The 57671-nt window shown below is 43.2% G+C and carries 40 protein-coding genes and 1 pseudogene (1 of these 41 running past the window's edge); 34 read left to right on the top strand and 7 right to left on the bottom strand.

Features of this window, described 5'->3' with window-relative positions:
- On the bottom strand, window positions 1–381 hold the 5' end (the start) of the coding sequence (locus tag R8O10_RS18275) for an arylsulfatase (RefSeq protein WP_318191617.1). It extends 1185 nt beyond the left edge of the window; only the first 381 of its 1566 coding nucleotides appear in the window; it begins with the start codon at window positions 379–381; its stop codon lies beyond the left edge, outside the window.
- A gap of 388 nt (window positions 382–769) precedes the next feature.
- On the opposite strand from R8O10_RS18275, the gene R8O10_RS18270 reads away from it, so the two are divergent.
- Window positions 770–3100: a tetratricopeptide repeat protein gene (locus R8O10_RS18270; protein WP_318191616.1), complete on the top strand. Its 2331-nt coding sequence runs from the start codon at window positions 770–772 to the stop codon at window positions 3098–3100.
- A 45-nt stretch (window positions 3101–3145) separates the two neighbouring features.
- Here R8O10_RS18270 and R8O10_RS18265 read toward each other — a convergent pair whose 3' ends face one another.
- Window positions 3146–3874, bottom strand: a complete 729-nt coding sequence (locus tag R8O10_RS18265; protein WP_372034459.1) for a formylglycine-generating enzyme family protein — start codon at window positions 3872–3874, stop codon at window positions 3146–3148.
- A 238-nt stretch (window positions 3875–4112) separates the two neighbouring features.
- On the opposite strand from R8O10_RS18265, the gene R8O10_RS18260 reads away from it, so the two are divergent.
- The 3 genes from R8O10_RS18260 (at window position 4113) to R8O10_RS18250 (ending at window position 7750) form a co-directional block, all read left to right on the top strand.
- A complete protein-coding gene (locus R8O10_RS18260) occupies window positions 4113–5438 on the top strand; it encodes an anaerobic sulfatase maturase (RefSeq protein ID WP_318191615.1) in 1326 nt (441 codons plus the stop codon).
- Between the two features lie 53 nt (window positions 5439–5491).
- Entirely contained in the window at window positions 5492–6589 is a 1098-nt protein-coding gene (locus tag R8O10_RS18255) for a hypothetical protein (protein ID WP_017634003.1), read from the top strand.
- 162 nt (window positions 6590–6751) lie between these two features.
- A complete protein-coding gene (locus tag R8O10_RS18250; RefSeq protein WP_033905219.1) occupies window positions 6752–7750 on the top strand; it encodes an HAD family hydrolase in 999 nt (332 codons plus the stop codon).
- A 107-nt stretch (window positions 7751–7857) separates the two neighbouring features.
- Here the strand turns inward: R8O10_RS18250 and R8O10_RS18245 are convergent, their stop codons facing one another.
- Entirely contained in the window at window positions 7858–9375 is a 1518-nt protein-coding gene (locus R8O10_RS18245) for an arylsulfatase (RefSeq protein ID WP_005377761.1), read from the bottom strand.
- Between the two features lie 247 nt (window positions 9376–9622).
- On the opposite strand from R8O10_RS18245, the gene R8O10_RS18240 reads away from it, so the two are divergent.
- The 11 genes from R8O10_RS18240 to R8O10_RS18190 all read left to right on the top strand — a co-directional run bounded on the left by R8O10_RS18240 (window position 9623) and on the right by R8O10_RS18190 (window position 30999).
- Window positions 9623–11059 (top strand): arylsulfatase, encoded by a 1437-nt coding sequence (locus tag R8O10_RS18240; RefSeq protein ID WP_318191614.1) that lies wholly within the window; start codon window positions 9623–9625, stop codon window positions 11057–11059.
- 152 nt (window positions 11060–11211) lie between these two features.
- Complete coding sequence (locus tag R8O10_RS18235; protein WP_318191613.1) at window positions 11212–20514, top strand: Ig-like domain-containing protein; 9303 nt, start codon at window positions 11212–11214, stop codon at window positions 20512–20514.
- Complete coding sequence (locus R8O10_RS18230; protein ID WP_318191612.1) at window positions 20511–22682, top strand: type I secretion system permease/ATPase; 2172 nt, start codon at window positions 20511–20513, stop codon at window positions 22680–22682. The genes R8O10_RS18235 and R8O10_RS18230 overlap by 4 nt, the downstream gene beginning before the upstream one ends.
- A complete protein-coding gene (locus R8O10_RS18225; RefSeq protein WP_021033865.1) occupies window positions 22679–23992 on the top strand; it encodes an HlyD family type I secretion periplasmic adaptor subunit in 1314 nt (437 codons plus the stop codon). Before R8O10_RS18230 ends, R8O10_RS18225 begins: the two co-directional genes overlap by 4 nt.
- 15 nt (window positions 23993–24007) lie before the next feature.
- The gene (locus R8O10_RS18220) at window positions 24008–25321 is read left to right on the top strand and encodes a TolC family outer membrane protein (RefSeq protein ID WP_005377756.1); all 1314 of its coding nucleotides are present in this window, start codon (window positions 24008–24010) and stop codon (window positions 25319–25321) included.
- Window positions 25314–25934, top strand: a complete 621-nt coding sequence (locus R8O10_RS18215; protein WP_054574113.1) for an OmpA family protein — start codon at window positions 25314–25316, stop codon at window positions 25932–25934. Before R8O10_RS18220 ends, R8O10_RS18215 begins: the two co-directional genes overlap by 8 nt.
- Window positions 25924–26766 (top strand): phosphate ABC transporter substrate-binding protein, encoded by an 843-nt coding sequence (locus R8O10_RS18210; protein ID WP_318191611.1) that lies wholly within the window; start codon window positions 25924–25926, stop codon window positions 26764–26766. The genes R8O10_RS18215 and R8O10_RS18210 overlap by 11 nt, the downstream gene beginning before the upstream one ends.
- 178 nt (window positions 26767–26944) lie before the next feature.
- Entirely contained in the window at window positions 26945–27718 is a 774-nt protein-coding gene (locus R8O10_RS18205; RefSeq protein WP_318191610.1) for a DeoR/GlpR family DNA-binding transcription regulator, read from the top strand.
- Window positions 27719–27729: 11 nt separating this feature from the next.
- The gene (locus R8O10_RS18200) at window positions 27730–28770 is read left to right on the top strand and encodes an oxidoreductase (protein WP_042522861.1); all 1041 of its coding nucleotides are present in this window, start codon (window positions 27730–27732) and stop codon (window positions 28768–28770) included.
- The gene (locus R8O10_RS18195; protein ID WP_053350586.1) at window positions 28767–29237 is read left to right on the top strand and encodes a heme-degrading domain-containing protein; all 471 of its coding nucleotides are present in this window, start codon (window positions 28767–28769) and stop codon (window positions 29235–29237) included. The genes R8O10_RS18200 and R8O10_RS18195 overlap by 4 nt, the downstream gene beginning before the upstream one ends.
- 184 nt (window positions 29238–29421) lie before the next feature.
- Window positions 29422–30999 carry a sensor domain-containing diguanylate cyclase gene (locus R8O10_RS18190; protein ID WP_005389121.1) on the top strand — a complete coding sequence of 526 codons (1578 nt, stop codon included), beginning with the start codon at window positions 29422–29424 and terminating at the stop codon, window positions 30997–30999.
- Between the two features lie 51 nt (window positions 31000–31050).
- Here the strand turns inward: R8O10_RS18190 and R8O10_RS18185 are convergent, their stop codons facing one another.
- Window positions 31051–31608 (bottom strand): DUF3750 domain-containing protein, encoded by a 558-nt coding sequence (locus R8O10_RS18185; RefSeq protein WP_054579458.1) that lies wholly within the window; start codon window positions 31606–31608, stop codon window positions 31051–31053.
- 479 nt (window positions 31609–32087) lie between these two features.
- Between R8O10_RS18185 and R8O10_RS18180 the strand changes: the two genes are divergently transcribed.
- The 5 genes from R8O10_RS18180 (at window position 32088) to R8O10_RS18160 (ending at window position 36419) form a co-directional block, all read left to right on the top strand.
- Complete coding sequence (locus R8O10_RS18180; protein WP_005377748.1) at window positions 32088–32450, top strand: hypothetical protein; 363 nt, start codon at window positions 32088–32090, stop codon at window positions 32448–32450.
- A gap of 35 nt (window positions 32451–32485) precedes the next feature.
- Window positions 32486–32950, top strand: coding sequence for a GNAT family N-acetyltransferase (locus tag R8O10_RS18175; protein ID WP_017820619.1), 465 nt, complete (start codon window positions 32486–32488; stop codon window positions 32948–32950).
- A gap of 249 nt (window positions 32951–33199) precedes the next feature.
- Window positions 33200–34618, top strand: coding sequence for an SLC13 family permease (locus R8O10_RS18170; RefSeq protein ID WP_318191609.1), 1419 nt, complete (start codon window positions 33200–33202; stop codon window positions 34616–34618).
- Window positions 34619–34621: 3 nt separating this feature from the next.
- Window positions 34622–35959 carry a sensor histidine kinase gene (locus R8O10_RS18165; protein ID WP_258497828.1) on the top strand — a complete coding sequence of 446 codons (1338 nt, stop codon included), beginning with the start codon at window positions 34622–34624 and terminating at the stop codon, window positions 35957–35959.
- Window positions 35946–36419: a response regulator gene (locus R8O10_RS18160; RefSeq protein ID WP_318191608.1), complete on the top strand. Its 474-nt coding sequence runs from the start codon at window positions 35946–35948 to the stop codon at window positions 36417–36419. The genes R8O10_RS18165 and R8O10_RS18160 overlap by 14 nt, the downstream gene beginning before the upstream one ends.
- A 107-nt stretch (window positions 36420–36526) precedes the next feature.
- On the opposite strand, the gene R8O10_RS18155 is transcribed toward R8O10_RS18160, so the two are convergent.
- Complete coding sequence (locus tag R8O10_RS18155) at window positions 36527–38230, bottom strand: putative bifunctional diguanylate cyclase/phosphodiesterase (RefSeq protein ID WP_005377743.1); 1704 nt, start codon at window positions 38228–38230, stop codon at window positions 36527–36529.
- Window positions 38231–38717: 487 nt separating this feature from the next.
- On the opposite strand from R8O10_RS18155, the gene R8O10_RS18150 reads away from it, so the two are divergent.
- The 4 genes from R8O10_RS18150 to R8O10_RS18135 all read left to right on the top strand — a co-directional run bounded on the left by R8O10_RS18150 (window position 38718) and on the right by R8O10_RS18135 (window position 43420).
- Entirely contained in the window at window positions 38718–39935 is a 1218-nt protein-coding gene (locus tag R8O10_RS18150; protein ID WP_025766705.1) for an HD-GYP domain-containing protein, read from the top strand.
- A 200-nt stretch (window positions 39936–40135) separates the two neighbouring features.
- Window positions 40136–40759 carry a LysE family translocator gene (locus R8O10_RS18145; RefSeq protein ID WP_025766704.1) on the top strand — a complete coding sequence of 208 codons (624 nt, stop codon included), beginning with the start codon at window positions 40136–40138 and terminating at the stop codon, window positions 40757–40759.
- Window positions 40760–40971: 212 nt separating this feature from the next.
- The gene (locus tag R8O10_RS18140; RefSeq protein WP_053307064.1) at window positions 40972–42516 is read left to right on the top strand and encodes a YjjI family glycine radical enzyme; all 1545 of its coding nucleotides are present in this window, start codon (window positions 40972–40974) and stop codon (window positions 42514–42516) included.
- 22 nt (window positions 42517–42538) lie between these two features.
- On the top strand, window positions 42539–43420 hold the full coding sequence (locus R8O10_RS18135; protein ID WP_318191607.1) for a YjjW family glycine radical enzyme activase: 882 nt from the start codon (window positions 42539–42541) through the stop codon (window positions 43418–43420).
- Window positions 43421–43439: 19 nt separating this feature from the next.
- On the opposite strand, the gene R8O10_RS18130 is transcribed toward R8O10_RS18135, so the two are convergent.
- Window positions 43440–44378 (bottom strand): LysR family transcriptional regulator, encoded by a 939-nt coding sequence (locus R8O10_RS18130; protein WP_005377737.1) that lies wholly within the window; start codon window positions 44376–44378, stop codon window positions 43440–43442.
- A gap of 411 nt (window positions 44379–44789) precedes the next feature.
- On the opposite strand from R8O10_RS18130, the gene R8O10_RS18125 reads away from it, so the two are divergent.
- Entirely contained in the window at window positions 44790–45560 is a 771-nt protein-coding gene (locus R8O10_RS18125) for a TerC family protein (RefSeq protein WP_085569856.1), read from the top strand.
- Window positions 45561–45720: 160 nt separating this feature from the next.
- Window positions 45721–46323 carry a 2OG-Fe(II) oxygenase gene (locus tag R8O10_RS18120; protein ID WP_054574119.1) on the top strand — a complete coding sequence of 201 codons (603 nt, stop codon included), beginning with the start codon at window positions 45721–45723 and terminating at the stop codon, window positions 46321–46323.
- Window positions 46324–46377: 54 nt separating this feature from the next.
- Here R8O10_RS18120 and R8O10_RS18115 read toward each other — a convergent pair whose 3' ends face one another.
- Window positions 46378–47643: an HD domain-containing phosphohydrolase gene (locus R8O10_RS18115; RefSeq protein WP_318191606.1), complete on the bottom strand. Its 1266-nt coding sequence runs from the start codon at window positions 47641–47643 to the stop codon at window positions 46378–46380.
- Window positions 47644–48272: 629 nt separating this feature from the next.
- On the opposite strand from R8O10_RS18115, the gene R8O10_RS18110 reads away from it, so the two are divergent.
- The 8 genes and pseudogenes from R8O10_RS18110 to R8O10_RS18075 all read left to right on the top strand — a co-directional run.
- Entirely contained in the window at window positions 48273–49466 is a 1194-nt protein-coding gene (locus tag R8O10_RS18110; RefSeq protein ID WP_062730625.1) for an iron-containing alcohol dehydrogenase, read from the top strand.
- Between the two features lie 161 nt (window positions 49467–49627).
- Window positions 49628–50833, top strand: coding sequence for an aromatic amino acid transport family protein (locus tag R8O10_RS18105; protein WP_318191605.1), 1206 nt, complete (start codon window positions 49628–49630; stop codon window positions 50831–50833).
- Window positions 50834–51107: 274 nt separating this feature from the next.
- Entirely contained in the window at window positions 51108–52232 is a 1125-nt protein-coding gene (locus R8O10_RS18100; RefSeq protein ID WP_318191604.1) for an HD-GYP domain-containing protein, read from the top strand.
- Window positions 52233–52319: 87 nt separating this feature from the next.
- Window positions 52320–52538, top strand: coding sequence for a hypothetical protein (locus R8O10_RS18095; protein ID WP_005377723.1), 219 nt, complete (start codon window positions 52320–52322; stop codon window positions 52536–52538).
- 324 nt (window positions 52539–52862) lie between these two features.
- A complete protein-coding gene (locus R8O10_RS18090) occupies window positions 52863–53627 on the top strand; it encodes an ABC transporter ATP-binding protein (protein ID WP_318191603.1) in 765 nt (254 codons plus the stop codon).
- A gap of 11 nt (window positions 53628–53638) precedes the next feature.
- Entirely contained in the window at window positions 53639–54523 is an 885-nt protein-coding gene (locus R8O10_RS18085) for an ABC transporter substrate-binding protein (RefSeq protein WP_318191602.1), read from the top strand.
- Window positions 54520–56496, top strand: coding sequence for a Fe(3+)-hydroxamate ABC transporter permease FhuB (gene fhuB, locus R8O10_RS18080; protein ID WP_054576913.1), 1977 nt, complete (start codon window positions 54520–54522; stop codon window positions 56494–56496). The genes R8O10_RS18085 and fhuB overlap by 4 nt, the downstream gene beginning before the upstream one ends.
- A gap of 200 nt (window positions 56497–56696) precedes the next feature.
- Window positions 56697–57596 (top strand): annotated as a pseudogene (locus tag R8O10_RS18075) (TonB-dependent siderophore receptor); the annotation flags it as partial.
- Window positions 57597–57671 lie beyond the last annotated feature (75 nt).

The following is a 57671-nucleotide window of genomic DNA, read 5'->3' as shown; positions in this document are numbered from 1 at the left end:
AAATTGACCCGTCATGTAACCTTGTTCTTTTAACAGATCTGCAATGGTTGGCGCCCAATCAGGTATGCCGTGGTCAGAGCCTGGCATACCAATTGTTAACAAACCCGTACGAAATGGCTCTTCACCCGTAATAAAGGCCGCGCGACCAGCAGTACAAGACTGTTGTCCGTAGTGATCTGTGAACAACGCACCTTCATTCGCGATACGGTCGATGTTTGGCGTTTTGTAACTCATCATACCTTGGTTGTATGCGCTGATATTCCAGTAGCCGATATCGTCACCAAAAATTGCCAGAATATTCGGTTTGTCGGCTGCCATAGCAGCACTGGACGCCGCTAACAGTCCTGCGCCCACAGCGATTTTGCTCAATTGATTTGCCATAAAAACTCCAGATTGTTGAGAGTAAAGATAAGCACAAGTGAGCCTTATGCTTAGTTGCTGCATAAGTTAATGATGTATATAGAAAAATCCTCTTATACTCGATATAACCATAAGTTATTGCTAGGTTGTAACCATTTGTTAATTAAGAAGAAATAGGATTGTTCTATTAGTTTGTAGAGATTCGTAAAGTAGATTTAGATCACTTAAGAGCCTTATTTTTATTGCGTAGTAGAAGAGGGGATGGAAATGAAAAACAATAGGATGCTCGCTTGTTTTACGGTCCTAAAGCAATACTAAAGTCGTTATGTATTGCTTGTAATTATTTGTATAACCAGTGATTTAGTGTCTATATTGATTTAGGTTGTACATTATAAATATAAGGATATCTATGAGTCAGTGGGCAGGCCGGTTTCGCATTTTATTGCTGGTCAACGTTGTTGTCAGTTTTATGGCTTTTTCTCAAGAGTTATTAACAGAGAAACCAAATATTCCTTCAGGCTTAAATCCAGAATATGCTGGCACACAAGCTTGTATAGATTGCCACCAAAACGAAGTGGAGGCCTGGAAAGGGTCACATCACGATATGGCCATGAAGCATGCAAGTACAACCTCTGTACGTGGTGATTTTGATAACCATGTTGTAACGCACAAAGGAATGCCTAATCGTTTTTTTAAAAAAGGCGACGAATTTTGGGTCAATATTCAAGGTGCTGACGGGCAATGGCATGACTATAAGATCAGCTATACATTTGGCTGGGAGCCATTACAGCAGTACATGGTCGAGTTTGAAGATGGCCGCGTGCAGCTTATTCCTTTTGCTTGGGACACAAGAGCTAAAGTTGAAGGGGGACAGCGTTGGTTTCATCTTTATCCAGAAACGACAACAACGGATGAATTCTATTGGACCAATACCGGGCAAAATTGGAACTTTATGTGTGCTGATTGCCATTCAACGAACCTAAAGAAGAATTACGACGCTGACAAAAACACTTACAACAGCTCATGGTCAGAGATTAATGTGGGATGCGAAGCATGCCATGGTCCCGCTAGTCAGCACATAGAACTGGCCAAGAAATACAAAAATGCTGGCACTTCTTTTGAGCATGACAGCCATTATGGCTTTGATCGAAATTTGTCTAAAGCAGTGTCGGATTGGGTGTTTGAGGAAGGCCATAGTACGTTACAGCCGAAATCAATTGAAGCAACCAATCAAGTGCAAACATGCGCTCAATGCCATAGTCGCCGAACCCAGTTAAATGAAACAGGTGATCATGTTAAAGGTTCCTTTTTTGATAAATATCGCTTAAGTCTTATAACACCTGAACTCTACTATCATGATGGACAGATTTACGACGAAGATTATGTTTATGGTTCGTTTCTTCAATCTGAAATGGCGGAGAAGGGGGTCACGTGCACTAATTGTCATGATCCACACACGGCAGAGTTAACGATCCCAGAAGAGGCAGTATGTTCGCAATGCCATATTGCATCGGAATATACACCTGAAAAGCATACCTTTCATAAGGCTGGATCTGAAGCATCGCAATGTACGACTTGTCACATGGTAGAAACGACTTACATGCAAGTCGATCCTCGTAGAGACCACAGTTGGCATATTCCACGACCGGATTTGAGCAAACATATTGGAACGCCCAATGTTTGCATGTCATGCCATGAAGATAAAAGCAATCAATGGGCCGATGAACAGATAGCAGAATGGTACCCGAATTCGAAGTATCGTAATCAGCAACATTTTGCTGTCGCATTTTATGCGGATTCAATTGGTCATCAAGGAGCAGCAAATGCGTTGGCATACTCTGCTCAGGATTCGTCGTTAAAAGACATTATTCGTGCTTCAGCCCTGGAGAGAATGGGGGGCAATACTGACCAAAATACAACAGTATCTTTGGCTAGGGCCGTTAAGAATGAGAATGAAATGGTTCGATTAGGGGCAATTTCAGGCTCGTCTGGTTATGAATTTCATGATCGGTGGCGGATTCTAGAGCCATTGCTTGGTGACCCGGTGCTTTCAGTGAGAGCGGAAGCTGCCTCGGTGCTGGTAACGAACTACGCACAAATGACCCCTTTACAAAAAGATGTCATTAAATCGCCCTTAGAAGAGTATATGGAAATTCAAGAGTTTAATGCCGATCGTGGTTTCGGAAGAACCAATTTGGCGAATGTGTACCGCAGCTTAGGTGAAATCGACAAAGCGGCCGAGCTGTATAAACAAGCGATCAGCATCGAACCCTATTTCGAAAATAGCTACGTTAACCTAGCAGATTTGTATCGCCACCTAGGTAAAGAAGAAGCGGCGCTCACGGTGCTACAACAAGGGATGAAAGCTCAACCTAAATCCAGCACATTACCATACAGCGCAGGTCTTTCTTTGTTGCGTCAAGGCAAAGCTGATGAAGCGAAAAAGCTACTTAGACGCGCCGCAGAAATTGGTGAAACTAATGCTCATTATTGGTACGTGTACGGTCTAGCTTTAGAAAAAAGCGATGTTCTAGAAGCCAGTAAAGCGTTGCATACAGCATTTGAAGTCGGTGGCAATCCACAACACTTGTATGCTCAATGCGAGGTTCTAGCGAGAAATCATAAAAAAGGCGCTGTCGCTTTTGCTTTCGACAGGTGCATACAAGAGCTTAGTCACTATGCGCCTAAACAAGCTATTAATCAGCTTAAAGCCTCTATTGTCGGGGTCAATAGAAGCTAATTACCAAAAGTGGAGCTTTTATCGCTCCACTTTTTCTTACTTGGTTTAATCAGCGTCTTTCGCTAATCTCAGCCCCATATCGGACATGATGACTGACTGGCTAGCAAAATCGCGACGATAGTTTTCGGATTCGTCAGCATCATAGGCAAAGCTACCACCTCGTACAGACTTGTGTGCAAGGCTTTCTTTTTCATCTTTTGCGTTTACCGGATTATCACTTGGTGCTGATTTGTAATAACCTTCATCAAACGCATCAATAACAAACTCACCAACATTACCCGTCATATCGTATAAGCCAAGCTCATTCGGTTTTTTCTGACCTACCTTGTGTGCCTTATTGTTTGAGTTACTGGCATACCAGGCAACGTCGTTAATATCATCAGACCCCGCGTAAGTGAATCCTTGACTTAGATTCCCCCCTTTCGCTGCAAACTCCCATTCTGCTTCGGTGGGTAAACGATAGTGCTCTCCCGTTTTTTCATTCAATTTCTTTATAAAATAATTGGCTTGTTGCCAGCTAATGTTATTCACGGGCGTATTTGGGTTTCTAAAATAACTCAGAGAAGAGCCTGTAACCGATTCGAATAACTCTTGGGTTACCTCAAATTTTGCCAAATAGAAATCTTCCACGCGAACGGTGCGGGCCGGGCGCTCGGATTTATTTGCTGATGGATTATCCGAGCCCATCGTAAATTGTCCGCCTTCAATAAGAACCATATCTTGATCGATTTTTTGAGCAAGAGGGCTAGGTTGTGTTGTTGCACATCCAGTCATAATTAGCGAAATCGAAATAGTGGCACCAAGGTAAAGAGTATTACTTTTGGAATGCTTCATAGGGGAGCTCCATCAACATTTATGATCAAAAAATTTTATCAGGCAAGTCTATGAAAAACAGTTATACACACTATAACAAGCGCCACGAATAATTGAACATTATCATCACACTAGGCGATTAACTTAATGATTAGTCTTAACGCCGTTGGGCGCAGGCTAGCAACTAAGAAGGTGATGAATGCACATAACTCAAGGTCCGCAGTTCAATGGAAAAGCTTCCAAGCGATTACATGTCATGGCGAAACCTATCGGTGCAGTGTGCAATATCGATTGCACCTATTGTTACTACCTAAGCAAACAAGATTTACTTGAGTACAAGCCAGGCTGCTCACCAGTCATGGATGAGGAAACGCTAGAGACCTATATCCGTCAATATATAGCGGGACAAAATACACCTGAAATTATTTTCTCTTGGCAGGGTGGTGAGCCGACAATGCTAGGTTTGGATTATTTCAAGACAATTGTTGAGCTACAGAATAAATACCGTCCCGATGGTATTACGATCTCCAATGATCTCCAGACTAATGGCACACTGCTTAACGATGAATGGTGTGAGTTTTTAAAGGCGAACAACTTTCTCGTCGGTTTAAGCATTGATGGTCCAGAAATGATGCACAACGCTTATCGAACAAACCGAGCTGGTAGAGGCACACTCCGGCAAGTTATGAATGCGGTTGAACTATTACATAAGCACGAAGTAAAGTTTGCTACGCTCACTTGTGTTAACAACTTGACCAGCCGTAACCCACTTGAAGTGTACCGATTCTTGCGAGATGAAGTACGCTCCCCTCAAATGCAGTTTATTCCAATAGTTGAGCAGAAAACATTCAGAACAACCGCCCCTCAAACTTGGGAGCCAAACGAGCAACTAAAGCAAGGAGATAAACGGTTGATCCCAGGTCATAACGATGCCGTTGTTGAGCCTTTTTGCGTTGCGGATGAAGCATGGGGAAATTTTCTGATCGCGATTTTCAATGAATGGGTTTTACACGATATCGGCAACGTGTTTGTGCAGTACTTTGAAGCCAGTATCGAAACCTGGATGGGCAGAAAAAAACCACTGTGTACGTTAGGTGAAATCTGCGGGAAGGGCTTAGCAATGGAGCCTAATGGTGATGTGTTTGCGTGTGATCATTACGTGTACCCAGAATATAAGGTTGGAAACATTCATCACGAAAAGCTCGATACGCTCGCTTATAGCTCTGAGCAGCAGAAATTTGGGTTTGCTAAAAGTCGTACGCTGCCCCAACAGTGCCTTCAATGTGATTATCAATTTGCATGTTTTGGAGAATGTCCCAAAAACCGTTTTATCCGTACTAGGCAAGGTGAGCCTGGTCTTAATTATCTCTGCGCGGGTTGGAAGAAGTTTTTTACCTATGTTGATCAGTCGATGGCGTACATCTTACGAGCGACAGGTAACCCAGTGGTTCACGGTAAATACAGTGACCAGATTCTACGCCAGCAAGCTACTCAAACACAGACTGTGTTTGAAATGAAGTTTTAAGATAGTCACTACGCCTGCTACAGGCCCGGAAATGAAAGAATATAGGTTATTGAATGCAAAAAATTAAGCTGCTCTCTAAATCATTACTCGTGATCTCGATCGGCATTGCTACGAGTCAAGCCGTGGTGGCACAAGAAACAACATTGCTAGACCCAGATCAAGTATCGCCGACAACGGTTGTCACTCCACAAGAAGCTCAAATGACACCGGCGCAACGAGTCGAAAAGCTGTCTTATGATGCGCAAAATAAAAAGTTGTCTTCAGAAAAACGTATTGATGCTTTACGTGAGTTAGCCAACTATCCAAGCCAAAATGCATTGGTTGCAGTTGCGCGTGGGTTGCAGGATGAAGATGCAGGTATTCGCGAAGCTGCGATCGTGGGAGCACAGCCATATATGATTGAGCACCGTTGGCGTTTGATTTCACCATTATTGAGTGATGACGCCGCCATGGTGCGAATTACAGCAGCGATTAACCTCGTTCGAGATTACGCCAATTTGAGTTCGGAGCAACAGCAGTCACTTGAGGGGCCTGTTTCAGAGCTGACAGCACACTTGTCCAGTAAGAACGATAATGTTTCCAAGTTATTACTTGCAGACGTTTACCGTTGGCATCGTGATTGGGATAAAGCGGCGCTGATATACCCAGAGTTAACTAAGCTTGAGCCAAACAACCCTCAAGTTTGGTTAAGCTACGCAGACAACTTCCGAGCGCAACAGCTAGACCAAAAAGCTATCAACGTGCTTGACGAGGGTATCAAGCTAAATTCAGAAGATGCCTCGCTGCATTATTCTAAATCTCTCGCTTTGGTTAGATTAGACAAAAAGAAAGAAGCGGCGTTTGAAATAGACAAAGCTGCGACGATGGCAAAGACGAACAGTTACTTTTGGTACTTAAATGGTGTTCTGCAAGAAGAGTTAGACTTGAAGAAGTCTGTCAACGCTTTTGAGCAAGCGTATTTGATATCCGGTGCTCCAGAACAATTGTATGCCGTGTGTGACATCTATGTTAGATACGGCAACCCTAAAACGGATGACTGCTTAACAGAGCTAACGAAGGTCGCTCCCGACTATGTTATTGAAGAGCTCAATCAGAAAAAGGGACGTAAAAGTGCCTCTACATCAGTTGAAGCCAATGAATTTAAACTCTAATCGTTAAATTCCATGTTTCTATTTTAATAAAATAGTGGACTAGATTGGTGACATTGTCACTTTTGGGTGGCCGTTGGATATGTCAGTTCAATATGCGCCTGTTTCAATTGAACTATACTTTTGATTGGATTCGCACCTAGCACCTCAATATAAGGAATTAAGATGGCTATAAAGTTAAAGGCGATTGTCTTAGCAACAGGTTTTGCTCTGTCTAGTTACGCTGTTGCTGCTGATATGCAAGATCCACTTCCGTCATGGAACAACACTGACGCTAAGCAAGCTATTATGGCGTTTGTTACGAAAACAACGACCCAAGGTTCGGATTCCTATGTGCCTGAAAGCCAACGAATCGCGACGTTTGATAATGATGGAACACTTTGGGCAGAAAAGCCTGTTTATCTACAGTTGTTTTTTGCGATCGATAGAGTAAAAGAAATGGCCTCTGAGCATCCTGATTGGAAGACAACCGAACCCTTTGCTTCCGCATTAAAAGGTGACATGGAGGGGATTGGTAAACAAGGACTCGAAGGTGTAATGAAGCTTGTTATGGCAACCCATTCTGGAATGTCTACTGAACAGTTTCATCAAGAAGTTAAGGAATGGTTGAAAACGGCTGTCCATCCAACAACGGGTAGACCATACACTGAAATGGTCTATCAACCTATGCTCGAACTGCTCGACTATTTAAGAGCGAACGACTATCAGACCTACATCGTTTCTGGAGGCGGAATTGAATTTATGCGCGTTTGGGCGCCGGAAGTATACGGCATTCCAACGCAAAACATCGTGGGAACGACGTTAAAGGCGGAATATCAAAGTGTTGATGGAAAACCTACCATCCAACGTATGCCGGAAATAGACTTTGTCAATGACAAAGCAGTAAAGCCTGTGACGATCCAAAACTTCATTGGCAAACGTCCGGTAATGGCGTTTGGTAATTCTGATGGTGATTTACAGATGTTAGAGTGGACGAAAGCAGGTTCAGGTCCAAGATTTTCTGCGATTATCCATCACACGGATGACAAGCGCGAATGGGCGTATGATAAAGATTCTCATGTTGGTAAGTTAGATAAATCGTTTAAAGTAGGTGAAGAGCAAGGTTGGCTATTTGTCGATATGAAACAAGATTGGAATCAAGTGTTTAAAGAGAGCACTAAATGATAATCTTTGTTTGACCATAAATTGCTGCAACCAAACAATTGCAACGAAATAAAAGGCCTCACAATTGAGGCCTTAGTTAATTCCACAGTAGCTTCGATACCTAGGGTCTAGTTTCTAGGTTGCTGTGTCATTGTTTCTACCACTTTTTCAATACTTAACGAGCTACCTTTCGTTGCAGGGAACTCCTTAAATGTCTCTAGGAACTTACGCACGATAGCTTGAGCAGGAACGAACATCCACATTTGATCAGCGTAAAAATGTCTGACGTAAAGTGCTGCATCTGGACCGACCTCAAATGGATCCATACGAAGGTTTACAATCAAGGGCCAACTAGGTGTTTTGCGGTATGCCTCATTAATGGCACCCTCCATAATACTGAAGTGGATCTTCCAGTCTTTATAACGAACGGCGTTTAAATTACCACCAGCATCGAAGTAAAAGATTTCTTTGCGTGCGCCTTCATCAGCTTTACCAGTCAGCAGATCAAGTTGGTTGTAGCCATCTAAATGTGCTTTAAAGGTTTTGCCCGCTGCTTTATGACCCTTCAATAGTTTTTCTTTCACATCTGGTTCGCCCACAGCTGCGAGTAGAGTTGGCATCCAGTCTTCTTGTGAAAAGATATCGTTGATAACCGTTCCTGGTTTAATGTTTCCAGGCCAGCGTACCATCATCGGAACGCGGAATCCGCCTTCCCAAGTCGTACCTTTTTCGCCCTTGAACGGTGTAGTACCACCATCTGGCCAGGTAAATTTCTCAGCGCCATTATCGGTACTAAAAACAACAATGGTGTTATCTGCTACGCCTAGCTCTTCAAGTTTATCAAGCATCACACCTACTTGATCATCTAGGTCCATCATGCCATCGGCGTATAAGCCGTAACCTGACTTCCCTTGATATTCTTCACTCAAATGTGTCCAGACGTGCATACGGGTTGAGTTATGCCAAATAAAGAATGGTTTGTCTTCTTTTACTGCTTTTTCCATAAATGCCAAGCTAGCATCCATGAACTCTCGGTCTACGTTTTCCATACGCTTACGAGTAAGGGGACCTGTGTCCTCGATTTTGCCATCCGCAGTCGCCTTCAACACGCCTCGAGGTCCGAATTTTTTACGAAACTCTGGATCTTTTGGATAAAACTCAGACTCAGGCTCTTCTTCCGCGTTTAAATGGTATAGGTTACCAAAGAACTCATCAAACCCATGGTTAGTTGGTAGGTGCTCATCTTGATCACCAAGGTGGTTTTTACCAAACTGACCAGACACATAGCCGTGATTTTTAAGTAACTCTGCGATAGTAGGATCTTTCGATTGAATACCCTCTTTTGCGCCGGGCATACCAATAGTCAATAGACCGGTACGAAACGGATGTTGACCCAGAATAAATGAGGCTCGTCCGGCAGTACAACTCTGTTGTGCGTAAGCGTCTGTGAAAATGGCACCTTCATTGGCGATTTTATCAATGTTAGGAGTCTTCCCTCCCATCATACCATTGTGATACGCACTAATGTTGTATACACCTACATCGTCACCCCAGAACACAAGGATGTTGGGCTTATCGGCAGCAAAGGCTGTGGACGCAGCTAATGTACCGACCAATGCCATTACCTTTTTAATCGAGTTTCGCATGAAAATCCTCCGCGATAAATGAATCCATTATCGTTATATAACGTTACTAATTGTGTTCATCATGGCGAAGTCGAGTGAGATGACACCAAATGAGACAATGTAGTCAGTTGAATATAGTAGAGGTTTTTTGTTGCTTCCAAGTAATCCCTGTTTTTCAAAAATGTTAACTAACATGGACTAGACTTTAGTGTGTTTTAAGTGTGATAAGACGCACTTACAGGATTGAATTTCAATGAAAGGCGACACTATGAAAAATAAACTAGCAACTATCCTGTTTCTATGTATCCCGTTAGAAGTGGTTGCGGAAGAGACACCAAATGTCGTGGTAATGTTGGTTGATAACCTTGGGTGGGGGGAACTAAGTTCCTATGGGAGTACCAGAGGTGTTGAAACTAAAAACTTAGATCAACTTGCTAGAGAAGGTGTACGCCTTACTAATTTTAATGTGGAACCGCAATGCACGCCAACTCGCTCCTCATTCATGACGGGGAGGCGAGCGCTTAGATCTGGGACAGATAAGGTTGTTTGGGGAGTGCCTTACGGTATGGTGAACTGGGAGATAACCATTGCAGAGAAGTTTAAGGAACAAGGATATAACACGAGCCTTTACGGGAAATGGCATTTGGGAGACCAAAAAGGGCGCTTTCCAACGGATCAAGGCTTTGATGAATGGTATGGCATTGCAAATACGACGGATGAGTCAGAATATAGCTCTCAACCCGGTTATAAAGCTATATTACCTAAACCTCAAATCCTTTCAGCTAGAGCAGGGCAGGATCCTAAAGGGGTCAAAGAATATAATTTGGACTCACGTAGAACGATTGACAGTGAGCTAGTTGAACATGCCACAGATTTTATAAATCGAAATGTGAAAGAGAATAAGCCATTTTTCTCTGTAATTACTTTTACTCAACCACATTTACCGACGCTACCTCATCCTGATTTTATTGGTAAAACAGGCAAAGGAAATTACTCAGATGTGTTAGCTGAGATAGATTTTCGAGCTGGGCAAGTTATTGGTGCAATAGAAAAAGCAGGAATTAAAGACAATACACTAGTGATTTGGTTTTCTGACAACGGTCCAGAGTGGCATATGCCATACCAAGGCTCTAGCGGACCATGGCGTGGTGCGTACTTTACGGCTCTTGAAGGCTCTCTCCGAACACCATTTATTGCCTCTTGGCCTAACCACATCAAACCGGGCAGAGTGAGTGATGAAATTATCCATGTTGTGGATCTATTTGCCTCACTTTCTCATGTCGGTGGATACAAATTACCAAGCGATAGAACAATAGATAGTATTGATCAGTGGGCCTTTTTAAAGGGAGATATTGAAAAGTCTAATCGAGATGGTTTTATCGTTAACAATGGCTCTGAAACCTACGCTTATAAGTGGGAAAATTACAAGATGCACTTTATTGATCAAGATATCATGCCGGAGAAAGGGCGCCCATTACAGATCCCTGAAATATACAATTTGATTGATGACCCTAAAGAGGAGTTTGATTTAAGAAATAATGCCACATGGTTATTTCCTATCATGATAGGAAAGAGAGTAAAGTTTGAATCTTCCGTTGCAACAAGCTGCGATACGATTCCTTTCCCTGCTCCATTTGGATATAAGCCCGATTGTAGCAAGGGGAATTTCAATCAATTTCCAGTGGATGGGTTACGCCAGAAGTAGTTTACCCCAATGGCTCTTTCTCGCATACATGAGGTATGTTTTTGGTTCAATATCTCATTAGAGCCATTTAGGGCCATGTTTTTTCTAGTTTCATTTGAACAGTCACATTCGTCGACCATACTTAAAGTTCGTTGTTTCATATGGGGCGAATTATGCAGCCAATACTCTACATTCAAGTCGGTAATGTTCTTTGGGCGGTTTTAAGTGACGGTTCTTGGATCCAAATGTTGCCTAACGAACAATTAGTTCCAGAAGTAGAGGTGGTTGTTCTTAATACTGACATTCTCGATATTGCATTTAATGAAGATACAACAAGTGAGGATGAATCGAGTTCGAATGATCTTTTAATTGCTTCTCAAAACGGTATTGAATCCACTTTTAATCAGAGCGTTCGAGATTTTAGTGAGTCTTCTGGTGGGTTAAGTTTTGTTGCCTATATTCGCGCTGTTTTACCTGAGCAACTCGTTTCTAATGGCTATGTTACTAGGCCAGCAGTGCAAGAAAGAGAGAACCCAACTTCTGAGACTCAGGCTCCTGAGCGGTTGAATCCCGATGCTATATTAACGGTGGATATTCTTGATGGCGGTGATGGATACGAAAACCAGTTTGAAGTTCCTAGCGTCACGATTCAAGGTGACGCACTCAAGATAAGCGATGAGTGGCTTGTTACTATCACCATTACCGACAGTCTCAATAATTCCATTACTGTTACAACGACCGTAGAGAACGAGTCTTATACCCTATCAGGCGTTGATCTGTCTTCTCTTGCCGAAGGGCCGCTTACGGTGACTTCTGTGGTTTCTGACATTTATGGCAATAACCTGAACGCTGTCGATACGACCATTAAAGATACACTTGCAACGGTGAACGTCAATTTTGATGGTGGAGGGGATGAGTATTTAAATCAGTACGAAATCGCGACTACTCGCCTCGAAGGGACGATTGAAAACATTGAAGATGGCCAGCGTATCCAAGTTACGGTAACCGACTCGTTAGGAGCGGTCATAAACTTAGAAACGGTGGTGACTGGTGGAAGTTGGTCTCTGGACGACGTTGACCTTTCTGGATTGTCTGAAGGTACGCTGACAGTTGTTGCTGAGAGTATAGATATAGCGGGCAACCCTGCAACCAGTGAAAACACCATCATCAAAGATACGCTCGCAAGTGTGACGGTGGACGTTGACGATGGCGGATACGGCTATTTAAACATTGAAGAGCGCCAATCTGTCACTTTGTCAGGGCAAGTCAGTGATGTTGAAAATGGTCAGACGGTTTCTGTCACGGTTCAAGACAGCTCAGGGGTGATGCTCTCGTTCAATGCCGTTGTCGTTGATGGTATGTGGCAAGTCGAAGGGGCAAACTTATCCACGTTAGCCGATGGGGCGTTAACCGTATCTGCCTCCGTGAATGATGTGGCGGGCAACCAAGCGAAAGCGATGGATGAGGCTACGACCATAGATGCCACAGCTCCCACCATTGATATCGATACGGATTTTTATATTAGCGGTGGTCTTGCCATTGATGATTTCCGTGAGGGTATAGTCACGGAAATGAGAGGGACAACCAGTGGTGTAGAGCAAGGTCTGGCAGTGACGATTCGGGTAAGTGACGGAGACAGCACGCTGAATTTTACTGGCCTTGTTGATGCGTCAGGCTCGTGGACAGTAACTGGAATTGACGTAAACACTCTCAATTTAAACAACACGTGGACCATTGAAGCAGAAGTGTTGGATGCCGCCGGCAACCACGCGGTAGATACCATGCCGACAATAGTGCTACCCGGTTCAACGGTATTTTCTGAAAACATCGTTGGATTTTTTGGTGAGCAAAGCAGCTCGGCAGCCATCAACATAGAAAATGGTGTGCCAGCACTGCATGCAGAGCAACCAAGTTTGAGCGCGCTTACATCGGTCGGTCAATCTATTAATGTTGTTGTTGCAGAAGATGGGTTGAGCTTACAAGGAACATCGACTGACGACCGATTAGTTTTCTTAGCAGAGGTCAATGATGATGGTACGGTTCAAATTACTTTTTATGAAGCGATTGATCATGGTGTAGGTCAAGATGAGCTGGTGACTAACGTATTGGTTGAAAGCACTCAAAGTGATGCTGATGGTACACAAGAGACGGTTGTGGCACTGTTAACGATTACTATTTATGACTCTGAACCGGTGATTAGAGATGACACATACTCAGTCGTAGAAGATCAAACAATTACGGGCAATCTACTTGAAAATGATATTGATCTTGATGGAGCACTTTATGTGAAATTTGTAGAGGCTGGCGGGGAGCAGAAGTCAATTCTAGAGGGGGGATCCGTAAGTTATAGTTTAGAAAAAGGCGAATTAACCGTATTTTCTGATGGCTCTTGGCAGTTTGATGCAGGTCGAAACCTAGATCATTCGGTCGAGCAAAGTGTTTCTTTCAGCTATTTAGCTGCAGATGACTCCCAAGACTATGGCTTGGCTAACGCGACGATTGATATTAGTGATGGACAAGCAGGTTACGTAGGCAATGCGACTATAGACGTAACAGAAGTCCCTTTGGATGGCCCGATATTGAACTTTGAAGGAACTGTTAATATTGTCGCGGGATCTGACAATCCGGATCCGAGTAGTTTGTATTTCGGTGGGTCATCTATTACTAAGTTAGACGCATTAGGGCTTACAAGCTCAGTCTCTGATAATGAGCTTAGCTACACGTTAAGCTCCAGTGGAAAGCAAATTACAGCATTTGCCAATGGTGTCACTGTATTTACGTTAACATTGAGTGGCGTTGAATCGGGTAACGATGTATTAGCTTCAATTTCGCTTACTCTTGAGCACCCTATCGATCAATTCAATAGCAGTGATACGGTCACTTTCCCGTTGACCATTGGTGGCGTAGATTTAGATGCCACACCGCTTGTAGAGAATGAAATTGACTATGTTCTAAAGGATGGCGCAGACCCAACTTTAAATAATTTGAATGGGGTAGAAGTAAAAGAATCTGATCTCGCAAATGGAGGTGTGTTGAGCTCAGGGAATTTTCAAGTTGAGGTTGGCAGTGATTACCTCGAATCTTTGTCGTTCATCGTCTCTGAACAACCCTTGTTGACGAGTGGTGAACAAGTTGTGCTTTATCAAGTCTCTGCGGATGGCAAAACACTTGATGGTTATATTCTTGACGAAGATGGGCAAACTCAGATTCCTATCTTTCAAGCTATCCTCAATGCTTCATTACCTATTGATGCAAATGGCGACATTACCTACTCCTTTGAGCTTTTTCAGGCTCTCGACCAACAAGAAAATACTGATCCAAACGTACCTCTCGTTGTTACTGCAATCGACTCAGACCAAGATAACACGTCGGTCGTTTTAGACATTAATGTTATAGATAACGACAATGGACAAGCGCTAATCAATAGTGGCAATGTCGAGTTAACCGAAACACCTGTCGATACAAACATTGCTCCTGATGGGGTTTCAGCCATAGCGAATACGGATGTGATAGTTACGTCATCATTCGATCCGATTGTGTATCTGGGTGTTGACATAAATGATGGAGATACTGTCAAAACTACACTTGGTGATGCTGTTACTTATAACGGAGAGGCTGTCACTTGGTACGATAACAATGATGGAAGCTTTGACGCAATTTCTGACACTGGAGACGTTATATTTAGGGTCACGTTACCTAGTGACTTCTCTTTGCCATCAAATGATACGTCTACCGTTAATGTAACTGTAGAGCTTTATCACTCGCTTGACCATGTTTTAGGTGATGGGACGCAATTGTCGATCTCTATGCCCATCGTAGCGAGAGATTCTGATGGAAGCGAGATCTCTACGGAGTCCAACATACAGGTCTATGATGGCTTGTTTCCGGAACTAGTAATTACAGAGGGAATCACAGTCAATGAAAGCGGGTTGAATGATGATTCGCTTGATTCTGGCATCGAGGGCTCGTCACCATCCATTACGCTAGTACAAGGTTCAGACTCTATCGCCAGTGTGAGCGTGAATATCGATATGTTCAATGCGCTCGGCTATAAAACAAGTAGTGGCAGCCTGGTTGCGCTTGATTCACCGGACTCGAATGGTTGGTTATATGCAAGAGATGAAAGCGAGCAAGACGTCTTTAGAATTAGATTTAATACCGATGGGACTGTCGAGTTTGATCTATACCGTGCACTTGAACACGATGAACCTGACGGTGTTCCAGCGGACGAGAACACATTAGAACTCAGTTTTTCAATTTATGCCGTTGATAAGGATGGCGACCAGTCTGAAGCTGAGATATATACCGTTAGTGTAGTGGATGATATCCCCGAAGACACAAGCTCACCAATAGAAATTGAACTTACCGAGGGGGATGAGTTTTCGGGAAACTGGTTTAGCAATAATGCCGACTTAATCAGTTCAGATGGCACGTTGATTTCAAGTTTGACCTATGCAGGTGAAACATACGATACGGCGAGTTCGGTATTTAGCAATGATGCTTGGACCATCGATTTAATCAATAGTAGTGATGGTAACTTAAAATATGGAACGCTGACTATTGCTCAAGATGGGACATTTACGCTAACTACCGAGCTTATTGTTAATACGCCTGTAGGTGGTTTGCTTGATGATCTAACGATAACTGTGACGGATGCAGACGGTGACCAAGCAAGCAGTGAAGCTCAATTAATTCTTGATGATGCTAGGGGCTTTATTCGAACCGTTAATGTAGATACGTTAGAAGATAATGGCGCGAATAATAGTGGAGACCCTACGCCAGTCGCGTTACCGATTAGAGTTTCTCCTGGGGATACGGAGAATAATGAGCGTGTTGAAGCGATAAGGATCTCTGTTGAATCTCTACAAGGAGGGGCTCTGTTTTTAGACGGAGCGCGCCTTGAAGATGATGATAATGACGGATTTATTAGTCTTTCTGGTACAGAGCTAATGGGGGTGGGTATATTCACTGTTCCAAATGGTGATCTCACTTATCAACCAGCACTAAACCTGTCGGGCAACACTATCAAAGTTTCGTTAGCAGTGTCTGCATTAATCGTATCTGATGTCGAACCAGATGGTTTTGTATTACAAGGCAATAATACGTTAAATGTTAACGTTTTACCGGTTGCAGATTTGCCAGAGTGGTCTAATGATTCGGACTTTTCTTATCAAAGTGTTGAAGATTCCGCTGAATCACTTTCACTCAAGATTGTTGCTGAAAAGTTTGACCAAGACGGTTCTGAAACGCTCCACTACCAAATTTCGAATATTCCAGATGGACTTATATTAACACTTAACGGAAGTGCTATTGAGGAAGGGAAAGCGTATAGCCAATCCGAGTTAGATCAAATTGAAATCACATCTAACGAAAACTTAGCCGGAAGATTTACTTTTGATGTAACGGCAGTAACGACTGAATCGGGTAGTGTGTTTGCCGATGAGCAAGATAAAACAGCGGAGATCACTGAGCAAGTTGTTATCGATATATCTCCAGATGCCGATGTGCCTACGCTGACCGTTAAAAACATTCAGGGGCTTGAAGACCAAGCGATTGACTTAAAAGATTACATCCTAGGGCGGCTCACTGACACAGATGGCTCGGAGTCTCTTTCTTATCGCATAGAAGTTCAAGATGGTTGGACATTGCCTGTCGGAGCTGGGATTACGCTTATCGGTATTAATACCTACCTAGTGACCTCCAATGCTCTAGCCAATTCAGAGGCGTTACTTCAACCAAAATCGGATATCAGCTCATTTACTGAATCTCTATCCCTTCAAGTAACCGCCATTTCAACAGAGTCGACTATTGATGGCTTAGCACCTCTTAATGAAACCGCCGAGAGCCAATCTGCAACCATTGACATTAAGCTAAAAGGCGTGGTCGATGAACCAATTGTCCTAGATGGTGGACAGGGGAATTGGCAATATGATCAAGCGACTAAAGTAATTAGTAATCTCTCTACGTTAGACGAAGATAACCTGATACAACTGGATTTTATCATCCAGACATCAGACGACGATCTATCAGAAGAAATTAATATCTTGCTTCAGAACATCCCTGTGGGAACACAACTGACAGATGTAAATGGTGACCCTATTGCTCTTCCAATTGCATACGTGGACCCAATAACGGGGCCAGTTTATCAGGTCTCGAACGCTGTTCTTGAAAACACTTACCTCAAAACAGAGCAAGATTTTAGTGGAACACTGAGCATGGATGTTATCGTCGTTTCAACAGAGCCCGATGGTGATTCTGCTGAAACCCCTCTTAAAGTGGAAATGGAAATCTTACCTATTGTTGATCAAACTGACGGTCAAGAATTACAAAGCAATGGTATTGAGGACAATTTCATCACACTAAATCTTGAGCCTGTCGTTAATCAAGATATAGATTCTAGTGAGTCCTTGACAGGATACACCATTGTATCCATTCCAGATGGCTTAACACTTTACTTTGATGGTAATGCAGGAGAGGAAAGTAATTTACCGTTAGAACTCAATGAACTACTCGATGGTAGCTCGGCAACATTATCTGAGTTGTTAAACAGTGGACGAATCACTGTAAAAGCTAATGAAGACCTAAGTGGGACGTTTAGCCTGGAAGTTCAGTACGAAGTGACAGACACGTCTCCGACGATGGAGACTGATGTAAAGGCAATCAATGGCTCTTTGAGCGTCGTGGTTTCTGGAAAAGTGGATATTGGTAATGAAGATATTGACAAAACACGTTTAGAAGGCGCGACTGAAGTATTCACAAGTACGGATGGGTCTGCTGTTGACGTGAGTGGAGGCATTACATTTACAGAAGCGGATATTGATGGTTCAGAGTATCTCGATTACATCGTTTTACAGATACCGCAGGGTCAAGACCTCATTGTTACTCATCCGAATGGTGCTTCTCAAGATGCCGATGGGAACTGGCTGATTCCAATGGAAGGAATCACAAGTGATAGCGTGTTGGAAACCGCTCAAGATTTGCTTGCTGGCGCATCGATTTATAGCCCATCTAACACAGAGATACTTGATGTGAATGTGTTAGCGTATGTTCGAGATGGAACGGATGCTCAATACATCACAGGTCAGTTCCAAATTCAAATTACTGGCCATGAAGGAGATGGAGACCAGTGTGCTGATCCTGGTGAACCGGGAAGCGTTCAAAGTGGGGATATTGTAGGTAAAGAAGGTGAAGATGTCTCAATTGGGGCGTTTTTAAACCCTGATGTGGCGAGTAGTGATGATAACTTAGTTTCCTTCTTTGTCGCCGCAGATTCTTTACCTGAAGGAGTCGAGCTTACTGGCGAAGGTGTGATACCTGCTTATGATAATACGGGCAATCTGTTGGGTTATTCAATTTCTAGCGCTGGATTGTCTTCCTTGACGCTTACTGGCGTGGATGAGGACTTTGCTGGTTGCATTACTTTCAATTTAGAAGTGACAGAAACGGCCCCATGCGATGGTGACTCGAAAACAACCGCTCAGACCATTACGGTACAAATCTCTCCTGTTGTCGATGATATCGCGATAGCACCAAGCCAAGTTACGGTTCAAGAAGATACTATAACCAACCTGAATCTTGCTCTTGTATTGGGCGATAGTGAAGGGCCAATGCAGTCCATTACTGGAGAAGGTGACGCAGCGACTGGCCTTGAAAGTGTCAATTGGGTTTCTTTATCGGTGTCTGACGAGAATGCGCGGTTTACTGCCGTGGACCCGAGCCTACTCATTGACAACGGTGATGGAACATGGGTAGTGACAGATGTTACGCGTCTAAACGAAATTCAGTTAATCCCACCTGAAAACTACAGTGGAGAGCTTGTTATTTCCGTTGACGCAAACATTACTGATGAAGTCACGGGAAGTTGTTTAAGTACTGACAGTGCGAAAGATACTCAAACTAAATCAACAGAAGTTACCGTTACCATTGCCCCAGTGGTTGATAAAGCGGTTCTGGAAACAGAAGACGTAGTTGGTAATGAAGATAATTATATTTATTTAGGAAACTTATCTGCATCATTAATCGATCAAGATGGTTCTGAGTCGATGTCTTTGGTCATGACAGGAGTGCCAGACGGAGCCGTGTTGGTTTGGGACAATAATGGGACGTTCGAATTACTCCCTGATAACGGTTCAACGGATGGTGAGAGCAAGGAGTGGCAGCTAACTCAAGCACAACTTGATAAGGTTTACTTTCTACCGCCACTAGATTTTAGTGGGGATATTTCATTAACACTGCAAGCTATTACCCAAGAGTCTGGATCAAACGACTATAACTATACCACTTCTCAGTTCAACGTCGGCGTAAAACCGATTGGCGATGATGTATCGTTGAATACAACCTCTAACACGTTCACTGGAGATGAAGGTGATTCCATTTCGATTGACTTTTTAGCGAGCGGTTTTGAAACAAATAGCAACGAATATATAGAAGTGTCGATGTTGATCAAAGCAAGCTCTGAACCCTCTGCATTGGAAGGCTTAGGTAGGATTCGTATTGGAACTCAATTCTCATCCTTTACCTTCGATGACGCGGGCAATGCCGTGGCGACGGTATTAGTGCGAGCAAATGAAGTGTCAGGTTTGGAGTTCATTCCGAAGGATGCATTTGGAACGATGGATGTTGCTCTCAATGTTAGAACGTTTGATCAAGCGATAGTGTCAGAGACACTCGAAACCGATTTTGGAGATGTGCAAACTACCGATCTAACCATTGTTGTTACCCCTGAAGCTGATGAGCCAACACTAACGGCTGATTATCAGTCTATTGTGTCTGAAGCGTCTGGGAGTATTCCTTTGGGGTTGAGCATGAATTTAGTCAATCCTGCACCCGAAGAGTTTGGAAGTGTGGAGATTCGCGGATTACCAACAGATCTAGAGTTGAGTCATGGTGAAAGATTGAACGGCATTTATACTGTTGATCAAGAGAATGTCGCTGATCTTTCCATCGTTGGCGGGTTTAGCGGTGCAAGTGATTTTACGTTGTCGATAAAACCGATTGCAACACTGGGTGCTACAGTCGCAGAAGGTGCTGCTCAGACAGTCAATGTTACCTTAGTGGAAGAAGGGGGCCAAACATTACTTGCGACAGATGCTAATGATTTGCTTATTGGAGGAAGTGGCAGCGATGTATTCCAGTTTGACAGTTCAGGGCTCGGTAACGAGTTAAAGCCCTCGTACGATGTGATCAACGATTTCCAAATATCCGTTATTGGTGATGATAATGACACAATTGACATCGCCTCGATAATCACCGCTACCTCGATAACAGAAGTCGATAATAAGCTCGATTTAACAGAGAATGATGATGGCGTAACGCTTCACATAAAACCAGAAGAGACGGGGACAAAACAACAGATTCTTATGCAGGGCGTCACTCTCGATCAGCTTTACAAAGGTGACTCGACTGGCGTAGCCGAAGAAAATGTCTTACAGAAGATGATTGATGACAACAACTTGCTAGTAGGTGGTATGTCATGAAGCATCACTCATCCTCATCAAGTGAGCTGACTAACGATCCTTGGGGGCAATCGTTAACTTGGTTGATGCGTTATTTTGAGGTTAGACACCATACAAAAAAGGTGCTTTCTGGATTACCTCTTGTTGAGGGTAGATTGGATAGTGACTTATTCATCAGAGCCGCTGAACGAGCCGATCTTGAACTCACATTAATCGATTTAAAATCCACCGCAATGTTGAGCTTTCCATTGGTGGTAATCAATAGGAAGACGTTACAACCCGCTATTATATCTGAGCGACATAACAGCGATTATCAAGTCACGTTATTTAGTGAAGATCAAGGTGAAACGCAATACGTCACGAGCAAGGAACTGCATAATCAATTCCAGCCTCAAGCATGGCAAGTTTCTATGCGTCCAGAGCTGGACAAACGGATAAGTTCTATTCAAGCGGATTATAATGAACATTGGCTTTTCGCCGTAGTGAAAGAAATGTCTCCGTGGTATCGAGATCTTTTGATTGCCTCTTTCCTTATCAATACGCTAGCGCTAGTTATTCCGCTTTTCACTATGAACGTTTACGATCGTGTAGTGCCTAATCAAGCTTTCAGTACATTATGGGTTTTGGTCGCTGGTGTCTCCGTCATCATTATTTTTGATTGGCTATTGCGTAAAGCAAGGGGAGTTGTCACTGATACCGCGGGTAAGTACATCGATAACAAGCTTTCTTCGATACTTTTTTCTAAAGTTATGGGGATGAAACTTGAACACCGTCCTGCATCAGTCGGTGCATTCGCTCGACAACTACAAGATTTTGATAGTGTTCGCGATTTTTTTACTTCTGCATCTCTTGTGACCTTAGTTGATCTCCCATTTACGTTGTTATTTTTAGTCTTAATAGGTTGGCTAGGTGGGGCAATGATGTTCATACCTATTGCCGTCATGTTTACCCTGCTGATCCTTGGTTTTGCGGTAAAAGCAAAAATAGAACAATCACATACGGAAAGTGCTGCACTATCCATGAAGCGACAAGCTCACTTGTTTGATTCATTGTCCTCTTTAAAAGAGATTAAGCAAAATAACGCTACGGGAGAAGCACAAAAGCGTTGGGAGCAAACGGTATCCATGCTTTCTGATTGGCAAAATCAATCGCGAAACTGTTCGAATATCGTTGCTTACTCCATTCAATCTAGCCAGCAGATAATTACCGTAATGTTACTTGTAACAGGCGTGTACAGAATTTCTGAGGGATTGCTAAGCATGGGGGGGCTCATTGCTATTGTCATGCTTAGCGGTCGTGCTGCAGGGGCGATTAACCAGTTAGCTATGCTGTTACTTCGCTATCAACAGACAAAAACAGCGGTTGAAGGCTTAAATTCTATCATGTCTTTACCTCAGGAGGCGCAACGCAGTCAGGTCATTACGTCTGCCGAATTTACAGGGAATATACGTTTAGAAAACGTGAGCTTCCAATACCCAGATGTTGATATGCCATGTTTGAGAGATATTAATCTTACTATCAAGCAAGGCGAACGCGTTGGCGTTATTGGTAGTGCAGGAGCAGGAAAGTCTACACTCCTTTCTATTATTACCAATCAACTCAGTGCCTTACAGGGTAGCGTTTATTTTGATGACATTGACAGTCAGCTTTGGCCCGCCGAATTGATAAGAGAGAAAACGGGTTGGGTTGGCCAAGATTCGCATCTTATATACGGCAGCATTATGGAAAACATAGTATTAGGACATCATGTTATTGATCAAGAACGTTTACGCCGTGCGATAGAATTATCGGGTTTGAACCAGTACATGAGTCGCCTTCCTCATGGTCTAGAAACGCAAGTCGGAGAAGGAGGGCGTTATTTGTCGGGGGGGCAAAGGCAAGCTGTAGCGATTTCAAGAGCTTTTTATCGAAACCCAGCAGCATTAATTTTAGACGAGCCAACCAGTTCCTTAGACCAGCCTGCTGAGAATGCATTGTTTAATGCTCTCAAATCGTTGCCGCACTCGACGACGATGATTATTAGCTCTCATAAACATTCCTTATTATCGATTTGTGATCGAATTGTTGTGCTTGATAAAGGCACAATTTTGAGGGAAGGAGCGCCCCAAGAAATTTTTGCTAAACAACAGTCTAACACGAAGACGAACAGAGTACGCGCAGTATCAATTGTACGCGAAGGAGGTCAATGATGAGCACAGTTCGTTGGAGTAATGCTCATTTAGCAAACCGTTCGAGAACGTTGATTTGGTTGTCTGCCGCGTTAGTGCTGAGTGTGATTATTTGGGCCTCGTGGGCGAGGTTAGACGAAGTGGTTGTCGGCGAAGGAAAAGTTGTTCCTACTTTGTCTGTTCAGACGATTCAGAGCTTAGAGGGAGGCATTCTAAAGGAGTTACTTGTCATGCCTGGTGAAAGCGTCACTAAGGGGCAAACCATCGCCATTCTGGATGATACAAGGTTTAAGTCGACCTATTCGGAGACCTCTGAACAAGTTGAATCTTTGCTCGCCAGAAAGCAGAGGCTTCAAATTGAATTAGAAACGGTAAAAGTGAATAGCCTCCAACTGGATTGGAAACAACAAGTGAGTATCGAGCCTCAGCCATTTGATATTTCGATGACCGGCCACTCTGCCTATCTGAATGCCAAAGCAAACTATCTTGAGCGGTTGAGCCAACTGGAGTCTGAGCTGGAGGAGGCTAAATTGCGAATTGAGCAACAATCGCAAGCTTATCTAGATACCTTGAATACCATTCAAACACTAAAAAGCAGTCTGGTTATTGTCTCGAAAGAGCGAGATATGTTGAGAGAGGTGGTTTCTAGTGGCGCGGTGGCTGAAGTGGAATTATTAAAACTGAATAGAGACGTTATAAAGCTCAAAGGAGACATCGCGAGCTCACAAGCTGCTGCCCAAAAGCAAAGGGCTGTGTATTCTGAATCCATCGCAGATTATCGTGGTACTGCGCTTGCTTTTAGGGCAGAGGCACAAGGGCAGCTCAATGAAGTTGTGACGCAACTAGCGCAGCTCAATGAAAGTCGTCAGGCGATTGCGGATCAGTTGAATCGAACGCAGTTACTTTCTCCGGTCGATGGAACCATCAAAGATGTTTTTGTCAGAACCATCGGAGGTGTGGTTAAGCCGGGTGAGCCTATTTTAGAAATAGTCCCTCGTAATAGCACGTTAATCGTTGAAGCGAGAATTTCTCCTCAGAATATCGCCTTCATAAGGCCTGGCCTGCCGGCAACGGTAAAGTTGTCTGCCTATGACTTTGTCATTTACGGAGGCCTAGAAGGAGAAGTGACCTACGTAAGCGCCGATGCACTTCAAAATGAAGAGGGCAATGCCTACTACCGTGCCAACGTTACTTTCAAGGTTGATGATAAGTTTACGATCATCCCGGGAATGCAGGTTGTGGTAGACATTCTTACAGGAGAAAAAACAGTACTGAATTATTGGTTAAAACCTATATTACGTGCGAAAGAGAATTCGCTCAGAGAAAGATAGACATAAGGATATAAGATGCGGCTTAAATCAACGTTATTGGTCTTGTTTGCAGTATCATCGTCGCCAAACGCTTTGACTTTAGAAGAGTCAGTTACGTTATCTCTCGATAGCTCCCCCAGTTTGCTTGCTCGCTATTCTCGCTATGAGTCGATGGTACGAGACCGAAATGCCATAAATGGTTCATTTCTTCCTCAGGTTAATTTGTATGCAGCAGCAGGGTACGAAGGTACTCGATATAACAACGGAAACTACATCGACAGTGAAGATAGAACATTAGAAAGAACGGAGATGGGCGTAAGAATCTCCCAACTGTTATTTGATGGATTTAAAACAAGTGCTGATGTTGATCGCCTATCTTACGAGGCTGAAGCTGAACGCTTGGACTTATTGGCATCTGCGGAAAATGTTGCATTAGATACTGTCAGAGCGTATGTGGATGTTTTACATGCCCGAGAGTTGATGAAACTGACAGAAAGAAACCTAAATGAACACCAAGAGATCTACCGTTTCATTCTAGATAAAAAAGAAAAAGGTTTAACCAGCAACTCCGACTTAGCGCAGGTTTCTTCGCGTGTCGCGACAACACAGTCCTCATTGATTGCCGCCCAAAACAATCTTTCCGATGCTAGAACAAGATTTGTACGTTTGGTTGGTCGAGCGCCGCAAAACTTAGTTGAGCCTGTTTACCCGCAGGAATTGCTTCCGAATAAGCTTGACGAAGCACTCAAACAAGCGGTTAGGTTGCACCCATCCATACAGTCGGCGATGAAAGATTTAGAGGCGGCTCGACATGAAGTAAAAAGAGAAAAGGGGGATTACTACCCAGAGCTCAAGCTTGAGCTGTCAGCCAACAAAACAGACAACGTGGATAATATTGAAGGCATTAACGAAGATGCAAAGGTTATGCTGACGGTCAACTACGATCTTTTTAACGGCTTTTCTACAGACTCCCGAGTGGAGTCATCTGCCTGGCGAGTAGAGGAGGCGAGGGCTATTCGAGCAAATGCAGAACTAGATGCGAATGAAGGTGTAAGGCTGGCATGGGACGCACATACATTGCTTCAACAGCAAATGGAGTTTTTAAAAGTCAACGTTGATGCGGCGAAAGTAACTGAATTAGGGTACATCCAGCAGTTCAATGTAGGGCGACGCAGTTTGTTAGATGTATTAGATGCCAAAGTTGAAACGTTTGTTGCGAGACGGAACTATACCCGAACAAAGTACGATCATTTGGTTGCCACTTACCGTTTATTCAACTCGATGGGGATTCTGACTTATGCGTTGCGAGTTGAGTATCCAGAGAACTGGAAGGAGAACAATAATGGATAAATTCGCAGTGACGAGTCTTCTAGTTTTTATGTTAGCAGGCTGTGCTGAATCACCGAATACGACGTTGACCACTTACCAGTACAACGACCTTAAAGACAATGATAGTGATGGCGTGATAAACCAACGAGATAACTGCGCAGATACGCCAAAAGGTGTCGTTGTTGACAGTGAAGGCTGTGCGAATTGGGTCAACGACTCGCAGACACACCTGATCAGTTTTTTCTTTGCGATGGATGAGCATCAGGTAACGTCATCTCATGATATGCCGCTAAGCGAGTTGAAAGCATTGCTTCAGAGTAACCCAAATGCGCAAGTCATACTGATAGGAGACACAAGCCCTGAAGCGTCACTCGAATACAACAAAGCGTTGGCAAAGAAAAGAACGGCAGCTATACGAGAATTGCTAGTGAGAAACGGCATTCAAGACAATCGAATTGAAGAGCAAGAGTTTTATCAGAATACGGCATTGACGGTACAACTAAAAAAACGGGAAAGGCGCACAATTGCTGTTGTAAACACGAAAGCTGAAAGTACTGAACAAGCGTGGACTATATTTAGTTCGGACAGCGAGTTGACACCTAATTCGAAGTTGGAGTTGAATTATGAAAATTAAAGTCTTGCCTTTCCTTGCTCTAACTTCATGTTTGATTTCACCGCTGGCATTTTCTGACTCTGAGGCTCGAACATCGATTTTTGTCGAACCAGAGATACTAGAAACGATAGAAACATTGATAGATGAGCCACGTGTAAATGTAGCGCTTGCATCTCAGTCTGGTGGTTTTAACGACATGCTAAATGACGGAGCCTCTATTGCGATCACATCTAAGAAATGGTCAGATGAAAACATCTCCCGATTTCAACGAGAAAGAGGCCACAGGCCTACACGTTTGTTTTTAATGGCAAACGCTATTGTCGTAATCAATAGTCAAAAGAGTACGGTAGATAGTGTTTCCGTTAGTGAATTGAAACGCTGTGATGCAAATACGTATGCTTTCGGGGAGATGCGTTTAAGTAACCCAGATGTGAGCTCTAATGGTTGTCAATCATCGATTCAAATGCTTGATGAAGACCGATTGAAACGGGCTTTAAGCGACGACTTGTCAGCCAAAGCTTATATGCGATACTCCGATTTTAAATACTCAGAACAGTGGTCGAGCTACAAGGCTCTCTCTGTTCATCATAATGATGACTCATGCTCTTTGAGCACAGATTGCATCTATTCTCTTCGCTATCCATTTTCCGTGGTCTATTACGTTTATATAAATAAACAATTCGACACTAATCAGAAGATCAAAAAATCAAAGCTATTTGAACTCCTTACAACCGACAACAATACACAACAGATACGAAATGCTGGGTTTATTCCACTACCAAAAGCGCTTATTAAAAGAAATAGAGTGAAGTTAGGGCTAGATGAGCCAGTTGTTTTAAACGGGTATAAATAAACTTCATACGCCTAACTATGTGGGCTTGAGTGAACGTACCGTCCTAGGAAGTTTTGCCTTGCTGCTCATTTATCTTTGGTTAACCTTTGGTCAATTGAGTTGGTTGTAAGTGGTTTTGTTGGTAATTTTTCTATTATTGTGGCAAGTTTGCTTAAAACCACTTAAGTGAATTTAAGTCATGACACAAGAAGAAAGACTCGTAGCGCTCAGAGCGAAGCTGGAGCAGCAAAACAAAGTAACGTTGTCTGAAGTTTGTGAGTACTTTGGTATCTCGCGAGATTCAGCTCGCCGAGACTTAGTTAAGTTGAGTCAGCAACCTGGGTTACAAAGAATACGAGGTGGTGTCATGCTTGCGCCGATCTCTTCCCATACCGAGGCATACGCGAGTCGACCCGTGAGTGACGTTAAACATCGACTAGCTCAAGCTGCCGCAGCGTTGTTGGATGAGCGCGACCATCTTGTTATTGATACCAGCACCATTTTGTCTCTGCTCCCACTCTATGCAGGAAAAGCGCGTTGTGGAGAAAACAAGCTCAACGTTGTCACTAACAGCATTGATGTGCTGACCGCTGCTGAGACAAACTACACAATGGACGTTCATTTCTTAGGCGGACACTTTGACCCTTATGCCAGAGCAGTTTTAGGGGCGCAAGCAGAGCAGCAAATGCAGCATTATCACGTGAACAAAGCGTTCATTGGCGTGTGTGCATTGTCATCCCGAGGGCTGACAACAAATAGTTTGTTAGAAGCAACATTGAAACAAGCGATGATTGCTCAAGCTCAGCAGGTCATCGTCGTTTGTGAATCCCGAAAAATTGGTAGCGACAATTTCCACCACGTATGTGATTTGTCAAAGATCGACATCATTATTACCGATCATCCCCCTCAATCAGATTTTCAACAACTCCTCGATCACAATGATATTGAATGTATTGTTGTGTCACCGAAATAAGGAATCTTAGAATGGCTTACGATCCCGTAAAAACCGCTGTGATTGGTTACGGATATTCAGCAAAAACGTTTCATTTACCCTTCATTAAAGCGCTACCAAATTTAACGCTGAGCGCGATAAGCTCTCGTCAACAGGAGGCGGTTCAAAATGATTGGCCAGATGCTAAGTGGTTTTCTGATGCGAATACTTTACTCGATGATAGTGATGCAGAGCTCGTAATCATTACTGCGCCAAATGACGTACATTACGAACTTGCAAAGCGTGCGTTGAACAATGGGAAACACGTCATCGTCGAGAAACCGTTTGTTACTCGTATAGAAGACGGTAATGAACTTATCGCCTTGGCGGAAGAGAAAGGTCTAGTGCTGAGCGTTTTTCACAATAGACGTTGGGATGGAGATTTTCTCACGGTTAAATCTCTTATCGAACAAGGTAAGTTAGGTGATATAAAGCTGTTTGAGTCACACTTTGACCGTTACCGCCCTGAAGTTCGTCAACGATGGCGAGAGCAGGCTCAAGATGGCGGTGGTATTCTATTCGACCTTGCTCCTCATCTTCTCGATCAAGCATTGGTGTTGTTTGGCTTGCCAGATGCGATAGACGCACAATGTCGAATGATGCGTCCGGGCGCGACGACGATTGATTATTACAACTTGATACTTCATTACCCTGAGCATATTGTGCACTTGCATTCAAACTTGTATAGCCCAGAGCCGAATCTCCGCTACAAAGTATTGGGTACGGAAGCTAAATATGAAAAGTTTGGATTAGATCCTCAAGAGGGCTACTTAAAAGAAGGCCGTTTGCCGGAAAACGATGCTTGGTCGGAAGAAGATGAGGTGTTATACGGCGTCCGTTACGACGAAGACGGTGCGCAAACTATCAAAACGGAGAGAGGCGAGTACCAAGCTTACTTTGTTGGTGTGGCAGACGCCATTCGTTTGGGCACTGATAACCCGGTTCCTGCCGCTCAAGCAGTACAGAATATCGCTCTGATTGAGATGGCATTGGAAAGCAGTAAAACGGGTAAAACGATTCAGGTGAAACCATGAGTTTGACGCTTGAACTCGTGGCCCTGCAAGAGCATGAACTTCAGTTGGCGGAATTTAATCACCATATTGCGTGGTCTATCGGCCTCGCTCTAAAAGAAGAGGCTGAAGCTCGCGGCGCGGCTGTTGCTATTGAGGTTTACGGCTTTGGACAAACGCTATTTCAATACGCGATGGCAGGAACCTGCGCTGATCATTTAGATTGGGTCCGTAGGAAGCGAAACTCAGTATTAAGGTATGGCCACAGCTCTTACTATCTTTCTCTGTACAACAAGCAAAAGCAACGTGATTTCGAAAATCAGCCTCATCTCGATGCTCGTGAGTACTGTGCTCATGGTGGCGCGTTCCCAATTCGGCTTTCTGGGTCTGGTTTGGTTGGGGTTGTGACGGTATCGGGTTTACCGCAGTTAGATGATCATCAGCTAGTTGTGGATATATTAAAAACGATGATAGAGACAAAACCCTCTTAAACGCCAAATATGAAAGTAGCACGGTTCTTTATCGTGCTACTGAATTCTCTTTTTAGCTCATAAAGTGTTCTTTAATGTGAGCAAATATTAACATTGATCCCAACTTACTACCTGAAAATCAAATCAATTTCATATAACCTATACGCTCATTCATATAGAAAGCCTTCAAAGTTGGCCATTGGCAATGTCTTTTAGAAGAAAAGAAAAACTCAATCTTAGAAATCTTATTGTCACCCTATGTGTGTTCAGTGTGCTTGTCACTTTGATCAACGCATTCTACTCGATTTATCGTGTTCAAAGGGATCTCATCATCAATAACACGTTAGAATCAAACCGTGTTTACGCCCAAAAAATGTCTGAAATGACAGACTCTTTCATAGAAAGCTCAATGTCGCAGCTAAAATACAGTGCGAACGTGCTAAAAGACAAGATGCATGACGCTCAGCTTCTTGATAAAGAGGCTGAGAGATTAAGAACGCAAACCAAATCATTTAACTCTGTGGTTGTCGTTAATGCAAAAGGGGTTATTATTTCTGTATCACCTGAAACACTTCAGGTGAAAGGTGTAAGGTTAGTGGGTGAAAGAAAACGCCAATCTTTAAACGCTCAAGCACCAGTTGTTACTGAACCATTTATATCGCCCGCTGGAAATTACTTGTTAACCATCTCATACCCTATATTTTCTCAATCTAATGAATATTTAGGTTATATCGGCGGCACTATTTATCTAGAAAAAGAAAATATTCTCGCAGAGTTACTCAGCCAGCACGCATACAAAGATGGTTCTTTCCTTTACGTTGTCGATGAGAGTAACACTCTGATTTATCACCCAGATCAATCGAGGGTTGGTGAAGTAATCGACGATAATGAAGCAATCAAAGCGGTGACGATGGGGCAGAGCGGCAACAAAGAAATTGTTAACTCTCGCGGCGTCGAAATGCTTGCTGGTTATGCGCCAGTAAAGTCATCAGGATGGGGAATTGTTGCTCAGCGCCCGAAATCGATGACGTTATCTGTGCTAGATGAACAGATGTGGAATGTTTTCCTTAAGTCGATTCCAATTGGTTTATTAACTTTGTTGCTAATTTGGTTCTTGTCCCTTCTTATTTCTAGACCACTTTGGCAGTTAGCGGGTGCTGTGCGAGGTGTCGAAGAACATTCATCATCTATCGATGATCTCAAACTGGTTAAGTCTTGGTATTTTGAGGTCTCACATTTGAAGCTTAGTTTTCTTAAAGCATTTGGTATCGTGTCAAAAACCATTGATAAGCTGCAACTGGATACATTAACAGATTCGATGACTGGATTATTGAATCGACGTGGATTAGATAAAGTTCTTGGTTTGTTTAAGCAGGAAAATACCGCGTTCTCTGTTTTGGCGCTAGATATTGACCACTTTAAGAGCGTAAACGATAACTATGGCCATGACGTGGGTGACAACTTACTTAGAGAGTTTGCGCAGTTAATGAAAGACCAAGCTCGCTCTAATGATCACCTGTGTCGTTCTGGCGGTGAAGAGTTTATGATGTTTTTGGAAAAAACAGACGTAAACCACGCTATGGATGTTGCAGAGCGTATTAGACACAACGTGGAACAACATGACTTTCAGGTGGTTGGTAAGGTCACGGTTTCGTTGGGCGTTTCTCACTGGAAAGGCAATGACACACCAATTGAAGCGGTAATGAAAGACGCCGATAATGCACTGTATAAAGCGAAACATAATGGAAGAAATAGAACGGAGTTGGGTGACGACGCACAATAGATATTGCGCTTTATGCTGAACATAAAACGAGCCAGTGACTAATTTTTGCTGTTAATCGCTGGCGTAACCGCTACCAATTGCGCGAAACGGCAAGTTCAGCTCTAATTCTGGAATTTGTTTACCCACCCAAGCCGGGAATGTATTGCTATTTGGCCCTGGAAACAGCGTATATTCTTCAGCCCAAGGGTATTGGCTAATAACACTTTGTATTTTAGGGATAAGCTGGCGGGCCTTTTCACCTTGTATGGAGAGGATCTTTTCTGGTTTTGCACCATACCAATATCGATCTGGCGTCCCAGTTTGGTACTGATATAGAGCGGGTTGTCCGCGATTCACTCTCCAGCCGACTACTTCATACACTGTATATTCGTTCGCATTTTCAGGCTTTATTGCAAACCATGTATGAACGGCAAACCAGCCTCGCCAACCAAACGCGTCTGCGGCGTAAAACTCAATCACAGCATGCTTAACATTGGAAGGATCGGGTGCGATACCCGCAGGTTCTCTGCTAGCGGTACGCCAATCTCCTTGAGTGCATCCACCCAGCATAACCGCGATTGACATGAGCCAAATTTTTACATGGTGAGTAAAGTTGAGAGGGTCTTTCATTTATTGCTCCTAGACCAACCGATGCTGGTAACGCTCTATTGATTTTAGCTATAAAAACGTGGCAAGTCTGATTGTTGAAATCCTCTCCTTATTAAAAGAGAGAGGGAAGTTAGTGCCATAATTCAAGTTCATACGTAATAATAAGGTAAGCCGATTTGTAACATGTGGCATAGACGATGCCGTATTTCTCTAACTATTCGTCTAGTTGCGTATGAAAAAGTAAGAGGTTGTATGTATTCCTTACACGGCTAAATAAATTTAAAGCATTAAAAAACAGAGGTTTACAGTGGATTTTGACTGGTTGAGTGAGTTTGGGGCCCTCACATTGTCTCACATTTGCTTGTTTTGGGCGGAATTTTCATCGCTCATCTTTTTGCGCGTTTAGAGTCAGCGTTCAGCTATGGCACAATAGGCGCTCACAGAACAAGTGCTGTTTGGTCATGCAAATAGCAGAAAAATAACTAGAAATAGAATAATTAATGTTTAAATCAAAAAGTATACTCGCATTAAGCATGTTCGCATTTGGCTGTTTTGCCAATCAAGATAGCGAACCAACGTCCGTTGTGCTGAGCTATGGCGACTCCTCCATCAGTACTGATATTCAAGCCAATCGAAAATTTCATGTTGTCCGAGACAATGAAAGTGAGCACGTAGAATTTTCCGGCGGAATCACAAAGGAGTATTCCGATTATATTGTGAATATTCATATCATAAGAAAAAGCAATATACGCAGATCAAGCCGTGAGCTGAATACTACCGTATTGATGAACAGTGATCAGATTGGGAAGCCTTTAGTGATTGGCATTGAAAATGATGAGTTCACTAGTATCACTTTGCGTTAATGCTTAGTATTTATTGAATAGGAATGAGGAAATTGATGCTCTCAATACGCTGCTATCGCACCGAGGATGCCCCAACACTGTGGGCACTCTTTTACCATACTGTGCGAATCATTAATCGTCGTGATTATACGGAATCACAAGTTTCCGCTTGGGCACCATCAGATTTTGACCTCGATGTGTGGCAACGCAAAATGGACGATATTCAACCCTACGTCGCGGAGATAGAAGGGCAGGTCGTTGGCTATTGTGATTTGCAAGGTGACGGCTTGATTGATCATTTTTTTTGCCATCATGAATACCAAGGACAAGGTGTTGGTCGTGATTTGATGTCTTTTCTTTTTTCACAGGCGAAAGTACAGGGGATAAAACGACTGTATTCTGAAGTGAGTATTACCGCCCGACCTTTTTACGAGAAAATGGGTTTCACAGTTAAGTCTCGACAACGTGTTGAGGTTAGGGGAGAAACCTTAACTAACTTTATGATGGAAAAGTATATTTAACTTAAATAGTGAGCATTTAGTGAGCTTGAACACAGATATAAAATGTTTTCCAATGTGAAAACGAGTTCATTGATCTCGCACCAACGTTTTGTTTGAAAACAGTGTACATAATCTTCTCTGGAACGCCATTACCGCATTTCGTCTCTGAAGGCTTAAAAAACAGTCTGAAAGTTTTGGTTTTGCGGCGGGTAATAGCGTTCCAAACGCCAAATGTGTCTGGCTAACCATCTCAGGAAGAGAAGTAGTACTATGCGCCCTTATCTCAAATACGTTGTTCCAACATTGATACCATTGCTTGTTTGGTTGATGCCTCTCTCTGCGTTCCCATTTGATGGCATTACTATCGTCCAGCAAAGAGTGATTGCAATCTTCTTGCTTGCCGCACTTTGCTGGGTATTCGAGCCAATTCCAATCTACGCCACTTCGGTTGTGATCATTGTCCTAGAGCTATTGCTTGTATCAAATAAAGGTATTGTGCTCTTTCGTTTGCAAGAAGGGCAGCCACATTTTGGTGAGCTATTACAATATAACGAGATAATGGCGACCTTCGCTAGTCCGATTATCATGCTCTTCCTCGGCGGTTTCTTTTTGGCTATGGCGGCGACAAAGTACAGGTTAGATGTCAACTTAGCCCGAGTGTTACTCAAACCATTTGGACAAAAACCAAAGTTCGTTATGCTGGGGTTGATGCTGATCACAGCTGTTTTTTCCATGTTTATGTCAAACACCGCAACAACAGCGATGATGTTGTCCATTTTAACCCCTGTGATAGCAGTTTTCGGGCCTAAAGACCCAGGTCGAATTGCATTCGCTTTGTGTATTCCTGTTGCGGCCAACATTGGTGGCATTGGTACTCCAATCGGCACGCCACCGAATGCCATCGCCCTAAAATATTTGGTTGGTGACAACTTAATTACGTTTGGTGAATGGATGGTATTTGGTGTGCCATTCGTTATTGTGATGATGGCGTTAGCCTGGTTTCTGATTGGCTTTTTATATAAAGCCGAACAAACCACCATCGATCTGAACATTAAAAGCAAGTTTTTGAAAACACCCAAAGCAATAATGGTTTACGTCACCTTTGCCGGCACGATTATTCTTTGGTTGATGGGTTCTGCACATGGAATGAATTCTTACACAGTAGCATTAATTCCGGTCGCAGTGTTCTCATTGACGGGCATCATCAACAAAGAAGACTTGAAGAAAATCTCTTGGGATGTGCTTTGGTTGGTGTCAGGCGGTATTGCTCTGGGCCTTGCTCTAGATAAAACCGGGCTTGGGAAGCTGGTGGTACACAGCATTCCGTTTGATCAGTTCTCGCCATATGTTGTCTTGTTTGGTGCGGCTTTCTTGTGCTTGTTAATGGCAAACTTTATGTCGCATACAGCCACCGCAAACTTGCTGATGCCGATTATGGCTGCGTTAGGTACTTCTATGGCTTCGCTAACGCCTCTCGGCGGTGAAGTTACTCTGATCTTAGTCGTGACATTTGCTGCTTCACTCGGTATGTCGTTACCAATCAGTACGCCACCAAACGCGTTAGCTCATGCAACAGGGCATGTCGAGAGCGGCCAAATGGCTCGTATCGGTGCCGTGCTAGGCGTGATTGGCGTATTACTCAGTTTTGTGATGGTGTGGATTTTACATACTGTTGGGCATATTGGATAACCCATGTACGAAACGAAGTTAGACGCGTTAGTACAACGCTACTTTAATCACCTTGAACGCCGATTAACGGTTTTATCCGGGTCGGTGCTTATTGAGCAAGCTGGCTACAACGATCGCTTGTACTATGTGCTGTCGGGAGAACTGGCGGGGTATTACGCGGAAGATGACAAGAAACCGATTCAGGTATTTTCTGCGTCTCAAGGTGCGTTTATTGGCGTACATAGTTTCTTTTCTGGTACGTGGACTGCCTCTTCGACAGTGATTGCTCAAACCGATGTTGAATTGGCTTGGATACAGCGTGATACGCCCGCCGTGGAAGAGGCGACATACGGACCATTGACGACACAATTTATGCCTGTGATGGTTAACGAATTATCTCGTCGTCAACGGCGCGCAATGCAAGAGGCATTGGCTAAAGAAAAAGCACTACAAAAGCTTCATACCGCAGAGCAAATGACAACGTTGGGGCAGCTTGCAGCGGGTATTGCTCATGAGTTGAACAATGCGATAGGCGTGGTAAGCAGTAAATCAGAACGGCTAGAGACAGTTATCATGGAGCTGCTTGAAGAAGTTCATCCGGAAGCGAGTCAATTTTTTGATTTTGGTTTAATGCAAGGGCAGAAAGTCTCTTCTTGCGAAGCGAGAAAGCGGGGGCGCCACTTCGAAAAATACTACGGTTTAACCAAGGAGATTGCTCGTGATCTTGCACGCGCCGTTCCAAACAACTTCCTTTCAGAACATTGGCTAAAAAGACCAGAAGAAGCGATACGATTCTGGCAAATGGGGCGAGATCTTCATGACTTACGCATCGCCTCTAAACATACCGTTGGCATTGTGCGATCCGTAAAACAATTGGGGCGCACGGATATCGACTTGGATGAAGCGATTAACATCAATGATTCAATCAATCGCGCCTTAGCTCTATTGCAAAGTGACTTAAGACGAGTGAGTGTTCGTTTTAGCCCTGCGGATTTACCTGCTTTTATTGGTTCTCAAACCGAACTCGTCCAAGTTTGGGTAAATATCTTAAAGAATGCGTGCGATGCACTTGGTGAAACGGAGAAACCCGGTATCGAAATACATACTCGGGAGAGTAAGGGTAAAATTTTGGTCACGATTGCTAACAACGGACCAGAAATTGATGAAGCGACACGTAGAAAAATTTTCCGGCCAAACTTCACCACTAAAAAGGGGGGATTGTCGTTTGGTTTAGGGTTAGGTCTGTCGATTGTGAAGCGCATTATCGCCGGATATAACGGCTCTATTGTAGTGAAGAGCGACAGTGAAAAAACGATTTTTAGAATCAAGTTACCAGTAGAGGGTGAACATGGAGAAGCTTAATGTAATTTGCGTTGATGACCAACGAGAGGTACTAAGCGCGGTTCTACAAGATTTAGAGCCGTTAAATCAGTGGTTGAATATCGAAGACTGCGAATCAGCAGGTGAGGCTCTAGAACTGATGGATGAATTTGATGCAGAAGGCGAGATGATCGCATTGATTATTTCCGATCATGTGATGCCAGGTAAAACGGGAGTAGATCTGCTGACCGATGTATCAAAAGACGGTCGTTTTGGCTTTACGAGGAAAGTGCTTCTTACCGGGCAAGCGACGCACACCGATACGATTAATGCGATCAACTCCGCAGGCATTGACCGCTACTTTGAAAAACCATGGCAAGCAAGCCAATTAATAGAGTGCGTTAGAAACCTGGTGACCCAATATATCTTTGATGTGGGCTTAGATTACACTCAGTATCACGAACATTTAGATCAGAGTGTGGTGTTTGAACGCCTACGTTAATAGGGGGCATTAAGCTTTGTTTTCGTCACGGCCAGTTAGTGTCTGAAATCTATAGTGAATAGTTCAGCATGTTTAACGTGGCCGTGCGGAATATTGCTCTAGTATGCTTAACTCAACGAATAGCGGCTTGCACTGGCAACAGAAAGTGGCTTAGAGAACCAATAACCTTGCAGATAATCGACGCCCATTTCGGTAAAAAATTCACACATTTTGGCGTCTTCAATTCCCTCAATCACTACTTCAATATTATTTTCCTGGCACATAGTGATAAGAAACTTCAGATATTCTTGTGAAGAGCGGTTGGTTAGTGTTTTCCACGCCATCGACCTATCAATTTTGATTTGTGTCATCGGGAGGTCGAAGAAGCTATTTAATGAACTGTAACCAGATCCAAAGTCATCCAGAGAGAGTGCAAATCCTAGTTCCCTGAGGGTATTCAGAGGGGCAATGGCTGTCTGATTATTATCCAAAATAAACGTTTCTGTTAGTTCCAACACAATAGACTCAGGATCGACACCAACCTCATCCGCCATGGCTTTAATTCGCGCAGGGAATTCACTATTCATTAACTGGAGTACAGAAACATTCACGTTGACACGAACTTGGTTTTGGTAACGCTCACGGTAGTTTTTGATAAATTCACACGCTTTGGCAAAGACTTGATATCCGAGTTCGACAATCAAACCTTTGTTTTCTGCGACGGGGATGAATTCGTCTGGATAAATTTCGCCAAACTCTTTGCTACGCCAGCGAACCAGAGATTCGAAGCTCACTACTTTTGAGCTTTTGGCGTCAATAATTGGCTGAAACTTAACGCTTAATGTCTGTTTTTCAAGTGCACTTTTTAGACCTTGCTCAATAAAGAAATAACGGTCTACGGCATGCTGAGTTTTCTCACTGTAAACCGCAACACGGTCTTTATTCTGCTCGCTTGCGTACTGACAAGTTCGTGCTGCTTTACGTAATATTTCCTCTGCTGAGTGACTTGGATCTATGCAAGGATACAAACCAATACTAATGTTACTTCCTAAGTATTGGCCCTCTTCAATCACTGCCTCGTGGTAGGTTTCCTTTAAACTTTCGGCATAACTTTGCAGCGTTTCTACCGAGCATTCATCGTGAATCAAAATCGCAAAGTCATCATCATGTACGCGATATACAGAACTATTTGGAGAAGGTAGGTGACTGAGAGTTTGTAGCAATTTTTCCACTAACCCATCGACCAACTCGCTGCCATATTGATTTAAGTAAGATTTAATCTCTTCTATCTGAATGTAACAGATAGATGCACAAGAATCAGTGGCTCGCACACTATCTTCAATATCCAGCAAGAGATGGGCGCGATTAGCCATACCTGACGCATTGTCATGAAATGCGACTTGATGAATGTAGCTTTCCATCAGCTTGCGTTCAGAAATATCACGGTGGCTACCAACCATATAATGACCATGTTCTGTTTCTTTGGTCATGGCTACGCCTTCAATCCAGACGTACTGTCCATTGGGTTTACGCACGCGGTAGGTCGTTGTGACCCTCGTGTTGTTGGTAATGATGTGAGCATCGACCCGAGTGGAGAGTCTTTCTCGATCGAGAGGGTGAACAAGGTCTAACCATTGCTCTAAGCTGATTCGACCAGCGTTGATACCAAGCTGCTCATAAAAGCCCTTGTTATAAAATACCATGGTGCCAAACTCATCCATGTAAAAGAGGCCTTCGTTAAATACATCGAAGATATGAATGAATCGTTCTTCGACGATTTTTAGGAACTCTCGGTCACTATCTGAGACTTGTTGGTCAAATATGGTGGTCAAGATATTTCCTCCTCGAGCCTTTTAGCATCAGAGATGAGTGTTGGGGTTGATAACATAGAGTGGATCTGCTGGCGTACATTACAATCACAAAAGTGTCAGTTCAAATTGTTTGGCTATCATTTTATGCGCTACTAGGTTAATAACATACTAAGATTAGGCGGCTAATCATCGACATTTATAAAAAATAGTCAACAGTAAAAATCATTTATAAAATACAGTTATTGATGCCGTCCGCAATCTATAAATATTTATGAATAATTATCCTAAAGTTATTTTCAGTTGTGTCGGTATCAATGTGCTGTTTTCTAACGTCATTTGTATATATGCTATCTTGGATAAAACCATAATAACAAAAAGGACTTAATGAGCGCGACCGATTATTAATTGACAGGATGCTCATTAATTGTAATCAATTCAAATTTATTATCACGCCAAGTAATCAAATCTCTTATAATGCGGACGTTAATATCGAGTAAGCCTTCTTTATATGCAGTACGATCCGAAAAATTCAATCAAAATTGCGCTCGCTGATATCGGCGTTGGTATGTTTGTCACCGCGATAGAGCACAACAAGCGCGTCAATTTAGCCAATGCGGGGCGAATATCTAGCCCTGAAGGCATTAAGAAGCTTGCTACAAGTGGCGTAAAGTATGTTTGGGTAGATCAAACATTATCTTCGCAGCAGTGTGTCTTCAAGCCTGTAGATGAATCAACTGATGCCACTAAAGAGACGAGAGAGCAGAAACACTCAGATTTTAAGAGGGGTCAACGAACTTATCGTTCGAGAGACATCCAACACAAGCGAGCCAAAAAGCTGATCGCCGAAGCAAAAGATTTGGCGCAGAAACTATTGAATCAAACTTTTGAAGGAAAAATCATTGAAGTTGATGAAGTAGAAGCTTGGGCTGACGATGTCATTGAAAGTGTTTTGATTGACTCAGATGCGTTGCAGTGTGTCTCTGCACTCCGAAAAAAAGACTCTTATTTATTGGAACACTCCGTCAATGTCGCTTGTCTTTTAGTGTCATTCGGTAAGTACTTGGGCTTGGATAAGCCAACGCTAAAACAGCTTGCTGTAGGTGGCATTATTCATGATGTAGGTAAAATTAAAGTCGATGATAAGATCTTGCACAAGCCAGCGAAGCTAACGCCTGAAGAATTTGAACATATGAAGCTACATCAAGTGTTCGCAGGTGAGATTATCCTTCACGTAAAAGGACTTAGTGACGTAAGCCGTGATGTTTGTTTGATGCACCACGAGAAGTTAGATGGCAATGGTTATCCTAGAGGCTTGAAGGGGGAGGAGATTCCAATTCACGGCCGTATGAGCTGTATTGTAGATATCTACGATGCGCTAACGGCTGATCGCTGTTACAAAAAAGGCATGAGTTCTGCGGAAGCGTTTAAAATCTTGTTGAGTCTAACGCCATTTCATTTAGACGCCGACTTAGTTTACAAATTCATTAATTGCATTGGGATGTATCCCGTAGGCTCCATTGTCGAGTTGAACGATGGGCGTGTTGGTATTGTTTGGTCTTCAAATGAATCTCAAGCATTAAAGCCAGAAGTGAAATGTTTTTACTCCCGCAAGTATAAACGATACATTGATGTCACGATGGTGGATTTAAAAACGAGTGCGTACAAAATTGAAAGAGCGATCGCGCCTTCATCGTTAGAGATCGATCCTAAGCCTTTTTATGATTAAGAGAAATAGATAAGCTTATACAACAGGCTTTACATCCTTGCATGTAGATCGTATTTTATTTGCATAACTATCTATTAATTTTTTCTAAGTTATTTAGATGCAAGATGGTTATTAAGCCCTCGGCTTCATGGATAGAAACCGGGCGATAAAATAGTTCTACACAATGGGCTATAAACCTCATTTTGCTGGAAGGGATGCCAATGCAAATAGATACATGGATTTTTTACACTCTTGCCATTCTCGTGCTCACAGCTTCACCAGGACCAAGCTCACTGTTGTGTTTGAGTAAAGGAGTGAGTAGTGGGTTTCGTATTGCTTTCATGACTGCGCTTGGCAGTTTGTCTGCGATTACGATCATCCTTACGCTCTCATTTACCGGGCTGGGAGTTGTCATTGCTTCATCTGAGTTGGTTTTTAATATTATTAAATGGTGTGGTGCCGCTTATTTAATCTGGTTAGGTATTCAAGCGTTGCGCTCATCTCAGACAGATTTTAATAAAACGGCAACGACTCAAAGTTCCGCGACAGCGTTTAGCGCGTTCACTAGTGGTTTCATTGTTGGCGCTAGTAATCCCAAAGCGATAGTCTTTTTCACCGCTTTGTTTCCTCAATTCATAGAACCTTCCGCACCGCTACTGTCTCAATACGCGATTTTCGCGTCTACATTTGTGGTTTTTGAGCTTAGCTGGCTAACATTTTATGCATTGTTAGGGGTAAAAGCCTCCGATTGGTTGTTTGTCGCTGGAAGAGCGAAGTTGTTCAATCGTTTGACTGGTGGAGTATTTATTGGTGCAGGCGTGATGTTGTCGACGGCAAACCGATAAATAAGACAGACTTCGGTACGCAGTTAGGTTTTCCCATATAGTAAGTTGGAATGCGCTAATTTAGCTTTGTCTTATTTCCAGAATGGAAATAGACGTTTTGTTTATTTTCATTAGTGGCAACAGCCAAGCAGGAGTAAAATCACGTTACTCTTTAGGGGTAGAGCTCGTATTTTGTCTTGTGGGCTTGTGGTTACTTTGTAGGAATATCTTAGATGACAAGCCTTTCTAAACTACAACAACGTTTGCTAGATATCGCGACCGACGTCCGTCTTTCTCCAAAACAGAAGTCGAGTTTTTTAGCTTTAGAGGCGGAATCGTACATTCCTTATATGACCGTATCTCCATCACTGAGACAAGCAATGGATGAAGGCATCATCTGCGATATGTTTGAAGGTCATGCACCGTTTAAACCTCGCTATGTGTTGCCTGATTACGCTAAATTTCTATCGCAAGGCTCAGACTATTTAGAGTTGTCTCCGGCTGATGATTTCGATGATGCGCTGAATATGCTTACCATCATTTACCATCATGTTCCTTCGGTAACGAACATTCCGGTTTACTTAGGTCAGTTAGATGATGTCTTGTTGCCTTACATAGGCGACCTAACAGAGAGCCAGATTTACAAAAAGTTAAAACATTTTTGGATCATGCTGGATCGCACATTGCCAGATGCGTTTATGCATGTGAATGTCGGACCGACAGACAACATTATTTGTCGCACTGTTTTAAAAGTAGATGCGGAGCTCAAGCAGATCGCACCGAATCTCACCTTTATGTACGACGAGACAGTTACACCTGATGATTTACTTCGTCAAGCGACACAGAACATTTGTGAATGCAGTAAACCGCATATCGCCAATTACCCAATGCACGCGAAAGCCTACAACGGCTCACGCTTTGGTATTGTAAGTTGCTACAACTCGCTTCCATTAGCAGGTGGCTCGAACACATTGGTGCGAATGAATTTAAAAGAAGTTGCAAAACGAGCATCAGACTGTAACGACTTCTTAAACAGTGCGTTGCCTTCTTACCATCGATTAATGGTCGAGCTCATAAACGCAAGAAGCACGCACTTGCATGAAAAATCGAACTTCTTTCAAGGCTTTTTGACGCAAGAAGGGTTGATAAAAGAGTCCTATTTCGCGCCAATGTATGGCGTTTACGGCATGGCCGAAGCGGTAAACCTTCTATTTGAAAAAGAAGGGCAAATAGGGCGATACGGAAAAAATGATCGAGCAAATACTTTTGCTCATGATGTTTCAGCAACACTGGCTAAACTGGTGGACTCAACCCCGGTGAAATATGGTTTAGATGGCAAAGCGCTCTTACATGCACAAGGCGGCATTAGCTTAGATCATGATGTTACGCCAGGTGTACGTCTGCCTTATGGTGCAGAGCCAGACCCTGTCACTTATGTACAAGCAACGGCGAAGCATCATCAGTATTATCGTGCGGGTATCAGCGATATTTTGACGATTGATGAAACGGTGAAATCTAACCCAGAAGCGATGTTCAATTTATGTAAAGGGGCACTAAATGCTGGTTATCGTGAGTTTACCGCGAATGTCACTTCAAATGACTTAATTCGCGTGACAGGCTACATGATCAAACTTTCAGATGTCGCGAAACATGATAAAGAAGGTTCGAGAACCAACACGACGTTTCTAGGTGCAGAAGCAGCAAAAAATACCAAAATTTTAGAACGCTCGCCACGTGTGGTGAGCCATGAAGTAACACCGACTTACACGCAGGCATAAGTTCGGTTTAGGAAAGAACAAGATGTCTAGACGAAGTGGAAGCCTTTTGGCAAAAGTCACTCGTATCCTTCCTTTCTCTTGTGTTGATGGGCCAGGAAATCGTCTAGTCATCTTTCTACAGGGTTGTAACTATCAGTGTTTGAACTGCCACAATCCTCACACGATAAACCATTGTAATCATTGTGGTGAGTGTGTGAGTGAATGTTCAGCAGGCGCATTGAAGTTCGACGAAAACAACAACGTTGTTTGGCTTAAAGAGGAGTGCACCCACTGCGATCATTGTATAGAGATATGTCAGAACCAATCTAATCCAAAAATTACTGACTACTCTGTAGTAACAATGCTCGATTTGATACGCAAACATCGCTTTTTCATCAGTGGTGTTACTGTATCCGGTGGGGAATCTACCTTACAACTTCCTTTCATTATTGAGCTGTTTAAAGGGATAAAACAAGATCCTGAATTACGGCACCTCTCTTGTTTCATCGACAGTAACGGTTCTTTAGCGGTTGCTGGTTGGCAGCGTATTCTACCTTTTCTGGATGGCGCAATGATCGATTTGAAAGCGTGGCAGACGGAGACGCATCAGTGGCTAACTGGGCGTGATAATCATCGTGTATTTAAAACCCTTCAGTACCTTGTTGAGCACGAAAAATTGTACGAGGTCCGCTTACTGCATATTCCCCAAAAAAGTGATTTAGATATAGAAATCGTAGCAACTGGACGTTACTTGAGTACTCTTCCTGAATCGGTGCTTATCCGTTTAAATGCCTTTCAGCATCACGGAGTAGTGGGGGAGGCGTTAACTTGGGATATGTGCTCTCATCATGATATCGAACGCTTAAAATCAGAGCTTCGATGCTACGTGAGTAACCCTATCACAGTGCCGACAGTACTCACGTAGTACCGTTGTTTATCTATACTTACGCATCACAGGCATCTAACATGGCGCAGGCGTCGAGTAATTGTTGCTGTAACCATTTTAAAGCGGGATCGTTTAAGCTCGCTTTGTTCCAAACGAGGCTGTAGGCTACCTGTCCGTAATCGAATGGAAGAGCTTGTTCAACCAAACCTTTTGCTTGCATTGCCGCTCTTGCCCAAAGCTTGGAGCATGTGAACAAGTAATCCGAGTGCTGACACATCACCGCAGCTGAACCAAAGTCGGCTACACGCATGGCCAAGTTTCGCTTTGAATGCCTTTGGGTGAGATTTTGCTCAAAATAAGGTTGTGACAGATCTTTATCATGAATACCGATGTGTCTTGCACAAAGGTAACTTTCAACAGATAGGGGTTGCTCAGCGAGTGGGTTCGATGCTCTCATTAAGCAAACCATTTCGTCTTTCAAAATGGTTTTCCAGACCAAGTCTTTATTTTGTGTGGGTGGTTGGCTGAGATCGTGAGGAAGCAACAAAAAATCCACTTGACCTCTTGCTAATGCATCGAAGCTCATTTCCTCTTTCGCATGGACATTCAAGTGCGCGTGATTGCTCAGTTGTTGGGACAGATGCTGTAGAACTGGCGCAAAGAGCTCAAACGAACTTTCACGCATTGCTAATGAAAAACTACCTTGATAGTAAGCCGGATTAAAAGAGCCTTGATGTAATAACCCATTCATACTGGAGAGTATGCCATGGATTGATGGGCCTATATGCAGCGCAAATGCTGTCGGCACTAAGCGAGTGCCATCACGATAAAAAAGGTCATCCTTTAGCGTTTCGCGCAACTGTCCGAGCGTTTTACTGACGCTCGATGGTGTTACACACAAGCGTTCTGCCGCAAGTGTGACGCTGTGAGTGGTTAACAACATATGTAAAACAGTTAGATGTTTAAGGCTTATACGCGAAAGAGCAATGTAGTCCATAAATAGCATGGTTTCTTATGATTTTTGGCAGTATATCAGCATGAAACAAATTTTTACTATTGTTTATCTCGGAAACACGCCTGTTTCTCTTTGAGCTCAATGCATTTAATGGGTTGCATAAGGGTTGATGGTGCTTATAAGTCTAGAAATTTATCTTAGTTTTGTTGGACTTTAATGCTTTCATTTATTCAATTCTAAAGCTTCTATGTAATTTTAATCAATTTGGAGGAGTTGATTGATTTGTACACGAATTAAACTTGTTCCTTGTTAATTAAAATAGATATTGTTTTGTTGATTGTTTGGTGATTTACTCATGATCCCTCAGTAACAAAGGTATAAATAATTAATGGACGACCCCTTTAGTCGACAAAACCCTTCACCATATGTCTTCTTATTATTGGAGACATGCTCATGCTAGAACTTTTTATGCAACCAGAAGCTTGGGCTATTTTCGCCACTTTGTTTGCGCTTGAAGTTGTCTTAGGCGTTGATAACGTCGTTTTTATCTCTGTCTTATGTGAAAGACTGCCGCTGCACCAACGTAAGCTGGCAAGAAACCTTGGTATTGGTCTTGCTGTTATTGCTCGTATTGGTTTAGTGTTTTCAATTTCTTGGATCATGCAACTGACTCAACCGCTATTTTCTTTGGCGAACCATGCGTTTACCGGAAGAGACGTTATCATGATTGCGGGTGGTGCATTCCTCTTGGCTAAAAGCCTGAAAGAGTTGTGGAGTTGGTTAAATTACAACGAGTCGGCTCACTCAACTCACGCCCGTACTGGTTTAGCGGTAGTTCTGTTGCAGATTGTTGCCGTGGATGCTGTATTCTCGATGGACTCGGTGATAACCGCCGTTGGTTTGACAAGTGATGTCCCACTTATGGTCGCAGCGATTGTTTCTTCTGCTATCGTGATGGTCATGACAGCAGAAAAAATCAATAACCTGGTGTCGTGTTACCCTGGTTTTAAGACACTTGCCTTGTTATTCCTCGTTTTGTTAGGTGGTTTATTGATGGCAGAAGGCTTCGAAATTCATATCAACAAAGGTTATGTGTACTTTGCGATGGCATTCGGCTTAATTCTGGAACTTTGTCATATCCAGTTAAAAAACAAACAACGCCCGACTATTAAACGTCTTAGTCCGTTGCGAGTTCATCCAACCAGATTAGAAGCTCGTCAATAATAAAAGATATTGCCGCTCATATGAGCGGCATTTTTATATTCGTCATCACCTATTTTTACTCTCTTTTTATTTTGTTGTCGTTTCGACAAAAAATCGCATTTGTTGTGAGGTTGAAGATTTTTTATATAGACCGCCCAACTAATATGAGTGAACGACAATAATGGATAAAATGATCGATGCGTTAGCAACCCATGGCTACTACATCTGGGATGATTTTCTTTCTGAACAAGAAGTGGATCAATTGCGAGACTGCATTCCAAGTAACTGGAAAAAAGCGCGTATTGGTCGTAATGACGATGTGACTCGTATTGAGTCAATTCGAAGTGACAAAATTCAATGGTTATCACCCAATATGGGGTACGCGGTTACTTCTTACTTAGATAAGATGGAAGAAATACGCCAAGAAGTGAACCGTCACTTGTTTCTGGGGCTTTTTGAGTATGAAGCTCACTTTGCCAAGTACGAGGAAGGGGATTTCTACCAAAAGCATCTAGATTGTTTTAAAGGTAATGAAAACCGTCGATTGACAACCGTTTTTTACATGAACGAATCTTGGACGGAAAAGGATGCAGGTGAATTGGTGGTTTACGATCTAAATGATAATAAGATAGCAACCATCCCTCCTCAATCGGGACGCTTACTTTTATTCTTATCTGAGCAATTCCCGCATGAGGTTTTACCGACCAACGCAGAGCGGTTCAGCATTGCAGGTTGGTTCAGAATCAATGGTGTGCGAGACAATGTACTTGATATTGCAAAATGATTGGTTTGCAACCTGCACAAAATCAGAAAAGGGCGTAGATACGCCCTTTATCGATTAAACATTAGTTGATAGCTCGTAACACTCGGTCATGTTTCGCTCTAGCACTGCATAGACGTCAGAACAAAGTTCTTGTTTAGCGACTTGCTCGCCCATAATCGCGGCGATTTGTGCTTGAGCCATTCGTCCTCGGTAGGGACGGTCCTGAGACAGAGCTTGAAAAACATCGGCAACCGCGACAATACGCGATGGTACATCGAGTTCGTCTCCTGTTTTATGATAAGGATAGCCAGAACCGTCCAAACGCTCGTGATGATTAGAGGCCCACTCCGCTATTTTAGCGTTGGGAAACACTTTGTGTAATGCGAGCTGAGTATCAATTGTATGGCGTTTAATACGCGTATACTCTTGTTTATTAAGAGAGCCTTCTTTATGAAGAATCTCATCTGGTGTTTTTAACTTTCCGATATCATGCACCAACCCAGCAATAAATAACATCTCTTGGTCGTGCTCACAGAACCCAAGCTTGATGGCTAGATACCGAGATAACTCCGCCACTTTTTGCGAATGTTGATAAGTAAATGGGCTTTTTGCGTCAACAATTCGAGCGATAAACATGCCCAAACTATTCATATCTTGGATGGTGAGCTGTTTTTGAAGCCAATCAATGCTTTTAAAGTTTAATCCGATGGTTTCTATATTTTCAGACTCCATCGCGAACCAAAATGTGTCGGTCATAACGAGCTTAACCATTGCCTTAGCCATGTCTGGATTAAACAAAGTTCCAGCGTTTGCCATGATGCATTCTGCAATTAGTTCTTCATGAAGTGTGACAATGTCACAGTGGCAGTTCATGACGTATTTGGAACGCATAAAATCGAGACGATCGGCTAAATAGAGTAGGGCAGCGACCTCTTTTTCAAAAGGCGGTAAATCAAGATATTTTAGTTCACTCCAATGTGTATGGTGGTAAAGAACAGGTGTCGCAAACTGACGTAACAAACGACACTGCTTGAGGCTTCGGTATCCTCTTAAGCAATGTGTTTTTACATCTTGTGGCACCAACTCCTCAAGTAACATTTTATGTTCTTGTGTTTCGGAGACCCCACAATCGTGGATCATCCCTGCGAAGTAGCAAAACTCCGCTTTTTCTGGTTCCCAGTTCATGACCCGAGCACATTGGTAAGCGATGTAAGCGACACGATGGCTATGGTGCGTATCATCAACACCGACATAGTCGAGTGCTCGAGCAACCCAGATAAGTGCTTGTTTCAGATCGACTTCAAAGCCCATGTCCGTATGGGAATGGCAAGAATGATTCATGGTTTATACCGACATTGCTAATTAGCCCACGCTAAACCCAAATCAGAAGGTGATAGGAAAAATTGGGTACGACAGCGAATAGACCCCAAAAAGGTGGGCGTTTAGACATAGTTTTGATTATGGGCGGGATAATAATCCTAGTTGCATAATAATATCACCTGAAGCTCATGGTTAAGAGTCAGATATTTGAACTAAGTATAAGTTTTGAAAGATTATTGTTGCTCTTGTTGACTTATTTGAAAACGACAATAAATCATGATGTAACGCATTCTTATTTTTATTTTTGTAGATCGTGTTCGGGCTCAACCAGAGACACACGGTATTGATGTCTGATTAACAGAATTCATATTGTTGCTTTTGAAGGCAAAAAATAAGAAGACTTCTTCGAGGCTTGCTCTGTAACTAACAGAGTAATAGGGAAAGCAGCTTGTTAACTACATGACAATAGAGCGTCGTTGAAAACATTTTCTCTGTAGCTCATGTCGTTGAGGGAAGATAATAAAATGGTACGGTTTCCCAGCGATGCTAGCCCTTTTAGTGAGATAAGTTTATTGAAAATGTGTGATTGCAAAGTAAGCATAGGTAGTAAAAGTAGCTAGAATGATAGCTCTAAATGAAAAGGATTTCGTATGTTGAAGCATCGTTTATATCGGAGTTACACCGCTGGGTTAAAAATAGCAGCCCTTATCCTTCCTATGCCGAGACCAACCTTGTTTTCCGGCCCTGGTTCGATGAATGAGCTATTAGAATCGATGACCGAGCTGGGATTTAAACGCGTTTTGTTAGTTACCGACGAAGGGTTAGTCCAAGTCGGTATTGTAGATAAGGTGCTTGAGGCTGCAGCACAACTCGATTTACAGTTAGATGTTTTCTCGCAAGTTAAGCCCGATCCTACCTATGATCAGGTAGAGAGCGGTCTAGAGGCTTATCATCGTTTTCATTGTGAGGGCATATTAGCTTTGGGTGGCGGCTCTGCAATGGATTGTGCAAAAGTCATCGCTGCGAAAGTTACCAATAAACGGCCAATAAAAAAATTAGCTGGACTATTGAAGGTATGGCGAATGCCAGCGCCGCTTTTTGCTATTCCAACAACGGCTGGAACCGGAAGTGAAGTTACTATCGCTGCGGTCGTGTCAGATCCCTCCTCACACATTAAAACCCCTTTAATGGATCCAAAGTTGGTGCCACTAATGGCAGCTTTAGATGCGAATTTAATGATTGGTTTACCTCCTAAGATCACGGCTGATACTGGCGTTGATGCATTAACCCATGCTATTGAGGCCTATGTATCGAAAAACGCTACTCAAGAAACGATGGCTTATTCGGTTGCCGCTATTAAACTCATTTTTAAATATCTTCCTAGGGCTGTGATGCAAGGGGATGATGTCGAAGCTCGTCATAAAATGGCTATGGCATCCTATTACGCGGGTTTAGCATTTACCAAAGCGAGTTTGGGTTATGTTCATGCCTTTGCTCACACATTCGGTGCGAGATATGGAATACCTCATGGTATGGCAAACGGATTAGCCTTGTTGCCTGTGCTGCGCTTTTCATTATCAGAGATTGAGCCTCAACTAAGAAAGCTCGATGAGTTGACGGCCGAGGGGCAGTTAGGTAACGCAAGTGCTCAGCATTTTTTGGCGAATCTGGAGTCCTTGTTTTCAACTATTGATATTGAGCAAACCAGTGCGCTCATTCAACGTGAAGATGCTGATGCGCTTGTTGATTTAATTCTGAAAGAGGCGCACTGGAATTACCCTGTTCCCAAGTTCATGAACAGGGAAGAATGCACACAGTTATTGTTAAATATCAGCAAGGCGTAAATTATAGTTTACATGTGTGGTTTTTTATCCTTACACTTTGCTTGATCTTCTGCTAAAGATCCTACAATATCGACGGCAATACAAATATGGTGTTGGTTTCGGTCCGCCGTTGCCCGATCTAATACTGATAATTTCTAATAAAGTGTAAAGATTAATATACAATGAGTCGTTCTAAAGTATTCGGTAGTACGCTAATTATTGCGGGCACTACAATAGGCGCTGGTATGCTAGCGCTTCCACTTGCCTCTGCCGGCATTGGTTTTTCAACTTCAATTATCATCATGCTAGGTTTATGGGCTCTGATGGCTTTCACTGCCTTGCTTATGCTTGAGCTTCATCAACATGCGGAGAGTAGTGCTACACTTCATACTTTGGCGAAACAGATCCTAGGTCTAAAAGGCAAGTGGGTGGCAAGTTTTGCGATGTTGTTTCTTTTCTACTCATTATGTGCAGCGTATATCGCTGGCGGTGGTGCTCAGTTCGGAGACCGCCTTGCACAATGGTTTGACCTCGATATTTCAGGGCCTACATCAACGATAATCTTTACCTTGATTGTGACTTTAGTTGTGACAGTGGGTACCGGTACGGTCGATAAAGTAAACCGAGTTCTGTTCGCGATGAAGCTCATTGCGATGGTTGCGGTGCTTTCTTTTCTTGCTCCAAACGTTACGGAATCTTACTTGTTAAGTATGCCAATCGAACAAGGCCTTGTTGTAGCAGCGATTCCGGTGATCTTTACTTCGTTTGGTTTCCACGGAAGTATACCTGCAGTTGTGAATTACTTAGACGGTGACACTTCTTCTTTACGCAAAGCCGTTATTATTGGTTCGACGATTCCACTCGTTATTTATATCTTTTGGCAAATCGTGACGTTGGGTGTGGTTAGCCAAAGTACGCTTGTTGAGAACGGAGGGTTGAGCGCACTGATTGGTCAACTATCTCAGACAGTACACCAATCAAATTTGGGTAGCATTGTTGGTGTGTTTGCTGACTTGGCATTGTTGACATCGTTCCTTGGCGTGAGTTTGGGTCTATTCGAATTTTTGGGTGATACCATCAAAGGAAGTAACGATAAGCCTAATCGTTTGATTGCGGCACTAGTGACGTTTACTCCACCGCTAGGCTTCGCACTTTTCTATCCTCAAGGCTTTATTATGGCTTTGGGCTATGCAGCGATTGCCTTAGCGATTTTAGCCATCTTTTTGCCTTTGGTTATGGTGATCAAGGTTCGTAAATCGGATGATTTTACTGGGGAGTACCGCGTCGCTGGTGGTCAAGGTGCGCTAGTGATAACGGGCATTGCTGGCACTGGTATCGTATTAGCTCAGGTGTTAATTACGCTAGGTGTGCTTCCTGCTCTAGGCTAGTTGTTTAGAACGTTCTTTGAATAACCTCTAGTTACTGAATCCATCGTAATCAATCAGTATTGTTAGGCCAACGAGTTTTGCTCGTTGGCTTTTTTAATCTGGATCAAATTACCGTAAGATATCCGGTGAAAAAATTGGTAGAAATGTGCTTTTATTTCGTACACTTAAGTTGTGGTATATCGATAATTTAAGTGGAGAAAACCGCTCAAAATACCATTGAATTTGCAACACAATGAGCTTTTCTTGTTTCTCTGCTTTGGTGTGGAGGTGAAGCATGGCGCACCGGAGTTTTTACCTGTTTGCAAAACCGCTTAACGAGCAACTGCAAACGCTAAAAGGCAGGATGCAGGCGCACTTGCCATGTATTGATAGGGTGTCATTTGCAAAATATCACCCAGACCAAGATGTGCTCAAATCATTTGCAGAAAGTGAGTTTGACACTTGGTGTTTAGCCCATCACGAATCAGCATTCCGTAAACTCCACCACCTCAATATTGCCTCTAAAAACGCGGTTCCTCGTATCGTCGAAGACCTTCATGATATTAATCACTGTCCTCGGGTTCAAATTTTACTCAAACACGGATATCAGTCGTCGGCTGCTATTCCTTGTTATGACAATAAAGCTTTTACTGGTTTTGTATTTTTGAACTCCACTCAACGTGATGCGTTTAGTTTAGAAGCGCTGAATGGTCTTAAACCTTATTTCGAAATGATTCGATTTGCGGTTGAATCAGAGACTCAAGTAGTCAATGCGATAGAAACGCTAGCGAACCGAATGCAATGTATGATGCCAGGCTATTCACCTGAGTATTACGCGCATACCAAACGCATGAAGTACTACAGTCAAATTATCGCAACGCAGTTAGCGGATCGTTATCACCTGAATGACGAAATGGTCGAAGATATTGGTATTTTTGCTCAGTTCCATGCGCTCGGTGATAGTCAGCTGCCAGTTGAAATTGCTAGCCGCCGAACAAATTACTCTCAAGAACAAGAGGCGATATTGATTCAACATATTGAGCGTTGTATCGATTCAGCGGATGACATAGTTGCCCGTATCGGAAATCCGGTTCACCCGAGTGTGACTTTGTTTTTGCAGATGGTTACTTATCAGTACGAAAACTTAAATGGCATTGGTTATCCTTATGGTTTAACCAATGATGATATACCAATCGCCGCGCAAATTACGGCTGTCGCAAATGCCTTTGATTTTATGACGACGCACCATCCGTATAGACAAGCGTGGTCCATCCCATACGCATTGTTAGAACTTGAAAAATGGGTATATCAGGGATGGTTATCTCGAGAATGTGTTGATGCTCTGCGAGAGCATCAAGGTTATATAAAGCAAATCATCCACAAATATCCCGAGCACTATACAGGCTTGGGGTTAATGTGAAGAGCAGTAACAAAGTTGAAATGTTGACGAGGAGGAATATTTAAACAATACTGTTTTTATATACAGTAATAAGTTTGGAGGTGAAGTATGTTGTGGGAAACCCTTGAAAGAGTAAACCGCTTACGCCAACAAGCACTTGCAAATCCTGAGTTTGTTGAGTCAGCAAAAGAGCACGAACAAGCACTTCAGGAGCAAGAATACCATTATCAAACTAAGAAAAAGCGTTCAGCCAAAGACAAACAAGGTAAAAAGTCGCTGGCCGATATCTATAAAGAAGTAGAGTTTGGCGCTGACGCTCGTCATTAATGTATTCACTGCGGCATTTTTCATTTCTTCATACGCTGCAGTATTCGTTCAAATTTATGCGAGAGCAGTGGGAGACCGCTGCTCTCGTTGACCTGCCTATAATTTACTAATGAAGTTCAGCAGAGCAAATTATCACTAACACTTAGCAATTCTCTCAATGATCTTGTTGATGTAATGATAATGACAACGGTTTGCATTTGTATCTTTGTTGTTATATAAAACCTCCCTTATTAATCGTTCTGTTGAATAAGAACGGCAAACGTGATCAACGAATGAGAGCTCTGAATAACTGTTATTCGTAAATGGCTATTAGGTGAAGTAGGGATGTTGGAAGCTAAAGCACTCCAGTTTGAGATTGAAGGCAAGTCATTGCTAAAAGCGTTTGATGTGACATTTGAACCCGGAAAAACATACGCTCTTGTTGGACACAATGGTTCAGGAAAATCCACATTGTTAAAGTTGCTGGCACAGCAACAGCCATACACCGCTGGTGACGTGGTTCTGCATGGAACGAGCATTAACGATCTCTCAGCGAAAAAATTCGCCCAACACATTGCCTACTTGCCTCAGCATCTTCCAGTGACCGACAGTATTTTAGGTCGAGATTTAGTCGGTTTTGGTCGTTATCCATGGCATGGTTTACTTGGACGTTTGAGTAAGAAAGATCACGACATTGTTGAAGAAGCAATGGCGATGACAGGCACACTAAAATACGCAGATCGCTTAGTGGACACGTTATCTGGAGGAGAGCGTCAACGTGTGTGGCTAGCTATGCTGTTAGCCCAAAAAACCGAGTATTTGCTTCTTGATGAGCCTTTGTCTGCGCTAGATATCAGCCATCAAGTCGATATGTTGAAGCTTATCTCTAAACTCAGTCAAGAACTGGGCTTGGGCGTTATTATCGTATTACACGACATCAACTTGGCTGCACGATTTTGCGACTACATCGTTGCATTACATCAAGGTGATTTGATTGCACAAGGCAATGTTGAACAGGTGTTTACTGAACCTAAGTTGAGGGACATATATGGGATAGAGATGATGATCTATGACCACCCTGCGGGTTACCCGGTGGCGATGCCAAGCTAAAGGTTGGAATAATGAGCAGTACAAACACTCGACTTAAACATTTCTCTTTCGCTCTCTCACTTAGTGCGCTTTTGGTCAGTTCTTTTCAAGCACTAGCTGACGCATCACCTCGGGTGATGTCGGTTGATTGGACACAAACTGAAACGATGTTGGCTTTAGGGGTCGTACCTGTAGGCGTTGCTCAAGGGCAAGATTACGATGCTTGGGTAAAATCGCCACCGTTACCACCTCAAACGAAGGATGTAGGGTTAAGAACTCAACCCAATATAGAGCGCATTTACGAGCTCAGACCTGAGCGTATTTTTATTGCCCCGTACTTCTCCTCAATGAAGCATCGCTTAGTTGATATCGCCCCGGTTACCACCATTGACTTATATGAAAGCGGGATTACGGATTGGTCGGTACTTACCAGTTTCACTCGGAGGTTTGGTGAAGAGCTGGGAAGAGAGGCGGAAGCAGAGGCGCTTATCCAACAATATGAAAAACGTTTGTCTTTATTAAAACAGCGTATAAATAAAGGCCAGCCGCCACTTCTAATGATTCAGTTTATGGATACAAAGCACGTACGTGTTTTTGGTCAAAATAGTCTTTACTCCCAGGCTATCGAAAAGATTGGGCTGAGTAATGCATGGAATGAAAAGACGAATAGCTGGGGCTTCAGCCTAGTTGGCATCGACAAGTTAGCTGGCATAAAAGCTCAAATCGTTATCGTAGAGCCATTACCTTATGGTGGAGCGGAGCAGCTCTCTCAAGACCCATTTTGGCAATATGTTGTTCAACAATCTGGTGAAAAGGTCATGCAAGTCGCGCCCGTTTGGAGTTTTGGTTCTATGCCTTCAGCCCTCCGTTTCGCAGAGTTAGTTACGGCGAGTAAGGTCGAGGAGTTAACACAATGAAAACGATGCCTTTAAGCTTTGTGGTGTTACTTTCGGCATTTACCTTTTCTATTGGTGCTTTCCAATTGTACCAAGTAAGCTCATTTTCGTTGGCTCTAATCAGTTTATGGGAGCCTAACTTTCAATCTATCGATTCTGTTTTACTTCACTTTAGCTGGTGGCCTCGAGTCTTCACCACGATTATATCTGGTGCTGGATTAGCGGTTGCTGGGGTATTGATGCAGCAAGTGCTGCGTAACCCTCTCGCTTCACCCACGACACTTGGTGTGGCGAGCGGTTCAAGTTTTGCTTTGATGTTAGCTACGCTATTCGCACCTTGGATGTTGGATATCGCGCCTAATTTGGTTGCTCTCATCGGCGGTGTGATATCGATGGGGTTGGTGATGCTGTTGTCATGGCGACGAGCGTTATCTCCAACGGTTGTCGTCGTTTCTGGGTTAGTGATAAACCTGTACTTTGCATCATTAAGTACGGTTATTCTGATGATGAATACCGAAAAGCTGAATGGGTTAATGATATGGGGAGCGGGTTCGCTTGTTCAGAGTGGATGGGGAGATTTCTCGTATCTTGCCCCTCGAATCGCACTTGCTACGATCATTGCATTTGTGATTGCAAAGCCGTTAAGTCTGTTGGAACTCTCCGAGCAAGGTGCCAAGAGTTTAGGTGTCTCGTTAGCTAAGTTGCGTTTTGTCTGTCTTGGGCTTGCGGTGTTAATCACTTCTTGGGTGGTTTCTGCGGTAGGAATCATCGGTTTCATCGGGTTAGCGGCGCCAGCGATTACTCGATTGATAGGTATCAATAAAATCCAGCATAAGCTTTGGGTATCAATGCTGATTGGTGCCATGTTATTGACTTTAACCGATTTGGTTATTCAGCAACTGCCAGGGCTAATGGCGAGTTTTATACCAACGGGAGCTGCAACCGCTGCACTGGGCGCTCCGCTACTGTTATGGCTGTTACCTCGCTTATCACAAAAGACGCAGGGCCATACTCAAACAGTGTTAACTCGACATCGTGAACATGTTTACAAGCTAAACCCTAAAGCGATCTCATTGGCGTTGATCGGCACGTTAATTTCTGTTGTTCTTTTTGCCACGGTTGCTGTGCAAAATGAAGGGTGGGCAAACTTATTTGCTAGCCAAAATTGGATTTTTTTGGAGTGGCGCGCACCTAGATTATTTGCAGCAGCAATTGCGGGGGCAATGTTAGCGATTGCTGGAACCATGATTCAACGCCTAAGTGGAAACCCAATGGCAAGTCCTGAAGTGATCGGTATCAGTTCAGGGACAGCAATGGGATTGATCATCGCGATGTTTACTGGGTTTGGTTCGTCAATTTTCACTCTTTCTCTAGGCGGGCTCGTAGGTGCATTAGCGACGGTATTAGTCATTGTGCTGCTAAACCGTAAGTCAGGCTTTCAGCCGGAGCGTATTTTGTTGACTGGTATTGCGATAACCGCACTGATGAATGCAATACAGAGCTTTATTCTAGCCACTGGTGACCCAAGAAGTTATCAAGCATTGGCTTGGTTGTCTGGGTCTACCTACTATGTCTCGGTTGAAACGTTACTCCCATTGTCTTTATCTGCGCTTGTCTTTATAGGGTTGAGTTTTCTCTGCGTAAGATGGCTAGATATTCTTCCTGTCGGTGCCGCTTCCTCTAAAGCACTTGGAATTCGAGTTGATCGTTCACGCGCAATACTGCTTCTTTTAGTTGCTTGTCTCACGGTCAGTGCGACATTGGTTGTTGGCCCGATTAGCTTTGTTGGGTTGTTGGCTCCGCATTTAGCTCGCTTATTTGGTTTTAACAAAGCGTCACAACACATGTTATGCGCCGCGATACTGGGGGCAGGGGTGATGTTGTTGGCTGATTGGTTGGGACGACAGGTCCTTTACCCGCAAGAAATACCAACAGGGCTTATGGCGTCTCTCATTGGCGGTTTGTATTTAATGTGGGGTTTACGCCGCTTATAGAGATGAGCTAAGCCTCAACCAAGAAAGTACTTATACAAATAAGCACTCGTAGTGGCATTCGGAACCTATGCGAGTGCTTTATGCAAAACCTCTGGTTTGTCTTTTACGGAAACAACTGGCGATGCCGTAACTCGCTTTTCTTTCAGCGGTCGCTGAATTCACGAAGGGTTGGTTTGGCTGCCGACAAAAAGGAGAAGAATATGACTCGGCAGTTTATGCTGACACCAACGTCAATGGCGATTGTATTAGCTTTATCAACGCCAAATGTCTTGGCTCAGGAAGATGAAAATATAGTTGTGATTGGACAGCAGCAAGACAGTGCAGTTGGTCCTGATTTTAGTTATCTTGGAGCGAAGAGTCGGGCAGCGACAAAAACTGATATTGCCATCAATGAGACTCCAAGAGCGGTGTCTGTTGTTACGCGAGAGCAAATGGATGATCGTGCCTCTATTAGCGTTTCTGACGCGCTACAGTACACACCAAGCATTCAAACTAACTATTTTGGCGAAGATAACAAGCAAGATTGGTTTATTATTCGTGGTTTTAAACAGGCGAACAGCGGGTTGTATCAAGATGGTACCCGTTTATATTCTTCTGGCTTCTATAGTTGGCAAATAGATCCGTTTGCGTTAGAGAGGGTTGAAGTTTTACGTGGTGCAGCGTCTGTTCTTTATGGGCAAAACCCTCCAGGTGGGGTTATCAATGTTGTCAGTAAGCGACCTCAATTTGATGGGGGGTCAGGACTTGTATCTTTGGAGTACGGTTCTGAAGACCGTAAACAACTTTCTCTTGACGTAAACTCTGAGGTGAGTGAGCAGCTAGCTTTTCGCTTTCAAGGGTTAGCGAGAAAAAATGGGACGAGAATTAGTGGTGTAGAAGCAGAGCGCATTCTTCTCTCTCCATCGATGACGTACAAATTTAATGAGACGTCTGAAATTACCTTTCTAACGAGCTATCAAAAAGACGACTCAGATCCTTATCTGCAATTTTTGCCAGTTGAAGGAACGTTAACGCCAAACAAAAATGGAAAGATCAGTGATAGTTTAGCGATAGGCAATCCTAACTGGGAGACGTTTGAGCGTGAGCAGGTGTCTTTAGGGGCTTTGTTGCTTAATTCGGTGAGAAGACATGGTAGCCCCATGTTGATCAGTTCTTAAACAACATACCGAGTTTCA

The organism is Vibrio sp. 1727 (assembly GCF_033344415.1).
Lineage (GTDB): Bacteria > Pseudomonadota > Gammaproteobacteria > Enterobacterales > Vibrionaceae > Vibrio > Vibrio alginolyticus.
The sequence above is the reverse complement of the archived record's forward strand: the minus strand, read 5'-3'. Positions and strand labels throughout refer to the sequence as shown.

Bases quoted from the DNA above. Each gene is read 5' to 3' on its own strand.
- R8O10_RS18270 (WP_318191616.1), top strand. From the start codon at position 770: ATGAGTCAGTGGGCAGGCCGGTTTCGCATTTTATTGCTGGTCAACGTT.
- R8O10_RS18265 (WP_372034459.1), bottom strand. From the start codon at position 3,874: ATGACTGGATGTGCAACAACACAACCTAGCCCTCTTGCTCAAAAAATC.
- R8O10_RS18260 (WP_318191615.1), top strand. From the start codon at position 4,113: ATGCACATAACTCAAGGTCCGCAGTTCAATGGAAAAGCTTCCAAGCGA.
- R8O10_RS18255 (WP_017634003.1), top strand. From the start codon at position 5,492: ATGCAAAAAATTAAGCTGCTCTCTAAATCATTACTCGTGATCTCGATC.
- R8O10_RS18250 (WP_033905219.1), top strand. From the start codon at position 6,752: ATGGCTATAAAGTTAAAGGCGATTGTCTTAGCAACAGGTTTTGCTCTG.
- R8O10_RS18245 (WP_005377761.1), bottom strand. From the start codon at position 9,375: ATGCGAAACTCGATTAAAAAGGTAATGGCATTGGTCGGTACATTAGCT.
- R8O10_RS18240 (WP_318191614.1), top strand. From the start codon at position 9,623: ATGAAAAATAAACTAGCAACTATCCTGTTTCTATGTATCCCGTTAGAA.
- R8O10_RS18235 (WP_318191613.1), top strand. From the start codon at position 11,212: ATGCAGCCAATACTCTACATTCAAGTCGGTAATGTTCTTTGGGCGGTT.
- R8O10_RS18230 (WP_318191612.1), top strand. From the start codon at position 20,511: ATGAAGCATCACTCATCCTCATCAAGTGAGCTGACTAACGATCCTTGG.
- R8O10_RS18225 (WP_021033865.1), top strand. From the start codon at position 22,679: ATGATGAGCACAGTTCGTTGGAGTAATGCTCATTTAGCAAACCGTTCG.
- R8O10_RS18220 (WP_005377756.1), top strand. From the start codon at position 24,008: ATGCGGCTTAAATCAACGTTATTGGTCTTGTTTGCAGTATCATCGTCG.
- R8O10_RS18215 (WP_054574113.1), top strand. From the start codon at position 25,314: ATGGATAAATTCGCAGTGACGAGTCTTCTAGTTTTTATGTTAGCAGGC.
- R8O10_RS18210 (WP_318191611.1), top strand. From the start codon at position 25,924: ATGAAAATTAAAGTCTTGCCTTTCCTTGCTCTAACTTCATGTTTGATT.
- R8O10_RS18205 (WP_318191610.1), top strand. From the start codon at position 26,945: ATGACACAAGAAGAAAGACTCGTAGCGCTCAGAGCGAAGCTGGAGCAG.
- R8O10_RS18200 (WP_042522861.1), top strand. From the start codon at position 27,730: ATGGCTTACGATCCCGTAAAAACCGCTGTGATTGGTTACGGATATTCA.
- R8O10_RS18195 (WP_053350586.1), top strand. From the start codon at position 28,767: ATGAGTTTGACGCTTGAACTCGTGGCCCTGCAAGAGCATGAACTTCAG.
- R8O10_RS18190 (WP_005389121.1), top strand. From the start codon at position 29,422: ATGTCTTTTAGAAGAAAAGAAAAACTCAATCTTAGAAATCTTATTGTC.
- R8O10_RS18185 (WP_054579458.1), bottom strand. From the start codon at position 31,608: ATGAAAGACCCTCTCAACTTTACTCACCATGTAAAAATTTGGCTCATG.
- R8O10_RS18180 (WP_005377748.1), top strand. From the start codon at position 32,088: ATGTTTAAATCAAAAAGTATACTCGCATTAAGCATGTTCGCATTTGGC.
- R8O10_RS18175 (WP_017820619.1), top strand. From the start codon at position 32,486: ATGCTCTCAATACGCTGCTATCGCACCGAGGATGCCCCAACACTGTGG.
- R8O10_RS18170 (WP_318191609.1), top strand. From the start codon at position 33,200: ATGCGCCCTTATCTCAAATACGTTGTTCCAACATTGATACCATTGCTT.
- R8O10_RS18165 (WP_258497828.1), top strand. From the start codon at position 34,622: ATGTACGAAACGAAGTTAGACGCGTTAGTACAACGCTACTTTAATCAC.
- R8O10_RS18160 (WP_318191608.1), top strand. From the start codon at position 35,946: ATGGAGAAGCTTAATGTAATTTGCGTTGATGACCAACGAGAGGTACTA.
- R8O10_RS18150 (WP_025766705.1), top strand. From the start codon at position 38,718: ATGCAGTACGATCCGAAAAATTCAATCAAAATTGCGCTCGCTGATATC.
- R8O10_RS18145 (WP_025766704.1), top strand. From the start codon at position 40,136: ATGCAAATAGATACATGGATTTTTTACACTCTTGCCATTCTCGTGCTC.
- R8O10_RS18140 (WP_053307064.1), top strand. From the start codon at position 40,972: ATGACAAGCCTTTCTAAACTACAACAACGTTTGCTAGATATCGCGACC.
- R8O10_RS18135 (WP_318191607.1), top strand. From the start codon at position 42,539: ATGTCTAGACGAAGTGGAAGCCTTTTGGCAAAAGTCACTCGTATCCTT.
- R8O10_RS18130 (WP_005377737.1), bottom strand. From the start codon at position 44,378: ATGGACTACATTGCTCTTTCGCGTATAAGCCTTAAACATCTAACTGTT.
- R8O10_RS18125 (WP_085569856.1), top strand. From the start codon at position 44,790: ATGCTAGAACTTTTTATGCAACCAGAAGCTTGGGCTATTTTCGCCACT.
- R8O10_RS18120 (WP_054574119.1), top strand. From the start codon at position 45,721: ATGGATAAAATGATCGATGCGTTAGCAACCCATGGCTACTACATCTGG.
- R8O10_RS18115 (WP_318191606.1), bottom strand. From the start codon at position 47,643: ATGAATCATTCTTGCCATTCCCATACGGACATGGGCTTTGAAGTCGAT.
- R8O10_RS18110 (WP_062730625.1), top strand. From the start codon at position 48,273: ATGTTGAAGCATCGTTTATATCGGAGTTACACCGCTGGGTTAAAAATA.
- R8O10_RS18105 (WP_318191605.1), top strand. From the start codon at position 49,628: ATGAGTCGTTCTAAAGTATTCGGTAGTACGCTAATTATTGCGGGCACT.
- R8O10_RS18100 (WP_318191604.1), top strand. From the start codon at position 51,108: ATGGCGCACCGGAGTTTTTACCTGTTTGCAAAACCGCTTAACGAGCAA.
- R8O10_RS18095 (WP_005377723.1), top strand. From the start codon at position 52,320: ATGTTGTGGGAAACCCTTGAAAGAGTAAACCGCTTACGCCAACAAGCA.
- R8O10_RS18090 (WP_318191603.1), top strand. From the start codon at position 52,863: ATGTTGGAAGCTAAAGCACTCCAGTTTGAGATTGAAGGCAAGTCATTG.
- R8O10_RS18085 (WP_318191602.1), top strand. From the start codon at position 53,639: ATGAGCAGTACAAACACTCGACTTAAACATTTCTCTTTCGCTCTCTCA.
- fhuB (WP_054576913.1), top strand. From the start codon at position 54,520: ATGAAAACGATGCCTTTAAGCTTTGTGGTGTTACTTTCGGCATTTACC.